44 protein-coding genes and 1 tRNA gene are annotated in these 48637 nt (G+C 71.3%); 11 read left to right on the top strand and 34 right to left on the bottom strand.

All coding sequences use genetic code 11. The annotated features are described in order from the left end of the window. The 4 genes from KILIM_RS24660 to KILIM_RS15190 all read left to right on the top strand — a co-directional run. Window positions 1-249 (top strand): hypothetical protein (locus tag KILIM_RS24660; protein WP_217997118.1); only part of this gene is annotated, 249 nt, incomplete at its 5' end. Between the two features lie 4 nt (window positions 250-253). Next, window positions 254-1039 (top strand): trimeric intracellular cation channel family protein, encoded by a 786-nt coding sequence (locus KILIM_RS15200; RefSeq protein WP_006593608.1) that lies wholly within the window; start codon window positions 254-256, stop codon window positions 1037-1039. A gap of 57 nt (window positions 1040-1096) precedes the next feature. Next, on the top strand, window positions 1097-1609 hold the full coding sequence (locus KILIM_RS15195) for a methylated-DNA--[protein]-cysteine S-methyltransferase (RefSeq protein WP_006593607.1): 513 nt from the start codon (window positions 1097-1099) through the stop codon (window positions 1607-1609). A 29-nt stretch (window positions 1610-1638) separates the two neighbouring features. Beyond that, window positions 1639-2163: a hypothetical protein gene (locus KILIM_RS15190; protein WP_006593606.1), complete on the top strand. Its 525-nt coding sequence runs from the start codon at window positions 1639-1641 to the stop codon at window positions 2161-2163. Between the two features lies 1 nt (window position 2164). Here the strand turns inward: KILIM_RS15190 and KILIM_RS15185 are convergent, their stop codons facing one another. The 7 genes from KILIM_RS15185 to KILIM_RS15155 form a co-directional block, all read right to left on the bottom strand. Then, window positions 2165-4174, bottom strand: a complete 2010-nt coding sequence (locus KILIM_RS15185) for a heavy metal translocating P-type ATPase (RefSeq protein ID WP_006593605.1) — start codon at window positions 4172-4174, stop codon at window positions 2165-2167. Further along, window positions 4171-4560, bottom strand: a complete 390-nt coding sequence (cmtR, locus tag KILIM_RS15180; protein ID WP_006593604.1) for a Cd(II)/Pb(II)-sensing metalloregulatory transcriptional regulator CmtR — start codon at window positions 4558-4560, stop codon at window positions 4171-4173. The genes KILIM_RS15185 and cmtR overlap by 4 nt, the downstream gene beginning before the upstream one ends. A gap of 235 nt (window positions 4561-4795) precedes the next feature. Further along, window positions 4796-4871, bottom strand: a tRNA-Ala gene (locus KILIM_RS15175). Between the two features lie 51 nt (window positions 4872-4922). Next, window positions 4923-5588 (bottom strand): histidine phosphatase family protein, encoded by a 666-nt coding sequence (locus KILIM_RS15170; protein ID WP_006593603.1) that lies wholly within the window; start codon window positions 5586-5588, stop codon window positions 4923-4925. Between the two features lie 7 nt (window positions 5589-5595). Next, complete coding sequence (gene rsfS, locus KILIM_RS15165) at window positions 5596-6018, bottom strand: ribosome silencing factor (protein WP_006593602.1); 423 nt, start codon at window positions 6016-6018, stop codon at window positions 5596-5598. Next, window positions 6015-6626: a nicotinate-nucleotide adenylyltransferase gene (gene nadD / locus KILIM_RS15160; protein ID WP_006593601.1), complete on the bottom strand. Its 612-nt coding sequence runs from the start codon at window positions 6624-6626 to the stop codon at window positions 6015-6017. The genes rsfS and nadD overlap by 4 nt, the downstream gene beginning before the upstream one ends. Window positions 6627-6643: 17 nt before the next feature. Further along, complete coding sequence (locus KILIM_RS15155) at window positions 6644-6895, bottom strand: hypothetical protein (protein ID WP_006593600.1); 252 nt, start codon at window positions 6893-6895, stop codon at window positions 6644-6646. A 117-nt stretch (window positions 6896-7012) separates the two neighbouring features. Between KILIM_RS15155 and KILIM_RS15150 the strand changes: the two genes are divergently transcribed. Then, a complete protein-coding gene (locus KILIM_RS15150) occupies window positions 7013-8260 on the top strand; it encodes a glycosyltransferase family 2 protein (RefSeq protein ID WP_006593599.1) in 1248 nt (415 codons plus the stop codon). Here the strand turns inward: KILIM_RS15150 and KILIM_RS15145 are convergent. The 5 genes from KILIM_RS15145 to KILIM_RS15125 all read right to left on the bottom strand — a co-directional run bounded on the left by KILIM_RS15145 (window position 8197) and on the right by KILIM_RS15125 (window position 12670). Beyond that, the gene (locus KILIM_RS15145) at window positions 8197-8892 is read right to left on the bottom strand and encodes a class I SAM-dependent methyltransferase (protein WP_006593598.1); all 696 of its coding nucleotides are present in this window, start codon (window positions 8890-8892) and stop codon (window positions 8197-8199) included. The genes KILIM_RS15150 and KILIM_RS15145 overlap by 64 nt on opposite strands. 45 nt (window positions 8893-8937) lie before the next feature. After that, window positions 8938-10224: a glutamate-5-semialdehyde dehydrogenase gene (locus tag KILIM_RS15140; protein WP_006593597.1), complete on the bottom strand. Its 1287-nt coding sequence runs from the start codon at window positions 10222-10224 to the stop codon at window positions 8938-8940. A gap of 49 nt (window positions 10225-10273) precedes the next feature. Further along, on the bottom strand, window positions 10274-10777 hold the full coding sequence (locus tag KILIM_RS15135; protein WP_006593596.1) for a GNAT family N-acetyltransferase: 504 nt from the start codon (window positions 10775-10777) through the stop codon (window positions 10274-10276). A gap of 74 nt (window positions 10778-10851) precedes the next feature. Beyond that, on the bottom strand, window positions 10852-12126 hold the full coding sequence (gene proB / locus KILIM_RS15130) for a glutamate 5-kinase (RefSeq protein WP_006593595.1): 1275 nt from the start codon (window positions 12124-12126) through the stop codon (window positions 10852-10854). 136 nt (window positions 12127-12262) lie between these two features. Next, window positions 12263-12670, bottom strand: coding sequence for a hypothetical protein (locus KILIM_RS15125; protein ID WP_157551744.1), 408 nt, complete (start codon window positions 12668-12670; stop codon window positions 12263-12265). 340 nt (window positions 12671-13010) lie between these two features. Between KILIM_RS15125 and KILIM_RS15120 the strand changes: the two genes are divergently transcribed. Then, the gene (locus tag KILIM_RS15120) at window positions 13011-13817 is read left to right on the top strand and encodes an arsenate-mycothiol transferase ArsC (protein WP_006593593.1); all 807 of its coding nucleotides are present in this window, start codon (window positions 13011-13013) and stop codon (window positions 13815-13817) included. A gap of 184 nt (window positions 13818-14001) precedes the next feature. Here KILIM_RS15120 and KILIM_RS15115 read toward each other — a convergent pair whose 3' ends face one another. After that, window positions 14002-14355, bottom strand: a complete 354-nt coding sequence (locus tag KILIM_RS15115) for a TfoX/Sxy family protein (RefSeq protein ID WP_006593592.1) — start codon at window positions 14353-14355, stop codon at window positions 14002-14004. A gap of 127 nt (window positions 14356-14482) precedes the next feature. On the opposite strand from KILIM_RS15115, the gene KILIM_RS15110 reads away from it, so the two are divergent. Together KILIM_RS15110 and KILIM_RS15105 are read left to right on the top strand one after the other, a co-directional pair. Beyond that, window positions 14483-15463: an FAD-dependent monooxygenase gene (locus KILIM_RS15110; protein WP_006593591.1), complete on the top strand. Its 981-nt coding sequence runs from the start codon at window positions 14483-14485 to the stop codon at window positions 15461-15463. Window positions 15464-15681: 218 nt separating this feature from the next. Continuing rightward, window positions 15682-16563 (top strand): IspD/TarI family cytidylyltransferase, encoded by an 882-nt coding sequence (locus KILIM_RS15105; RefSeq protein ID WP_006593590.1) that lies wholly within the window; start codon window positions 15682-15684, stop codon window positions 16561-16563. A 43-nt stretch (window positions 16564-16606) separates the two neighbouring features. Here KILIM_RS15105 and obgE read toward each other — a convergent pair whose 3' ends face one another. From obgE to KILIM_RS15055, 10 genes are all read right to left on the bottom strand, one after another. Then, a complete protein-coding gene (gene obgE / locus KILIM_RS15100) occupies window positions 16607-18124 on the bottom strand; it encodes a GTPase ObgE (protein WP_006593589.1) in 1518 nt (505 codons plus the stop codon). A 120-nt stretch (window positions 18125-18244) separates the two neighbouring features. After that, window positions 18245-18499 carry a 50S ribosomal protein L27 gene (gene rpmA, locus KILIM_RS15095; RefSeq protein WP_006593588.1) on the bottom strand — a complete coding sequence of 85 codons (255 nt, stop codon included), beginning with the start codon at window positions 18497-18499 and terminating at the stop codon, window positions 18245-18247. A gap of 40 nt (window positions 18500-18539) precedes the next feature. Further along, window positions 18540-18848, bottom strand: a complete 309-nt coding sequence (gene rplU / locus KILIM_RS15090; protein ID WP_006593587.1) for a 50S ribosomal protein L21 — start codon at window positions 18846-18848, stop codon at window positions 18540-18542. Between the two features lie 183 nt (window positions 18849-19031). Continuing rightward, window positions 19032-20498 (bottom strand): MFS transporter, encoded by a 1467-nt coding sequence (locus KILIM_RS15085; RefSeq protein ID WP_083876196.1) that lies wholly within the window; start codon window positions 20496-20498, stop codon window positions 19032-19034. Window positions 20499-20645: 147 nt separating this feature from the next. After that, complete coding sequence (locus KILIM_RS15080; protein WP_006593585.1) at window positions 20646-24101, bottom strand: ribonuclease E/G; 3456 nt, start codon at window positions 24099-24101, stop codon at window positions 20646-20648. 155 nt (window positions 24102-24256) lie between these two features. Continuing rightward, window positions 24257-25078: a TIGR03936 family radical SAM-associated protein gene (locus KILIM_RS15075; RefSeq protein ID WP_051988813.1), complete on the bottom strand. Its 822-nt coding sequence runs from the start codon at window positions 25076-25078 to the stop codon at window positions 24257-24259. A gap of 48 nt (window positions 25079-25126) precedes the next feature. Continuing rightward, on the bottom strand, window positions 25127-25696 hold the full coding sequence (locus KILIM_RS15070; protein ID WP_040563536.1) for a hypothetical protein: 570 nt from the start codon (window positions 25694-25696) through the stop codon (window positions 25127-25129). 413 nt (window positions 25697-26109) lie between these two features. Continuing rightward, complete coding sequence (locus tag KILIM_RS15065) at window positions 26110-26676, bottom strand: RNA polymerase sigma factor (RefSeq protein ID WP_006593582.1); 567 nt, start codon at window positions 26674-26676, stop codon at window positions 26110-26112. Window positions 26677-26708: 32 nt separating this feature from the next. Then, a complete protein-coding gene (locus tag KILIM_RS15060) occupies window positions 26709-27425 on the bottom strand; it encodes a phosphatase PAP2 family protein (RefSeq protein ID WP_006593581.1) in 717 nt (238 codons plus the stop codon). Between the two features lie 140 nt (window positions 27426-27565). Continuing rightward, window positions 27566-30529, bottom strand: coding sequence for an FAD-binding and (Fe-S)-binding domain-containing protein (locus KILIM_RS15055; RefSeq protein WP_006593580.1), 2964 nt, complete (start codon window positions 30527-30529; stop codon window positions 27566-27568). Window positions 30530-30908: 379 nt separating this feature from the next. On the opposite strand from KILIM_RS15055, the gene KILIM_RS15050 reads away from it, so the two are divergent. Together KILIM_RS15050 and KILIM_RS15045 are read left to right on the top strand one after the other, a co-directional pair. Continuing rightward, window positions 30909-33110, top strand: a complete 2202-nt coding sequence (locus tag KILIM_RS15050; RefSeq protein ID WP_006593579.1) for a hypothetical protein — start codon at window positions 30909-30911, stop codon at window positions 33108-33110. Window positions 33111-33196: 86 nt separating this feature from the next. Then, window positions 33197-34060 carry an enoyl-CoA hydratase gene (locus tag KILIM_RS15045; protein WP_157551743.1) on the top strand — a complete coding sequence of 288 codons (864 nt, stop codon included), beginning with the start codon at window positions 33197-33199 and terminating at the stop codon, window positions 34058-34060. A gap of 76 nt (window positions 34061-34136) precedes the next feature. Here the strand turns inward: KILIM_RS15045 and KILIM_RS22520 are convergent, their stop codons facing one another. After that, window positions 34137-35915, bottom strand: coding sequence for an HNH endonuclease (locus KILIM_RS22520; protein ID WP_255247672.1), 1779 nt, complete (start codon window positions 35913-35915; stop codon window positions 34137-34139). Window positions 35916-36542: 627 nt separating this feature from the next. On the opposite strand from KILIM_RS22520, the gene KILIM_RS15035 reads away from it, so the two are divergent. Continuing rightward, on the top strand, window positions 36543-37073 hold the full coding sequence (locus KILIM_RS15035) for a YbaK/EbsC family protein (RefSeq protein WP_040563539.1): 531 nt from the start codon (window positions 36543-36545) through the stop codon (window positions 37071-37073). A gap of 118 nt (window positions 37074-37191) precedes the next feature. On the opposite strand, the gene KILIM_RS15030 is transcribed toward KILIM_RS15035, so the two are convergent. From KILIM_RS15030 to infB, 10 genes are all read right to left on the bottom strand, one after another. After that, entirely contained in the window at window positions 37192-37674 is a 483-nt protein-coding gene (locus KILIM_RS15030; RefSeq protein WP_006593575.1) for a hemerythrin domain-containing protein, read from the bottom strand. 90 nt (window positions 37675-37764) lie between these two features. After that, a complete protein-coding gene (locus KILIM_RS15025) occupies window positions 37765-38550 on the bottom strand; it encodes an ABC transporter permease (protein ID WP_006593574.1) in 786 nt (261 codons plus the stop codon). Between the two features lie 75 nt (window positions 38551-38625). Next, complete coding sequence (locus KILIM_RS15020) at window positions 38626-40605, bottom strand: TIGR03960 family B12-binding radical SAM protein (RefSeq protein ID WP_006593573.1); 1980 nt, start codon at window positions 40603-40605, stop codon at window positions 38626-38628. A gap of 198 nt (window positions 40606-40803) precedes the next feature. Beyond that, window positions 40804-41613 (bottom strand): hypothetical protein, encoded by an 810-nt coding sequence (locus tag KILIM_RS15015; protein WP_006593572.1) that lies wholly within the window; start codon window positions 41611-41613, stop codon window positions 40804-40806. A gap of 120 nt (window positions 41614-41733) precedes the next feature. Then, window positions 41734-42708, bottom strand: a complete 975-nt coding sequence (locus KILIM_RS15010) for a bifunctional riboflavin kinase/FAD synthetase (RefSeq protein ID WP_006593571.1) — start codon at window positions 42706-42708, stop codon at window positions 41734-41736. Between the two features lie 47 nt (window positions 42709-42755). After that, window positions 42756-43805: a zinc-dependent alcohol dehydrogenase family protein gene (locus KILIM_RS15005; RefSeq protein WP_006593570.1), complete on the bottom strand. Its 1050-nt coding sequence runs from the start codon at window positions 43803-43805 to the stop codon at window positions 42756-42758. 5 nt (window positions 43806-43810) lie between these two features. Continuing rightward, a complete protein-coding gene (locus KILIM_RS15000) occupies window positions 43811-44314 on the bottom strand; it encodes an ASCH domain-containing protein (protein WP_006593569.1) in 504 nt (167 codons plus the stop codon). A 452-nt stretch (window positions 44315-44766) separates the two neighbouring features. Continuing rightward, entirely contained in the window at window positions 44767-45828 is a 1062-nt protein-coding gene (gene truB, locus KILIM_RS14995) for a tRNA pseudouridine(55) synthase TruB (protein WP_006593568.1), read from the bottom strand. A 9-nt stretch (window positions 45829-45837) separates the two neighbouring features. Beyond that, a complete protein-coding gene (rbfA, locus tag KILIM_RS14990) occupies window positions 45838-46398 on the bottom strand; it encodes a 30S ribosome-binding factor RbfA (protein WP_006593567.1) in 561 nt (186 codons plus the stop codon). 120 nt (window positions 46399-46518) lie between these two features. Then, the coding region (infB, locus tag KILIM_RS14985) for a translation initiation factor IF-2 (RefSeq protein ID WP_255247671.1) at window positions 46519-48637 on the bottom strand (2119 nt) is incomplete at its 5' end.

The raw sequence follows: 48637 nt of genomic DNA, 5'->3' as shown, positions 1-48637 counted from the left end.
CCTGGCGCCCGGCGCGGCGCAGCCTCGACCGCTGCCTCTGGTGTCGGCTCGGCCGGGGAGTCCGGCGGAGCCTCGCGCCGCGTGCGGCGGCCGGGGTCGGGGCCGGGGTCGACGGGGCATGACCGGGTCGAGGACCTGGAGCTGTTCTCCGGGCGACCGGCGGACGACGGGGCGCAGCGGGCTTCACGCCGCTCCGGCGACCGTGTGGGAGGGCCGCAGACCGGCCCCGGGATCGGGTCGCGTCGGTGAGCCGGTGAGCTCGCTGGCTTGGGCGGTGCAGGCGTCGGCTGCTCCCGAGGTGGGGGCGGTCTTTCGGGTCATCGACCTCATGGGGGTCTTCGCGAACGCCACGATGGGGGCGCTCATCGCCCGCGCGGAGAAGCTGGACCCGGTGGGTTTCGCGACGCTGGCGATCCTCTCGGGGCTGGGCGGCGGCATCATCCGCGACACCCTGCTGCAGCAGGGGCCGCCGGTGGCGCTGACCGACTACGCGTACGTGCTGACGGCGTTGACGGCGGCGGCGCTCATGTTCGGCATCCGGGTGCGGGGGCGGATGTGGCAGCGGGTGTGGCCGGTGGTCGACGGCATCGCGCTCGGGTCGTGGGCGGCGGCCGGGGCGTTGAAGACGCTGGCTGCGGGCCTGGGTTGGCTGCCGGCGATCCTGCTCGGGGTGATCACCGCGGTCGGCGGCGGGGCGCTGCGCGACATCGTGCTGCGCCGCACCCCGGCGGTGCTGGGCGGCAACACCCTCTATGCGACGTGCGCGGTCGCCGCGGCCGCCGTCATGGTCGGGGCTTTCAACCTCGGCCAACCGGAGGTGGGTCTGGGCGCCGCGACCGCCACGGGCGCCATCTTCTTCCTCCTGGCTCGCTACTACGGCTGGATGCTCCCGCTCGGTGACTCCTGGTCGCCCTCCCATGTGGTCCCGCGCCGCGCCCGCCGCGCCGTCCGCACCCGCGCGCAGGCCGTCAGCCACCGCCTCTCCCGCCGCCGCACGGCCCACAACCGCCGCCGTCCCCCTGCCGGCGACGAGCCGTGACCTCACACTTTCGGCGGCTGCGGCGTCTGCCGGGTGAAGGATGAAGGGGTGAGCACGATGACGGTGCGGCATGCGCGAGTGCAGACGACGCTCGGTGAACTGACGGTGGTCGCAGACGGTGACGCGCTGTCGGGGCTCTACTTTCCGGGCCATTGGTACCTCCCGCAGGAGTCGACTCTGGGAGTGCTCGTGGACGGCGACAGCGACGAGATCTTCGCCCAGGTTCAGGCCGAGTTGACGCAGTATCTGGCCGGCGAGCGGCGGGCGTTCGATGCGGCGGTCAGCACGCGGGGCGACGAGTTCAGCGAAGCGGTGTGGGCGATGCTCCGCGAGATTCCCTACGGCGAGACCACGACGTACGGTGCCCTCGCGCAGCGCTTGGGCAACCGGCACCTGGCGCAGCGCGTCGGGCAGGCGGTCGGCCACAACCCGGTCAGCATCCTCATCCCCTGCCACCGCGTCGTCGGCGCCGACGGCTCCCTCACGGGCTACGCCGGCGGCCTGGACCGCAAACGACAACTCCTCGAACTCGAAGAGCCGGCCGAGGTGACCGGCTCCCGCCTGTTCTAGAAGGGGCCATCGGGTGTGAGGATCGCCCTGTGAGGGTCACGTTTACGCGCACGGGCGAGCGGCGGTACGGGGTCGACATCGAGCGGACCCAGGCCGGCGATCTGCGGATGCACCCGGCTCCCGGCTTCGACCCGTTACTCCCCCACGACCTCGTGCACTTCGTCGTGGAGGTCGAGTTCGGGCTGCGGGACGGCATCTTCGGTCAGGTGGCGGCCGGCGGCGACGCCAACACGTTCGTGCCGACGCAGGAGCAGCGCACCAAGGCGTGGGCGCGGCGGGCCGAGCGGCGCAACCGGGCCACCGGGACGCAGATCGGCCGCTCCGAGGAGTTGGCCGCCCAGGTCTTCCCCCGCTGGCTGCGCCGCCGCGGGCACCGTCCCAGCCCTCACTATCCGCACACCGACCCGCCGCCGAGCGACCTGCCCGAACCCGATCTGGAGCGCTGCTTCGCCCGGCTCGACGACTTGTCCGCAGCGTGGCAGGCCCTCGAGGTCGGCCAGTCGATGTCGGTGACCTGGCCCTGGCCCGAACGCCCGACCCGCGGCGGCTGGTGAGTCACACCGTCCGCGGTCCGGTGGGCAGCTCATGCAGCGGCGCGTCCGCCTCGTGGCGGACGACGCCGTCCGTTGTCGCCCCATTCTTGGGGCGGGCCGCGCGCAGGCCGTTGAGAATCACGACAACTTCGGCGACCTCGTGCACCAGCACCACCGCAGCCAAACCCAGAACGCCGAACAGGGCGAGCGGAAAGAGCACGACGATGATCGCCAGCGCGAGCGCGATATTGGCGGTCATGATCGCCCGCCCCCGCTTGGCGTGCGCCAGCGCTTGCGGGATGAGGCGCAGGTCGTGACCGGTGAACGCCACGTCCGCGGACTCGACCGCGGCGGCGGAGCCGGTGGCCCCCATCGCGATGCCGACGGTGGCGCGAGCCAGGGCGGGTGCGTCGTTGATACCGTCGCCGATCATCGCCGTGGGTGCCTGTTCGGACAGACGCAGGATGTGCTCCGCCTTGTCGGCGGGCAACAGTTCGGCGTAGACGTCGTCGATGCCGGCGTGCGCCGCGATCGCTGCGGCGGTCAGGGCGTTGTCGCCGGTCAGCATGACGGTGCGCAGCCCTTGCGCGTGTAGGGCTGCGACCGCGTCCCGCGCCTCCGGTCGCAGCTCGTCGCGGATGCCGATCACCCCGACGACCTGCCCGTCAGACTCGACGGCGATGACGCTCATCCCCTGGCCGGCCATCGCCTCGACTCGATCGTCGAATCCGGCAGGGTCGATCCAGCGCGGGCTGCCGACCCGCACGCGCCGCCCGCCGATGACGCCGCTCACGCCCTGGCCAGGATGCTCCTGCACGTCGATCGCCTCCGGCCGCTCGACCGCAGCGACGGCGATGGCCTGGGCGAGGGGGTGACTGCTCGTGGCCTCCAACGCGGCCGCCAAGGCCAGCACCTCGTCCTCCGTGCGGTCGGGCCGGAGGTGGACCGCGACCACTCGGGGTTCGTTGCGGGTCAGGGTGCCGGTCTTGTCCAGCGCGACGGTGCGGATGGTGCCGAGCTGCTCGAACGCGACCCCGGACTTGATGACGACCCCGAACTTGCTGGCCGAGCCGATGGCGGAGATCACGGTGACCGGCACCGCGATCGCCAACGCGCAGGGCGAGGCGGCGACGAGAACGACGAGGGCGCGTTCGACCCACGTCCCCGGGTCGCCGACGAGCACCCCGAAGGCGGCAATGAGGGCTGCGGCGATCAGCACTGTCGGGACGAGGGGCCGGGCGATCCGGTCGGCCAGCCGAGCGCGTTCACCCTTGGCGGCGTGGGCCTGCTCGACCAGCCGCACGATCGTGGTCAGCGAGTTGTCCCGGCCGTCGGCCGTCGCCCGGATGGTGAGCGTGCCGGAGCCGTTGACCGACCCGGCCGGCACCTCGTCGCCCGGCCCGACCTCGACCGGAATCGACTCCCCCGTGACCGCCGATGTGTCCACCGACGAGCGTCCCGAGGTCACGATCCCGTCGGTGGCGACGCGCTGACCGGCGCCGACGAGGAGGAGGTCGGACCGGGCGACCTGGGCCGCCGCGACGCTCACCTCGCCGTCGGGGCCAAGCACCCGGGCCGTCTGCGGGATGAGGGACAGCAGCGCCCGCAGGCCCTGCTGGGCGCGGTCCATCGCCCGGTCCTCCAGCGTCTCGGCGATGGAGAACAGGAACGCGAGCGCCGCCGCCTCACCGACGTGCCCGAGCAGCACCGCGCCTGCGGCGGCGATCGTCATGAGCAGGCCGACGCCGAGTCGGGCGCGGCCGCGCCCGGCGACCAGACGGCGCAGCGTGCCCGGCACGAACGTCCAGCCGCCCGCAGCCAAGCCCAGCAGGTAGGCGACCGTGGCCGGCGCCGTCGCGCCGGTCCAGTCCAAGAGCAGGCCGGTGACCCACAGCAGACCCGACGCCACGGGCAGGGCGAGCACCCGGTCGCGCCACCACGGCACCAGCTCCTCGTGCTGATCAGCCGCCCGATCCTGCTCCGGCCCCTCCTGGTCGCGCACCGGCTCGGGGCCGCAACAGTCCCGGCTCATGCCGAGACCTCTCCCGGGCGCGGCGCCTGCGCGCCTGGTGTGCCGTCGCAGCAGGGTGAGACATCGCAGTCGGCGGCCACGCACGGCACCGAGTCGTCGACCGCGAGCACGACCTCCACGAGGGTCTCCAGCGCCCGAGTCAGGTGCGGATCGGCGATCTCGTACCGCGTCTGCCGCCCCTCGACCTCCGAGACGACGATGCCGCACCCCCGCAGGCACGCCAGGTGATTCGACACATTGGTGCGCGACAGCTCCAGGTCGCGGGCGAGCTGCGCCGGGTACCCCGGCTTCTGCAACAACGCCAGCAGGATCCGCGAGCGCGTGGGATCAGCCATCGCCCGACCCAGCCGATTCATCGCGTCCAGCCGCGAAGCTATGGTCAGCACACGATGACTATACAGTCAGCGCTGACTAGTCGGAGCGGATTGCCTCTTGGCCGCCTTCGGCCGGATCGAGTTACACCCCGACCGGCGCGCGAGAGGTAATAAGAAGACACGAGAATGGGCAATCGGCGCCGAGCGCGAACGACTCTGTCGCCAGCGCCACGTGACCCGGAAACGACTGAAGCCGCCTCTTCGGGCGGCTTCATCAGCGTCGGATGCCCTCTTGAAAGGACACCTATGGTGGAGCTGAGGGGACTCGAACCCCTGACCCCCTCCATGCCATGGAGGTGCGCTACCAGCTGCGCTACAGCCCCGTCCTCACGCACTGCGTGAGCACTCGGACGAGTTTAGCCAGACGGGTGCCGCTATCCAAAATCGCCCCCGTCGGCGGCGGTCGGGCCGTCGTTCCAGTGGGCCAGACGCCAGCCGGTGGGGGTCTCGTGCAGCAGCGCCCAATGGCAGTTGCGCAGGCCGGTGAAGGCCGTCCAGGCTTGCGTCTGGTCGAGCCCGATGAGGTCGGCGACCAAGGCCCGCGCCGTGACGCCGTGGGTGACGAGCAGCCCCAACTCACCCTCCGGGAGGGCGGCGATCGCGTCGTCGACGGCCGGTCGGGCGCGGCGCACGACATCCGCGACGGACTCGCCGTGCTCGCCGCGAGCCAAGTCCTGCCCGCCGTTGATCGCCTCCCACAGTTGGGAGTAGTGCTGCACGACCTCGTGTTGGGCCATGCCTTGCCAGGCGCCCACGTCGATCTCCCGCAGGCGCTCGTCGATGACCAGCTCCAGCCCGCACGCCGCGGCGATCGCCTCCGCGGTGTGCCGGGCGCGGCGCAGGTCGCTACTGCGCACGAAGACCGGCTCCATCCGGCTCAGCGCGCGGGCCGCGGCGTGGGCCTGCGCCTGGCCGGTCGCGTTGAGGCTCGTGTCGAGGTGCCCCTGCCAGATGGTCGAGGCGTTGTGGTCGGTGATGCCGTGCCGCACGATCGCCAGCCGGCGGATGGGCGCCCCGCCGGAGTTCAGCCCCCAGGTCACAGCGCCGTCACTGCGCCGCAGGCTCGTCGGTCGGCCCGAGGCGCAGCTCGATGACGGGGCAGTCCTTCCACAGCCGCTCGAGCTGGTAGAACATCCGCTCTTCCTCGTGCTGCACGTGCACGATGATCACGCCGAAGTCGAGCAGCACCCAGCGGCCGTCACGCTCACCCTCGCGGCGGATGGGCTTGACCCCTTCGGCGCGCAACGCCTCCTCGATGGCGTCTACGACGGACGAACTCATGCGCTCGTTGGCGATGGAGACGATGACGAACGCGTCGGAGAGCGGAAACCGGTCGGAGACATCGAGGGCGATGATGTCGGTGGCGAGCTTGTCCTCGGCGGCCGTGGCGGCCACTTGGGCCAGATGAGCGGGGGTCTGACTGGCGGAAACTGCGATCTCCTCCTCGAGCGCCGACCGGTGGGCGGTCAACGGATCGGTGCCCGCAGCGCCGGGTACAGCGTGTCGGGCGTGTTCTCGTGCCGGTACAGACGGTACTTGCCGATGTATTGCACGACACCGTCGGGCACGAGATACCAGACCGGCTCGCCCCGGGCGACGCGCGCGCGACAGTCCGTCGAGCTGATCGCCATGGCCGGGACCTCCGCGAGGGTCACCTCGCCGGTGGGCAGGCCCGCATCCGTCAGGTGATGCCCCGGGCGGGTGACGCCGACGAAGTGGGCCAGGTCCCACAGCTCGTCCACGTCTTTCCACGACAAGATCTGCTCGAGCGCGTCGGCGCCGGTGATGAAGTACAGCTCAGCGCCTGGATGCTGTTCGCGCAGATCACGCAGCGTGTCGATGGTGTAGGTCGGACCCTTGCGGTCGATGTCGACGCGGCTGACGGTGAACGCCGGATTGGAGGCGGTGGCGATGACCGTCATGAGGTAGCGGTGCTCGGCCGGCGACACTTCGCCGACGTCCTTCTGCCAGGGCTGCCCGGTCGGCACGAACACCACCTCGTCGAGCCCCAGCATCGAGCGCACCTCGCTCGCCGCGACCAGGTGGCCGTGGTGGATGGGGTCGAAGGTGCCACCCATGACCCCCAAGCGGCGGGTCAGTGGTGCCCGCCGTGGCCCGCGCCGGCCGACTGCTCGGATCCGTGCTCGGTGGTGTGCGCCGGGCCGTGCCCGACCCCAACTCCGTGCGCCTTCGGCGGCGACGTGTGGCGGAACAGCCACGTGAAGATCAGCAGCAGGAAGACGAGGACGACGCCGATGATTCCGTACAACTCAGGCGGCATCGGCAGGGGGCGAGCGACGTGCTCGCCCTCGGCGGCGAGCAGCGTCGTAGCGAAGAGCGTGGCCATGGGCCCAGAGTAGCGGGCAATCCGCCGCGCGCACGCGAGTCGCCCTGGTGGCCTCGGCGAAGGTGGACCCAGCCCGTGTGGAGGCAACTCTCACCCACGGTGCATAGGCTGTCCCCTATGCATGTCGAGCTCTCCGTCGTCGTCCCCGTCTACAACGAGGAGGACGTACTGCCGCTGCTCGTCGAGCGACTGCGGCCGGTGCTCGATGGGCTGTCCACTCCCTACGAGGTCGTCGCGGTCGACGACGGTTCCACCGACGCCTCCCCCGTGCTCATGCAGCGCATCCGACACGAGTGGCCGCAGTTCCGCGTCGTGCGGCTGCGCGCCAACGCCGGCCACCAGGCGGCGATCTCCGCCGGCCTGGCGCTGGCCCGGGGCGACTACATGGTGACGATCGACGCAGACCTGCAGGATCCGCCCGAGGTCGTCGAGCAGATGCTGCAGATCGCCCGCAGCGAGCGCGTCGACGTGGTGTACGGCGTGCGCAGCGACCGCAGCACCGACACGGCGTTCAAGCGCGGCACGGCCCGGGCCTTCTACGCGACGATGCGCGCCCTGGCCAAGACCGAGGCCCCGATGGACGCCGGAGACTTCCGGCTCATGTCGCGCGCCACGGTCGACGCGGTCAACGCGTTGCCCGAGCACCACCGGGTGCTGCGCCTCGTGGTGCCCGCCCTCGGGTTTCCCTCGGCCAAGGTGACCTACCGCCGGGAAGAGCGCGCGGCCGGCAGCAGCAAGTACCCGCTGAGCAAGATGATCCGGTTGTCGCTGGACAGCCTCACCTCGCACTCGATGGCGCCGTTGCGGCTGGCCACGTGGTTCGGGCTCATCGGTGGCGTCTTCGCGATGCTGATTTTCGCCTACGCGCTGTGGTCCTCCTTCACCGACCGCGCCGTCGCGGGCTGGACCTCGACCGTGGCCGCGGTCTCCTCCGTGGGGGCCGTGCAGCTCATCTGTCTGGGCCTGCTCGGTGAGTACGTGGGCCGGATGTACACGATGATGCAGGGCCGCCCGACCTATTTCGTCGCGCACGACACCGACGACCTGCACCTGCATGACGTGGCGGGAAGCGAGGCCGGTGAGGAGGTCGTGGGACTCGCCTCCCGACCCGACCGCACCCCCTCCGGTTCATTCCCAGTGGTGCCCGGGGCGGATGTCGCCGCTGACTCCCTCACCACCTCCCTCGAGGATTTTGACGAGCCGATCGACCGTTCTCACGGCCACCGACACACCGAGAACGGGACGCCGGCCGCGAACGGCGGGCGCCCCGTGGAGGCCCCGGTGATGAACGCCGAGCGGCGTCAGGCGGTGCGCCGCACCTCGGCGAAGAGGCTCACGCCCGGCAGCGACTTCACCGGCAGGTAACGCTCCGCGGTGACGATGGCCTTGAGGCCGGCGTTGACCACCGGGTGCATGTCGTCCAGGTCCGAGCCGGTGCTCTTCTTGCGCCGCACCATGACGACCGGGCGCAGCAGCACGTTCCAGCTGTTCATGGAGATCAGGTGCATGCCCTCGATGGAGAGCACGTCGGTCAACGTGCGGCGGGTGTAGCGGCGCACGTGGTCGACGGCGTCGTCGTGGGCCGACCACAGCTTGGGGTCGGCCGGGACCGCGACGAGGAACGTGCCGCCCGGCTTGAGCACGCGGCGCACCTCCCGCACGCACGCGTCGTCGTCCTCGAGGTGCTCCAGCACGTCGAACGCCGAGACCAGATCGAGGCTGTTGTCGGCCAGCGGGAGCATCGTGGCGTCGGCCCGCATGACCGGCAGCCCACGCTCGTGGCAGACCTGCGCGCCGTCCGAGCCGTACTCCAAAGGGCTGGCCTGCCAGCCCATGTCCCGCAGCACACGAGTGTTGCCGCCACCGGCGGCTCCGATGTCCAGCGCCTTACCGGGGGCGCGCCCCTTGAGCATCTGACCCAGCAGGTGACGACGCTCGGTATACCACCAGTGCTTGTCTTCCAGGGCGGCGAGCTTACGGACTTCGGTACCTTCCATGAGGCACGATCCTGCCATGCGCCGACCCGCTCACCACACGCGGCTCTAACGGATCTGGCCGTCTCCCTCGACGATCCACTTGGTGGTGGTCAGCTCCGGCAGCGCCATGGGACCGCGAGCGTGCAGCTTCTGCGTCGAGATGCCGATCTCGGCGCCGAACCCGAACTCCCCGCCGTCGGTGAACCGCGTCGAGGCGTTGATCATCACCGCGGCCGCGTCGATTTCGGCGGCCCAGCGTCGGGCGGCGGCGCGGTCCTCGGTGACGATCGCCTCGGTGTGCCCGGTGCTGTAGCGGCGCACGTGCGCCATCGCCTCGTCGAGGCCGTCGACGACGGCGACGGACATCTCCAGGGCGTGGAACTCGGTGTCGTAGTGCTTATCGGTGGCCTCGTCGACCGCGACGTCACGACCGGAGGCGGCGCGGCGCGTGCCCTCGTCGCCGTGCAGCAGCACCCCGGCGCCGGCCAGCTCGGCGAGCATGTCGGGCAGAAAGAGGTCGGCGATCGCGGTGTCGACGAGCAGGGTCTCGGCGGCGTTGCAGACGCTGGGGCGGTGCGTCTTGGAGTTCATGACGATCGCGCGGGCCTTGTCGAGGTCGGCGGCGGCGTGGACGTAGACATGCACGTTGCCGGAGCCGGTCTCGATGACCGGCACGATCGACTCCCGCACGACGGTGGCGATGAGGTCGGCGCCGCCGCGCGGGATGATGACGTCGACGAGGCCGTGGGCGCGCATCAGGGCGCGGGCAGCGTCGCGACCGCCTTCGGTGAGCAGCGCCACGGCATCCGCGGGCAGCCCCTGCTGCGTGAGCGCGTCGCGCAACACCGCCACCAGCGCGGCATTGCTGTGCTCGGCGGCCGACCCACCGCGCAGGATCACCGCGTTGCCGCTCTTGAGGCCGAGGCCGGCGGCGTCGGCCGTCACATTGGGCCGCGCCTCGTAGATGATGCCGACGACCCCCAGCGGCACCCGCGTCTGGCGGATCTGCAGGCCGTTGGGCAGCGTCGAGCCGCGCACCACCTCCCCGACCGGGTCGGGCAGGGTGGCGATCTGGCGCAGCGCGTCGGCGATGGCGCTCAGCCGCGGCTCGTCCAGACGCAGCCGGTCGAGCAGACCTTGGGACATCCCGGTCTCGCGGCCCCGCGCCAGGTCGCGCTCGTTTGCGGCGATGACCTGCGGCATGTTCGCCTCGATGGCGTCGGCGAGCGCCAGCAGCGCGGCGTCCTTACGGGCGCGGGAGAGCAGCGCCAACTCTCGGGAGGCCTCTCGGGCGCGGCGGGCCAGGTCTGCGACGGAAGCGGTGACGGCGTCGTCGATGAGCGGGGTCGTCATGCGTCGAGGTTACGGCTCGCCGGATCTGCGAGCAGGCCGGGAGGGGCGTTCAGCTCTCGTCGTCGTTGACGCGGCGCACGAGGCGCACCATGAACGGCTGGAAGCCGGCCCGTTCGTACAGCCGCAGCGCGCCGGTGTTGGAGGCGAGGGTCTCCAGGGCCATGTACTCGACCTCGCGCCGGTCCAGCTCACGACGGCAGGCGTTGATGAGGGCGGCGCCGACCCCGCGACCCCGTTCGGTGGGGAGCACCGCCAGCGTCTCGATCTCGCCGTAGCTCTCGCCGAGGTCGAAGGTGGCCCCCGAGAGCACGAAGTGCAGCGCGGCGTAGCCGATGATCTCTTCGGTGTCGGTGTCCAGCGCGAGAAAGACGACGCCGCCGGCGTCGTTGATCCAATCCAGGTACTGCTGGTGGCGCCGGGCCCAGGCCTCGCCGGGCTCGCGCACCTCCCACAATCCGTCGGAGAGTTGCTGGTAGTCGCCGATCATCGCCTTCCACAGCCGTTTGACCTTGGTGAGGTCACGCGCGTGGGCCCGCTCGATGCGGATGCTCATAGCTCCGACGGTAACCCAGGTCGGCGCGGGCTGCGGGAGCGTGGTCGCAGTCGGGTCGCGGCGGGAGGGCCCCCTCAGCTCGGCGTGGCGTCGCGGCCGTAGTCCAGCAACGCGAGGCGGTCGCGGTGCACGACCTCGCGGGCGTGGTCGGGGCCGAAGACCTCCCCCAGCCAACGAGTGCTGCGGCCCAGGAGCCGCGGCAGTTCGTCGCTGCCGAACGTGACCAGACCGCGGGCGACCGGTCGGCCGTGCCGATCGCGGATCTCGACCGGAGAGCCCTGCTCGAAGCTGCCGGTGACACCTACGACCCCGGCGGGCAGCAGCGAGGCGCCCTTCTCCCGCAGCGCGCGCACGGCCCCGTCGTCGATGACGAGCCCGCCGACGGGTTCGCTGGCGTGGGCGAGCCACAGCATGCGGGAGGCGGGGCGCGGCGAGGTCGGCAGGAAGACTGTGCCGACCTCCTGCCCGGCCAGGGCGCCGTCGACATCCGCGCTGTGCGCCAGCACGGTGGTGATGCCGGCGCCGGTGGCGATGCGGCCCGCCTCGACCTTGGTGACCATGCCGCCGGTGCCGATGCGGCTGCCGACGCCACCGAGGTTGACCTGCTCGAGGTCGCGCGGGGAACGCACCGTTGCGATTGGGCGGGAGCCGGGATTCGACGGGGGGCCGTCGTAGAGTCCGTCGACATCGGTGAGCAGCACCAGCGCGTCGGCGCGCACCAGATGGGCGACGAGCGCGGCCAGGCGATCGTTGTCGCCGAAGCGCATCTCGTCGGTGGCCACGGCGTCGTTCTCGTTGACGACCGGCATGACGCCCAGGCGCAGCAGCCGGGTGACGGCGCGGCGGGCGTTGACGTAGTGCTGCTGGCGGATGAGGTCGTCGACGGTGAGCAGCACGAGGCCGACGTGCAGGCCGTGCCGACCGAAGGCGGAGCTGTACGCCGCGACCAGCGCACCCTGCCCGACGCTGGCGGCGGCCTGCTGGGCGGCCAGGTCGCGGGGGCGCGAGCTCATGCCCAGCGGTCCGAGGCCCGCGGCGATGGCCCCGGAGGAGACGAGCACCAGTTCGGTGCCGCTGCTGCGTCGGACGGCCAACGCGTCGGCGAGCCGCTCGAGGCGTGCCACGGCCAGGAGGCCGCCGGGGTCGGTCAGCGAGCTGGATCCGACCTTGACGACGAGCCGGCTCCCGCCCGCGACCGTCGCCCGGGCACGCAGTCCGGCCTGCTGGGTTGCGTCCGTCGAGTCGGCGGGGCCAGGCGTCGTGCGGCTGTCGTCACGGCTGTCGTCTCGGAGGTCGTCACGGTCGTCCTGCGCGTTCCGCGGGACTGGAGCCTGGTGGGGGCTGCTCACACAGGCAAGCGTAGGCGGAGCGACTCGCGCCGCGTCACCGCGCGTGCCTTCGGTTCGCGTGGCGGTTGCTGACCTCGCCAGACCACCGCGCGCCACATCGAGCCACCGCGCGCCGCCTGGCGCCCCTTGCGCGCCGTCAGCAGACGACGTCGATGCGTCCTTCGCGGCGCGAGGCGAGGTAGGCCAGGGCGCGCTGCAGGTGCAGCCCGGTGAACGGATTCACTCCGCCGTTGGCCTCGATGACGGCCCCGGTGCGCACCAGGTACTGCGCGCTGACCTCGACGTGGGGCAGCAGGGCGCCGCTGCGGCGGTCGACCGCGATCTGGCGAGTGAACGGGGTGACGGCTTGCGCCGGCCGACCGTGGGGCGTCGGGCGGAAGATCCGCTCGCCCGTCACCGCGTAGATGAGGTCGAGGTCGGAGTCGGTGAGGTGGTCCAGGTCGCCGAGCGGTCCGGGGCGTCGAGCGGCCTCACGGTCGTAACGGCCCTGCGTCGGCGAGAACGACTCCATGCGGGTCGAGGCGCCGGAGTCGGCACGAATCACAACGGGGACCGCTTGCGGCGGCGGCATTCGCACGTCTTGGACCCACACAGTGATCCCCTCCTCACCAAGCGACGGCCTCGTCGGTGACCCGTGCCGGCTCTTACCGATCCAGTCGTCGCGATCGGTGCCGACCTGAGCGGGTCCGAAGGGGTGGAGGCCACCGTACGTGACCGAGGGTGGTGACCCAAGCTCCGCTGTGTACAACGCGTGCACCCATCCGACCGCTGCCCGCGGCACTCGACCGCTCGGCGACACCACCGCTTGCCACTTGGGCGCACAAGTCGCACCACATACACTTGGTGTTCACCGATTGTTCACTTTACGTCTGGAGGTGCTTCACATGAGCGCCCAACCCCTCGTCGACGGCCAGCCCACGGACAGCGCCCACCGTCTTCGCGCCGTACCCAGCGACTCGACCGAGGCGACAAGCCCCATGGCCGACCGCGTCATCGCCCGCATCACCGATGATCTGGCGCAGCGATACGCCGACACCTCGACGCGCGCGCAGGTGGAGGCGATCATCGCCGACGCCCGCCGCCAGATCGAATCCACCAGCCACCACCCGGAGTTTGTGCCGGCCCTCGTCGAGCACTACGCCCACGACGTGCTGGCTACTCGGGCCCGCGCCGCCGGTGGCGTCGGTGTCGGCGTGCCCCTGCTCGTGTTCGTCTGCGAGCACAACGAGGGCCGCTCGCAGATGGCTGCCGCCTGGGCCGAGCATCTGGGCGGCGAGCACGTGCAGGTGCGCAGCGCCGGCATCCACCCCAGCGGTCACCTCAACCCGCACGTCGTCGACGTGCTCGCCGAACGGGGCATCTCCCTCGATGGCGCCTACCCCAGTCCGTTGCACGGCGACGTGCTCAACGCCGCCGATGTGGTCGTGCGCCTCGGCTGCAGCACCGACCAGGAGCCGGGCCGGCACGTCATCGATTGGGACGTGCGCGACCCGCACGAGCAGCCGATCGAGGTCGTCCGGGAGGTCTGCGACGATCTGGGCGCCCGCGTCGCCGACCTGCTCGGGTCCATGGGGGTGCCGACCGACCGCCGTGCCGCGGCCGGGGTGCCCGTGCAACCCGTCGTCGTCTCCGACCACGCCCGTAACCGCTGGTCGCCGACCCGGATGCTGCGGACCCTCTTCAACGACTGAGACTGAGCACCCGCCCCTGGTACCTCCCAGACCCAGCCCAGGCCCCGGCTCCGGCTCCGGCTCCGGCTCCGGCTCCGGCTCCGGGGATGCGCCTACTGCCGAGGGTTGCGGTCGCAACATCAACCGTCGGCAGGGAGCACATCGTCCAGGATGCGGACCACGGGCCGCGACGGGCAGCGGGCTGCTACCGGGCTTTAGGTTTCTTGACCTTCGGCGGGAGCGTGCGCACGTACGCGACCCCCCAGCCGACGACCTGGGCCAGCGCCTCGTCGGTGGCGACGGCGTCGGCGGGCGCCTCCATCCAGCCGGCCATCTCCTTGCCGCGCATGATCATGGGCTCCACGAGGCCGGAGGCGTGGTGTTCGGCGGCGTCGGCGGGATCCACGCGCACCATGACGTCTCCCCCGCTGCCGGCTGCGGCGGCCATGTGCCCGGAGAGCATGAACCCTAACCCGCCGAACATCGCCCGCTCGGTGAGGTCCGGCTCGTCGGCGAGAATTTCGCGGATGCGGTGCGCCAGCACCTCGTCGTAGGCCATGTCTGGAGTATCGCCGCACCCGGTGCCGCCTGGCCCCCTCCATTGCCGACACGTCGGTCGATCGTGTTGCGCCCTCGGGTCGACGCGGGGTTGGCGCACGGGAGCCCGGGTGTGGTCGGCTGGCGTCATGACAGGCAACAGGCGGCGGCGCATCGCGATCGTCGGCGGCGGCATCGCGGGGATGACCCTGGCCGCATCGTTGGATCCCCGGCTCTTCGAGGTGACGCTCTACGAGGCAGCGCCGCAGCGCAGCGGTGTCGGCGCAGCCCTGGGCCTGTGGCCGGCGGCGCAACGTGCGTTGCGCGAGCTCGGGGCCCTCGAGGCCCTGCCCCTGCCGCAGGCCCCTCCCGCCGGCGCCCTCCACATCGGCGGTCGGCGCCTGCTGTCGGCCGCGGCACCGGGACTGGTCATGGTGCAACGGCCGGCGTTGCTGTCCGCTTTGAGCGCCGCAGTGCCGTCGTCGGTGCGCCTCGCTCAGCAGGAGGTGCGGGATCCGCGGGTCCTCGACGCCGATCTGGTCGTGGGTGCCGACGGGGTCCGCAGTGTCGTGCGCCCGCTGGTCGACCCGCGGGCCGCCGCGCGCCGGGAGACACCGTACGTTGCGCTGCGGGGCACGCAGGGCGCTCCCCCGCACTCGCGGGATGTCGGGGAGTACTGGCGGCAGGGTCTGTTGTTCGGGCTGGTGCCGGTCGGCGCGGGCGCGTACTGGTTCACCAGTCACCGCAGCGAGTTGGGCCCGGAACCGTTGGATCCGACGCAGGTCGCCACCGAGGCCGCCCGGCTCGCGGCCGGCGCGCCGCCGGTCGTGCGCGACACCCTGGCTCGGGTCGACCAGCACACCCTGGCCACCCGCATCTGGGTGACGCCGCCGCTGAGTCGATACACGCGCGAGCGCTACATCGTCATCGGTGATGCAGCCCACGCCAGCACCCCCAATCTGGGCCGAGGGGCCTGCGACGCGATCCTCGACGCGGCCACCCTGGCGCGGGCCCTGACCCGTGGCGGCGCGAGCGCCCGCCGCGCCTGGCTCGCCCGGCGGGTGCCACCGACGCAGGCGGCCAGGATCGCGTCGGGAGGCCTCATGCGCCTCGCCCTCAACGCCCCCTGAGGGCACCCGGATCCGGACCCAGCACGGCGACAGCGCCACGGGCGCGTCTGAGACCATTGCGCGCCCGAGCCGCACCGTCGGCCGCGCAGCAGTGCAAGGATTGGCGATCACCCTCACATCGCGGCTGCTGATGTGCGCCGCCGGCAGCGGCGACGGACTGGCGTGCGGCGAGCGTGTAGGTGAACAGGCGAGGAGCGGGGCGCAGGAAGGAGCGTGCGGTGAACGAGGAGGAGGCACCGTCACGGCCGGAGGATGAGGCGCAGCCTGCGAGGTCGGACCGGGAGCCCGACCCGAGCGCAGTCGCCCCAGGGCTCGCAGTCGACGCGAAGGCCCCTGCGGAGGCTCGTCCGGGGGCCTCGGTGTGGGCGATGGTGTTGGCCGCCGGGTCGGGCAGCCGGTTCGGAGCGCCCAAGCAGTTTCTCGACCTCGGCGGCCTGACGCTGCTGGACCGCACCATCGCGACGTTGGCACCGCTGTGCACAGGGGTGGTCGTCGCACTCCCCCTGAGCGACACGGGCCACACCAACGACGGCGTCGGCAACGACGGCGCGCAGCTACGCAGTGCCGCTGAACATGTGCGCAGGGTCGCTGAACAGCTTCGCACCGTTGCCGGGCGGGCTCAGCTGCGCACGGTTGCCGGTGGCCGCGAGCGGGCCGACTCGGTGCGGGCGGCGTTGGCCGCGATCCCGCCGACGGCGCAGGTGATCATCGTCGCCGACGCGGCACACCCGCTGGCCTCGGGGCGACTGGTGCGCGCGGTCATCGGGGCGGTCCGGGAGGGCGCCGACGGAGCGTTCCCGGGTCTACCGCTGACCGAAGTGCTGGCCGACGTCGACACGGCGGGCGTCCGCCGAGCTGGTCTGGAGCGCACCCCGCCGCCCCCGGCCGCGACCCGCGTGCTGGTGCAGACGCCGCAGGCCTTCGACGCCGCGGCGTTCCGGCTGGCGCACTCGGACTCCCCCGCTGCGGCAGAGGATTCGGCGCTTGTCGCGGCCTCCGGCGGACGCATCGTGGCCGTTCCGGGCGAGCCGACGAACCTGCATGTGACCACACCGGCCGAACTCGACCTGGCCCGTCTCATCGTCGCCGCCGGTCCCTAGCTGCCGCCCACCCCTTACCAGGGTGAGCGGGGACGCCCGGCGCTCACTGGTCGGGGTCGGTCCAGAATCCGGCGTCGCGCTCGGCGGCCAGTTCGGCGCGGGCGTGGCGTTTGGCGACGCGCCGCGACTCGTAGTCGGCGCGCTTCTCGTCGCGGCTGGGTCGGTGAGTCTGGGAGAGGCGCGGGTCGCTGCCGCGGGGTCCGCCGAGCAGCTCGGCGCCGGCGGACATCGTGGGCTCCCAGTCGAAGACGACGGCGTTGTCCGCCGGGCCGATGAGCACGGTCGATCCGGCGACGGCACCGGCTTTGACCAGCTCGTCCTCGACCCCGGAGCGGGCGAGGCGGTCGGCCAGGTAGCCCACGGCCTCGTCGTTGGAGAAGTCGGTCTGACGCACCCAGCGAGTCGGACGGTCGCCGAGAACGCGGAACACCTCCCCCTCCGGAGTCTGCTCGCGGCGCACGGAGAAACCGGTCTCGTCGACGGCGACCGGGCGGATGACGACACGCGGCCGGGACTGCTCCTCCCGCTCCTGCTCGGCGCGGGCGGCGGCGACGTGGCGGGCCATCGCGTACTTCAGCTCCGGCAGCCCGGTGCGGGCCACGGCGGAGACGATGTAGACCTCCAGCCCGCGGGCCTCCAGGTCGGCGCGCACGAACTCGGCGAGCTCGCGAGCCTCCGGCACGTCGGCCTTGTTGAGCACGACGATGCGGGTGCGCTCGGACAGCGGGCGGCCACCCAGTGCCTCGTCGGGCACGTACTGGCGCAGCTCGTGTTCGATGACGTCGAGGTCGGAGAGGGGGTCGCGGCCAGGTTCGAGGGTGGCGCAGTCGATGACGTGCACGAGCACCGAGCACCGTTCGACGTGCCGCAGAAACTCCAGCCCCAGGCCGCGACCCTCGTGGGCGCCGGGGATGAGGCCGGGCACGTCGGCGACGGTGAACCGCTCGTCGCCGGCGGTGACGACGCCCAGGTTGGGCACCAAGGTGGTGAACGGGTAGTCGGCGATCTTCGGCTTGGCCGCGGACAGCACCGAGACGAGGCTGGACTTGCCGGCCGACGGGTAGCCGATGAGGGCGACGTCGGCGAGGGTCTTCAGCTCGAGACTGACGTCGAGCTCTTCGCCCGGTTCGCCGAGCAGCGCGAACCCGGGGGCCTTGCGCCGCTTGGAGGCCAGGGCCTTGTTGCCCAGTCCCCCGCGGCCGCCCTCGGCGAGCACGACCTGCGTGCCGTCGCCGACGAGGTCGGCGACGATCCGGCCGTCGCCGCTGCGGGCCACGGTGCCCTCGGGCACCGGTAACACGAGGTCGGCGCCGGCGGAGCCGTTGCGCTCGTCACCCTCGCCGGGGCTGCCGTTCTCGGCGCGCCGGTGCGGGGTGTGGTGGTAGTCCAGCAGCGTGGTGACCTGCGGGTCGACGCGCAGCACCACGTTGCCGCCGCGCCCGCCGTTACCGCCGTCGGGACCGCCGAGGGGCTTGAACTTCTCCCGGTGCACCGAGGCGCAGCCGTGCCCGCCGTTGCCGGCCTGCACGTGCAGGGTGACGCGGTCGACGAAGGCGGCCATTGGGGTGTTTCCTTTCGTGGTGCGCAAATGCCGGAAGGGGCGGGTCGCGCTGGACCCACCCCTTCGGCTCAGCAGCCCGATCGGGCTGCTGGTGTCGTGCTCGTTGTCTGAGTTCGTGTCTCAGTCGCCAGCGACGATGTTGACGGTCTTGCGGCCGCGCTTGGTGCCGAACTGCACCGCGCCGGCGGCCAGGGCGAACAGCGTGTCGTCGCCGCCGCGGCCGACGTTGTCGCCGGGGTGGAAGTGGGTGCCGCGCTGGCGGACGATGATCTCGCCAGCGTTGACGAGCTGGCCGCCGAACCGCTTGACGCCCAGGTACTGTGCGTTGGAGTCGCGCCCGTTGCGAGTCGAGGACGCACCCTTCTTGTGTGCCATGTCGCTACCTGCCTAATCGCTGAGTGGGGTCGCTCGACGCTCAGGCGTCGATCGCGGTGACCTTGATCTGGGTCGTGTGCTGACGGTGCCCCTGGCGCTTGCGGTAGCCCGTCTTGTTCTTGAACTTCATGATCGTGATCTTGGGGCCCTTGGTGGCCTTCACAACCTCGGCGCGCACCGTGACCTTGGCGAGCTGGTCGGCGTCGCTGGTCACCGTGGTGCCGTCGACGAGCAGCAGCGGCTTGAGCTCGAGGCTGTCACCGGGGGCCGCGTCGACCTTGTCGACGATGAGCACGTCACCGACGGCCACCTTTTCCTGACGGCCGCCTGCGCGGACGATCGCATACACGCTTAACTCAACTCCTGCTGTTCTCGTGGACGAAGCACCTCTTACGACCGGCCCGTAGCAACGAGCGCTCGACGTGAGCGACGAGCGGCTTGGCGAAACACGGATCTCGGTGGGCGCACCGACGCACAACTTTAGTGGATCGGCCCCCCTTCAACCAAACCCGCGCGCCGACCCGCATGACCGTCACGCCGCCCGGGGTGCCGCTGCGTACTGCTCGGTCAGAGTGGCGTAGGCGCGGGTGCGGAACGCCAGCAGCGCGATGAGGGTCAGGGCCAGGCCGGCGAACAGGAAGATCAAGGCGATGCCGCGGGCGTCGCCGGTACCCAAGAGCCAGGCGGTCTGTGCCTCCCCGGCCGGGGAGTCGACCCAGGGAATGATCCAGAACTCGGCCAGCGGCGCGATGGCGAACGCGGTGATCGGGGCGGCTGCCGTCTCGAACATCATCGCGAAGCCGAACACGCGGCCCTGGGTGCGGTAGGGCACGACGCGTTGGATGACGGTCTGTTCGGCTGCCTCCACGGCCGGGATGAGCAGCATGTACAGCCAGATGCCCAGGGCGTAGAGCCACCACCATTCGCGGATGGTGAACAGCGAGCCGAGCACCCCCATGACGGCGACGGCCAGCAGCAGCGTGCGCATGGGCCGCGGCCCCAGGCCGGTCTTGGCGACGACGAGCCCGCCGACGATAAAGCCCGTGGAGGCCAGGCCGAACACCAGCCCCCAGGTCTGCACGGGGAACAACTCGAGCCCGTACGGGTCCATGAGCGCCATGTACACGCCGCCGATGAGGTTGTTCAGGGTCGAGAAGATGATGAGCGCGAAGAGGCCGGGGGCAGCGAGCACGGCACGATAGGCGCCGGAGAGGTCGATGAGGCTCGTGGGCGGGCTGGGCCCCTCCTCCGCACCCTCTCCGGGAACCCCCTGGCCAGAGACTGCCTGTCCAGAGGCTGCCTTCCCAGGGAGGGCCTCGCCATCGCCTCCTTGGTCCGGATCCCCGGCTGCGGCCGCTGCTCGAGACGCCAGATCGATGTCGGCGGCGTCGGTGTGCTCGTGGTTGCCGGGTTCGGTCTCGGGGATGCGGATGGTCAGCAGGTGTGCGGCGGCCAGCGCGGTGAGCGCGACCGCGATGGCGATGGTCCACCCCATCCCCAGAAAGCCGATGGACAGGCCGCTGAACACGCTGGTGACGATGAACGCGATGCCCTGCACGGTACCCACGAGGCCGTTGGCGTTGGCGCGCCGTTCGGGCGCCACGAGCAGGGTCACGACGGTCGAGAGCGCGATATTGCGCATGTGCTCGACGACGGCCCCGAAGAGCACGATGACGATGAACAGCCAGAACCACGGCCCACCGATGGTCAGCAGGTCGTTCTGCGGCACCAGCAGATACAAGACCCCGCCGGCGGCGAACGCCAGCAGCGTCAGGGCGCTGGAGGCGAGCATCACGGCGTGCTTGCGGTGCCGGTCGACGAGCGTGCCGAAGAGCACCGAGCTGACGGAGACGAACAGCATGTAGGAGCCGCCGATGATGCCGGTGGCCAGCACCGAGCGCGTCTGCAGGTACACCCAGAACGTCAGCGCGAACCAAAGGTAGCTCGTCGTGATGTTGGCGATGGCCGTGTTGACCAGCACATGCCCGAAGGTGCGCATGCCCGCATCAGGCCGGGCGCGCGGCAGCCCGAACTCCGGCGGCGCGGCGGCCACCCGCGGATCCCGATCGGGAGGTTCATTCACGCTGGCGAGCCTAACCGCCACCCCCGACAAGGTTCGTTTGCCCAGGTGGCGCTGCCAGGTGAGCTAGTGGTCCGTGGGTGGGCCGGCGGGGCGCCGGGCGGCGCGCCGGCGCTTGGGCGCCGCCGCGGGAGCCTCAGCTGAGGGCGTCACCTCTGCGGCGGGTGCCTCTTCGGCCGCAGAGGCGGACGCCGCCAAGTCGAGTACCGCAGAGTCGTCTGCCGCCGAAACCAACGCCGAATCCAGCGCCGCTGGTCCGCCTCCGGACTCGGTGGCGTCGACGGTAAAGACGAGGCCCTGCGCGCCGACCGGAGAAGCGGTCGGGGCGCTCGCGGCCCGGCGGGTGCCTCGGCGGCGCCGTGCCGGAGCCGAGGCTGCCGGAACCTCGACCTGCTGCGCGACGGTCTCGGTCACCACAGTCGTCTCGGTCACGAGAGTCGCCGCGCTCGCAACCTCGTCTCCTGGAGCATCGTCGGCAGCGGCACCAGCGGCAGCGTCGTCGTCCCCACGGCTGGAGACCCGCAGGGCATCACTGACCGCTTCGGACACCACGTGGGCGACCTCGTCGACCTCATCGCCCTGCGTTTCGGCGGTCTGCTCGCCGCCGCCTCCGGCCTGCAGCGCGGCGGCGTAGGCGGCGGCCGCGATCTGCGCCGGAGTCGGACCGGAGGGTGTCGGCGCCGGCGTCGGCTCGACCTCCCGGGCACGGCCGCGGCGGCCGCGCCTCGACTCCCGCCCAGAGTCGCGACCAGAGTCGCGCGAGTCGGACTCCCCGGAGCGCGACACCGGCTCGGTGTGCACGATGAGGCCGCGGCCGCCGCAGTGCTCGCACGGCTCGGCGAACACCTCGATGAGCCCGGCACCGACCCGCTTGCGGGTCATCTGCACCAACCCCAGCGACGTCACCTCCGCCACCTGGTGCTTCGTGCGGTCCCGGCCCAGGCACTCCATGAGTCGGCGCACGACGAGGTCGCGGTTGGACTCGAGGATCATGTCGATGAAGTCGATGACGATGATGCCGCCGATGTCGCGCAGCCGCAGCTGGCGCACGATCTCCTCGGCCGCCTCGATGTTGTTCTTCGTCACCGTCTCTTCGAGGTTGCCCCCGGCGCCGGTGAACTTGCCGGTGTTGACGTCGATGACCGTCATCGCCTCGGTGCGGTCGATGACCAGCGAGCCACCCGAGGGCAGCCAGACCTTGCGGTCCATCGCCTTCGTCAACTGCTCGTCGATGCGGTAGTGCGCGAACACGTCGTGCTCGCCGGTCCACCGCGACAGCCGCTCCTGCAGGTCGCCGGCGACGTCATGCACGTACTCGCTGATCGTGCTCCACGCTTCGTCGCCGCTGACGACGAGCTTGGTGAAGTCCTCGTTGAAGACGTCGCGGACCACCCGCACCGTCAGGTCGGGTTCACCGTGCAGCAGGCTTGGCGCGTTGCCGCCCTTGACCTTGGACTGGATGCGGTCCCACTCGCGGGTGAGCCGGTCGACGTCGGCCGTCAGCTCGGCCTCCGAGGCGCCTTCGGCGGCGGTCCGCACGATGACCCCGGCGTCGTCGGGGACGATCTCCTTGAGGATCTTCTTCAGCCGCGCCCGCTCGGTGTCGGGCAACTTGCGGCTGATGCCGGTCATGGAGCCTTCCGGCACGTACACCAGGTAGCGCCCCGGCAGCGAGATCTGGCTGGTCAGGCGGGCGCCCTTGTGCCCGATGGGGTCCTTGGTGACCTGCACCAGCACCGACTGCCCCGAGCTCAGGGCGTTTTCGATGCGACGGGCCTTGTGCTGCTCCAGGCCCGCGGCGTCCCAGTTGACCTCACCGGCGTAGAGCACGGCGTTGCGACCCTTGCCGATGTCGACGAACGCGGCCTCCATGCTCGGCAACACGTTCTGCACGCGGCCGAGGTAGACGTTGCCGGCCATCGACGCGCCCGACTGGGAGGACGCCCCCGCACCGGAGATGTAGTGCTCGACGAGCACCCCGTCCTCCAGGACCCCGATCTGGGTGAGCTTGTCGCGCTGGCGCACGACCATGACCCGCTCGACGCTCTCGCGGCGGGCGAGAAACTCGGCCTCGGTGATGATCGTGCGACGCCGACCGGCCTCCCGGCCCTCGCGACGGCGCTGCCGCTTGGCCTCCAGGCGCGTCGAGCCCTTGATGCCGGTGGCGACGTCGCGGTCGCGGCGCGGCTCCCGGACCTTGGTCACGGTGCCCGGCGGGTCCTCCCCCGCTGCCGCGCCTGTCCCGCTGCGGCGGCGCCGGCGGGTGCGCTTGCTGCGGCCCGAGCCCTCGTCGCCCGACGGGGAGTCCGAGTCCTGCTCGTCGCCGTCGGAGTCGCCGGAGTCGGCGCTCTCGTCGTCGCCGGAATCGTCGCGGGCGTCGAGGTCGCCGCGGCGTCGACCCTTGCCACCGCGCCGCCGACGGCGGCGTTGGGTGCGGTCGCCGTCGTCCGAGTCGTCGCTGCCGTCCGGGCCGTCGGCCTCCGACGAGGTGTCGTCGAAGTCGTCCGAATCCGCCGGGTCGGAGCCGAGCTCACGGTCCGAGTCGCGACCGGAGGCCCGAGCGGAGTCTCGGCCAGACGTTCGGCCGGACTCTCGACCGCGGGGCTCGTCGTCGGAGTCGTCGCTGTTCTGGGTGTCGTGCGCAGCCTGCGCGGGCGCGCCACGGCCACGGGTGCGCCGCGGCTCGGGCGCGACCTGCGGGGCCTGGAAGAGCAGACCGAACGTCGGTGCGGGAGCCGCCGACTCGCCGGCCTCGCTGGCCTCTTCGTCCTGCGCATCCTCGTCGGCCGCGTCCGATGGCGCAGAGCTGCGCTGGTCGCGCGGCGGCGGGAACGCCAGGCCCGCGAGGATGTCTTCGGCCGAGACCGTCGGGATCTGCACGTCGCCGGAGGCGGGGTCGGGCAGCGGCGCGAGGTCACTGCCGGCCTGGGCGGAGTCGCCGGCGACCTCGTCATCGGCGTGGTCGGCGTCGCCAGAGCGACCGGCGCGCGACCGCGTCGTGCGTGTGGTGCGGGAGGTGCGGCGGCTGCGGCCGGTCGCGCCACGCGCGGCCGCCGGACCGGTCGACTCCCCACCGCTCCGCTCGCCCGACTCAGCCTCCCCTTCCGCCGCATTCGCCTCGGCCGCCGCATTCGCCTCGGCCTGCTCGGCCGCCTCGCCCTGGCCTGCGTCGGCGGTCTGGAGGCGCCCGACCGCGGGGGTGAGCACGAAATCGGCGGCGTCGTCCTGCGTGGAGGGCGGCGCGGGTGACTCGTCGGGATCCGACGCCGAGGCGGTCTTCTTGGTCGACTTCGCGACCTTGCCCGCCTTTGTCGACTTCGTCGCCTTCGCAGCCTTGGTGCCCTTGGCGGCGCGGGTCCGCTTGCTGGCTTCGCCGGTTGCGCGCTTGCGCGACGTGGACGCCGAACCCGCCGGCTGCGCGTCGTCCTCGACTGCAGGCGTCTGCGGAGCCGGAGTCGACAGTTGAGCGTCGCCGGTTGCGGACGTGGGTTCGGCAGGGTCGCTGTCGTTGCGGGACACCATGAGTCGGTGCGCCTTTCCGTCGGTTCGCGGCAACGACCCACACCGGGGAGTGCATCCCGTCGACGCCGCGAACTGCGGTCGTGATCGTCGTCGCGGGGCCTTCCCGCCACAACGGAAGCTGTCTGGCTACGCCAACCCCAGCTCGCGCTCGCGCGTCACTGAGAAGACGCCGGTGACACCGGATCGTCGACGAACGGGTCGGCGATCTGCGCCGCATGCGGTAGCAACCAGCCTTGCGCCAACCGCGTCACCAAGGGGGACCGCGGCGGCTCGAAGGCCGCGTGAGTGCGCAACGCGGTCAAGACGTCATCGGGGCGCACGACCGGTGTGGTGTGCCGTACGACCACGTGCAGTATCGCACATTCGGGCCCTTGAGCCCTGGTCTCACCCTGCGCGTCCTGCGCCGAACCACCCGCCACCTGGCCTTCTGCCGACCCAGCCGGCCCGATGTCCATGGCCAGGACCGCGCCGCGCACGTCAAAGGTCCGCGGCCCGCTCTTGACGACGCGGGTCACCTCGATGAGGTCGTGCCCCAAGAAGGTGTCGACGGCTCGCTGCAGCGTTGCCTCGTCGAGCCCGGCGAACTCCATCCGCCACCGCGACCCCTGCAATCGCTCGGCGAGCGACCCCGGGGTGGCCTCCACGACCTCCAAGACGTCGAGCCCGTCGGGCAGGGCCGCGTCCAAGGCCGCCCGCACCGCCTCCGGGTCGACCCGCTCGACGACGGAGATCTCCGCATACTCCGCCTCGCTCGCGGTGCCGGTCGGCGCGGCGTTGGCGTAGGAGATCTTCGGGTGCGGGTGAAAGCCGGCGGAGAACGCCATCGGCACGCCCGCCCGACGCAGCGCCCGCTCCAGCGCCCGCTGAAAGTCGCGCGTCGAGGAGAACCGCAGCCGCCCCCGTTTGGCGTACCGCAACCGCAACTTCTGCACGGGCGGAACCGCCGGCGGACCCTCGGGAACTCGCTGCCTGGCCATAGAGGCGAGCGTAGGTCAGCCAGGCCGACGACCCCGCGCCAGCCCGCATCAGCTCGCCGGGGACGTGGGGCCCTCGCCCGGGATCTCTGGCCATCCGGCATCCGACCAGGGAATGCGCAGTTCGTCCAAGGGCAATTGTTCGGTGCGCCCGTCTCGCAGAGTCGTCGTCGCCGTCAGAGCCTCGATATCCGGCCTCTCACCGGGTGAGGGCCACCACGCGACCCATACTCCGTTCTGGACCGACGCCGCGATGTCTCCCCGGGTCGTGGTGTGCACGACGACGCCGGTGACGTCGCTGCCGGCGCGCCCGTATGTGTAATTTCGGATCTGGCCGTCGCCGGGCAGGTCGATCCCGAAGATGCTCCGCGTGCTCGGCCCGACCGCGCCGCTGATCGCGGTGTCGATCCGGTCCGCGGCAACGGGCCCGGTCGTTGGCGTGCCGGTCATCGTGCCGCCGCCGCTCTCGAGACCACCCCACCATCTCGTCTGCAGCAGACAGTCGGCGAACTGGCCTTGGGGTCCCCGCATCACCGTGAAGGTGAACGGTCCGCGGCGCTCGCTGAGCACAGCGTGGAAGTCCTTTGCCGACGCATACCCGTAGTCGCGCATGTCGTCCATGCTGCCGACCCGGGACCAATACTCCCGACACGCGTCCCCAGCGGCAGCCGTACCTTCGGCATCCACGGGCTGGGGTGATTGTCGCCATCCTGCATACGCCGAGCTGGTGGCCAGCGGCACCCCGACTCCACCCGCGACCACCAAGGCGGTTGCGCTGGCCAGGAGAAGCGCTCGTCGCCCCCGCAGCGGGCGCCGCGCCCCGCCTCCGGGTGCCCCCTGAGCACGGGGAGGCGGGGTCGTCGTTGCCCCCTGGTCCGGGGGCGTCGCCACGATGTGTTCCAGCGCGGCCCGCGCGGCATCGTTCAGATCTGCTTCGGAGTGCGTGTGGCGTGCGGTGGCGGAATCCATACCGCGCAGCACGGTCTCGCACGTGAGGTCGCGGCGGCTGGACCGTTGGTCGCGTCGTCGGCGCATCATCGGTTGCCTCCTTCCGGCAACGGGCAGCGCGCTTGGCGCGCAACGGATTCGGTGGTCGCCACGAGGTCGCGCAGGGTGCGGCGGGCTCGTGACAACCGGATGCGGTAGGCGGTGGCGCTGATGCCGAGCACGGCGCCGGCCTGCGCGGAGGTGAGGTCGTCCCAGAAGGCGATCGACAACGCCTCCTGATGCTCGGCGGATAGTCGCGGCCAGGCGCGGGCCAGGTCGAGCCGGGCGGCGAGCAGGTCGGGATGGTCGCCGGGTTCGATGCCTTCGTGGGCGTCTTGGAGGCGGATCGTGAGGGCGGCGCTGCGGTCGTGGCTGCGGCGCGCGTTGGCCAGCACCTTGCGGGCCGCCCCGAACAGCCAGGCGCGCCGTTCGCCGTGGTCGGCCGGCAGGTCGGTGTGGCGGCGCCACGCGATGAGGAAGACCTCGGCGGCGATGTCCTCGGCGTGGCTGGGGTGGCAGCGTCGTTGAACGAACCGCAGCACGTCGCCGTAGGCCTGGGCGTACAGGGCGCGGAAGTCCCCCTGCGCGTCCTGTTCGCCGGATCGGTTGGTCATATCTGGTGCATGTACGGCATCGGTGAGGTGTTTCAGTCGGGTTTTTCGACGGCCGCATTCTCTGCTGCCGACGAGCCGCCTCGAGCCTGGGCCGCGGCGCGCCGATAGCGCACGGTCGTCACGACGAGTTGATGGGCGGCGATGACGACGGCCAGCCACGCCAGGCCCAGCAGCCAGCCGGTCAGCACGTCCGTGAGCCAGTGGTGCCCCAGGTACACCCGGGACAGTCCCATGACCAGGGCGTACGTGATGGCGAGGCCCGCCACGAGGCGTCGGCTGACGGGTCGGCGGGAGCGGGTCAGCACGACGTAGGCGATGATCCCCGCGATGACCACGGCGTTGAGGGAATGCCCGCTGGGGAACGACGCCGAGACTTCGTACGGCGGCACGGCCAGCGCCTGCGGTGGGCGCGCCCGCCCGACGAGGTCCTTGCCGACGACGGTGATGACCAGGGAGCCCGCCGTGGCGATGACCATGAGCACCACGGGCATCACCGAGCGCCACCGCCACGCGAGCGTGCCCATCACCACGCTCACCCAGATCGGAGACAGCACCGGGCCGCCCAGGTCGGTGAACGCTGTGGCCACCGTGTTCAGCCACGGCGTGCGCTCGTCGACCATGGCGTCGAGCACCGGCTGGTCGATGGCGGCCAGGCCGGTGGTGGCGACGACCGACTCGTAGATCTCGCCCGCAGCCCACGTGCAGGTCGCGACCACGGCGAGCCCGATGGCCAGGATCGCGCCGAGCACGAACCACTCGCGGGGGGCCTGCGGCGCGGTCGTCGCTGGCGCCGGGTTCGGCGCGGCTGGCGCAGTTGGCGCTTTTGGCGCTTTTGGCGGGGGCGGTGGCGCGGCTGGCGACGGCGGCGGGGTTTCGCCCGGGTGGTCGCTCATCTGCGGCGCCTCGGGTCGGCCAGCAGCTGCGCGAGGTGGATGCCGGTGCGCGGGGCGAGGTCGGCCAGTTGCGTGCGGCAGGAGAAGCCGTCGGCGAGGATCACAGTGTGCGGATCGGCAGCCCGTACGGCCGGCAGGAGCTGATCTTCGGCCACAGCGACGGACACCTCGTAGTGCCCGTGCTCGACGCCGAAGTTGCCGGCCAGGCCGCAGCAGCCGCCGAGGCGGGTGACCTGCGCCCCGGCGGCTTGCAGCAGCGCCTCGTCGGCCCCCCACCCGAGGATCGCGTGGTGGTGGCAGTGCGGCTGCGCCACGACCTGCACCCCGGCCAGCGACGGCGGCGTGTAGTCGGGGTCGCCGGTCAGCAGCTCGGCCAGAGTCACGGTCGCGGCGGCGACGTCGCGGGCCTCCTGGGTGCCGAGCAGTTCGACCGCGTCGTGGCGCAGCACCGCGGTGCAGCTCGGTTCGAGCCCCACGATCGGCACGCCGGCGACCGCGAGCGGATGCAGGGCGGCGATCGTGCGCCGCAGGATCCTCTTCGCCGCGTCGAGCTGACCCGTGGTGATCCACGTCAGGCCGCAGCACACCGACTCCCCCGTGACGCTGACGTCGTAGCCGGCGCCGCGCAACACGTCCACGGTCGCACCGCCCACCCCGGGGTCGAAGGCGTCACTGAACGAGTCCGCGAAGATGACGACCGGCTTGGCGACCAGCTTGGCGACCGACCCGCTCGACCCGGCCGCGCTCCCTCCGATCGGCGTCACCGCCTGCGAACCCGGCAGCGCCTGCCCCACCGGCACCCCGACCTCCCCCGCGAGCGCCCGGAACGTCTTCTTCGCAAACCGGGGCATGCCGCGGCGCACGTCGACGCCGGCGAGCGCGAGGGCCGCGTGCTTGAGCCCCGGCAGGGTGAGCGCGAGGTTCGCCAGGGTCGGCATGCCGGACGCCAGCCGTGTCCACCGCGGCAGCCACCCCAGCGAGTAGTGGGTGCGGGGCCGCAGCCGGCGCCGGTAGGCCTGATGCAGCACCTCCGATTTGTACGTCGCCATGTCGATGCCCGTGGGGCAGTCCGACGCGCAGCCCTTACAGCTCAAGCAGAGGTCGAGGGCGTCGTGTACCTCCGCGGCCCGCCAGCCGCCGGTGACCAGCGAACCGTTGACCATCTCCTCCAGCACGCGGGCGCGGCCGCGGGTGGAGTCCTTCTCCTCCCGCGTGGCGCGGTAGGAGGGGCACATGACCCCGGCGGGTCCGTCGGCGCGGCACTTGCCGACGCCGGTGCAGCGGTGCACGGCCTGGGCGAAGTTGCCGCCGTCGCCGGCGTAGTCGAACGCGAGCCGGCCGGTGAACCGGCGGGCCTCGCTGACGCGAATCCGGGAGTCGGTGGGGTCGGGGTCGACGATGACGCCCGGGTTGAGCAGGTTGTCGGGATCGAAGGCGTGCTTGAGCCGCCCGAACAGCGCCATCGCCGTCGGCGAGTACATGCGCGGCAGCAACTCGCCGCGAGCGCGCCCGTCACCGTGCTCCCCGGAGAGGGAGCCGCCGTGGGCAGCGACGAGGTCGGCGGCCTCCAGCATGAACCGGCGGTAGGCGCGGGTGCCGCCGGGCCGGTCGAGGGGAAAGTCGATGCGGGCGTGCAGGCAGCCGTCGCCGAAGTGCCCGTAGGGCAGGGTGCTCAGCCCGTGGCTGGTCAGCAGCGCATCGAACTCCCGCAGGTAGGCGCCAAGCCGCGCGGGCGGCACGGCGGCGTCCTCCCACCCGGCGTGCGCCGGCCGGCCCTGGGGAGAGCGGCCGGACAGGCCCGCCCCGTCCTCCCGGATGCGCCACAGCGCGCGGGCCTCCCCGGGATCGCTGACGATCCGGTGATCGAGGGCCTCGACCTCCGCGACGAGCGTGCGGGCGCGGGCCTGCGCTTGCGCCCGCGAGTCGGCGATGACCTCGACCATGAGCCAGGAGCCGCCGCGCGGCAGCTCCGGGACCGCAGCCGCGCCGAACTTGGCGATGACGATGTCGACGATGCGCCGGTCGATGCCCTCGGCCGCCACGACCTCCGGGCGGCGCAGGTGCGGGGCGGCGTCGCCGGCCTCCCCGAAACTGGGGTAGCCGAGCACGACGAGCACGGTGGCCGCGGGCTCCTTGACCAGCCGCACGGTCGCCTCCGTGACGATGGCCAGCGTGCCCTCGCTGCCGACGAGGAAGCGCCCGATGTCCAGGCCGTTCTCGGGCAGCAGGTGTTCGACGGCGTACCCCGAAACCTGCCGGCCGAAGCGGGCGAACTCGGTGCGGGCGCATTCGAGGTCCGCGGCGACCGCGGCGCGGGCGGCCTCGACGACGCCGTCGGCGCCGATGACTGTCGGCCTCGGGCTGGCGCCCCCTCTGGCGCCACCGACGGTTGCGACGCCGGTGCGGGCGCTGAACCGCTCGCCGCGACCGGTGAGGGCGACCAGGGCGGTGATGTTGTCGCTGGTGCGCCCGTAGCCGACGGCCCGGTTACCGCAGGCGTTGTTGCCGATCATCCCGCCGATGGCGCAGCGGGTGTGGCTGGAGGGGTCGGGCCCGAACCGCCAGCCCAGCGGCACGACCTGGCGCTGCAGGGCGGCGTGGATGGTGCCGGGCTGCACGCGCGCGGTGCCGGCCTCGGCGTCGATGTCGAGCACGCGACCCATGTGCCGTGTGAAGTCGAGCACCATGCCGGTGCCGATCGCGTTGCCGGCGATCGACGTGCCGCCGCCGCGGGCCGTGAACGGGGTGCCCGTGCGACGGGCGACGTCGAGGGCCGCGGCGACCTCCGCCTCGTCGCGGGGAAAGACGACAACCCGCGGCACGATGCGGTAGATCGAGGCGTCGCTGGAGTACATCCCGCGCGTCAGGGTGTCGGCGCGCACGTCCCCCACCCCCGCGGCGGCGAGTTCGGCCGCCACGTCCATGACCTCCGCGCCTGAACCACCGACTGGGTTGATCATCGAGGCGGCGCTCGTTGATGCGGCGTTCGTTAAGGCTGCGGCCACAGGCCCGCTGCTCGTCGAGGCAGTGCTGGGCCGCGGGTGCGTCGACATGTCGTCCATCCTGCCGGGTCGCCCGGAGAAACCCGCGGACCGGCCCCCTCGCCGAACGACTGGACCACCGGCGACCCCACTGACCAACCGCTCGATCGGTAGTCCAGTCGGGCTCGGGGCTGCCCAGTCGAAGTCGCCGGTTGCCACGCAAACGCCACCGGCAGAACAACCTCGGCCCAACGTTGTATCTCAGTCGGTTCGGATGCATGCAAGCGACCGGGCCCCCTGGGCGGACGCCTCCTAGCGTTGAAAGGGTCCCCGCAGCCGGCGCGAAAGGTGTTGCCCCGTGCAGACTTTCGTCGCATATGCCGGTGCTCCCACCCCCGCGGAGGAGGTGGCGAGCGCCGTGCAGCGCGTCGAGGCGCGCTACGCGCCGCGTTGGTCGACGCTGCCCCACCGTCACGAGGCGCACGCGATGGGCGACTCGAGCGGCAACTCGAGCGGCAACTCGAGCGGCGACTGGCTGCGAACCGGTCTGGTGCTGTGGCAGGGACCTGCGGCTTCCCGGTGGCCCGCCTGGGCGTCGCAGGGCCGGGTGACGGTCGCCTCCTTGTACGCCCCGGTCGGCTACGAACGGGTGGTGGCCGCCGAGCCGCTGGCCACGGCGCCGCTGCGGCTCGCGGAGCACCTGCACCACCACCCGGCCGCGATCGAGGAGTTGTGCCCGCCGTTCGTCTGCGGCCGGCTCGACTCCGCCTCCGGGCGGCTGACGCTGCACACCGACGCGTTGGGCGTAGGGCGCCTGTTCGAGGTGCGCACGCCTGGCGGCTGGGTATGGAGCAATCGCCCCGAGGCCGCCCTGGCCTTCGCTGGCCTGCCCGCCCGCGCCGACGAATTCGGTTGGCAGCACATCGCCGTCGCCGACGAACTCTTCGGCCACGTCACCGCCTACGAGGGGGTGCGCACGGTCGACGCGGCGACGACGATCGACTGGGACTCCCGCTCCGGCCGGCTGGCCGTCTCCGCAATCGACACCGTGCTCTCGTGGGCCGCCGCCGACCCGCGAGCCGAATCGGGCGATCTCGTCGAGGCCGCCGCCGACCAGTTGACGACGATCGCGCGGTCGGTGACGCGGCTGTACGCGGACCGTCCGGTCGTCGACCTCACCGGAGGCCGCGACTCTCGTCTCGTGGCCGCCGCATTCTTGGCCGCCGGCGCGGACCTCACGCTGCACACCCACGACGCGTTGCCCGGGGATCTGGTGACGGCCCGCGAGCTCGTCGCGCTGCTACCCGACCCTCCCGAGCACCGCATCGAGCACGTCGCCTCCGGCGGCATCGGCGCACCGCCGTCGTGGGAGGCGATGGCCAACGCCCGTGCGTGGCACGCGTTCGCGGAGGGGTTGCGGCCGTTCAGCTACCTGCACTACCGGGCGCCCGAATCGCTGGATGCCGCGCGTCCCCTGGCGATCGGCGGCGCCGGCGGGGAGGTCGCCCACGGCTTCTTCTACACCGCCCGCCGAGCGGAGTGGGAGGCGCTGGGGCGCCACGCGATGCTCGCCGCGTTCGCCGAGTCGATCGTGTCGCGCTTCGCTCCCGCCCCGGGCGCCGATCCGGGTGCGCGGACCGCGCTGCGGGCCCACATCGAGGGGACGCTACGGGACATCGCCGACCGCGGCTACCCCGACGCCTCCGTGCTCGACGTGTTCTACCTGCGCGAACGCATCCGGCGGTGGGGCTCCACAGGGGAACGCCCCGGGGTCGTGTCGCCACTGTTCGCCACGAGCTTCCTGCGGGCGTGCCTGAGCCTTACCCCGACGCAGCGGTCCGCGAACGAACTGCATCGCGCCCTGACCCGTCGCCTGGCACCACAGTGGGCCGATGTGCCGTACTTCCCGGCCGAGCGCCCGGCGAACGAGCCGGGCAGGCCGAAACCCGTGGCGCCGCGGCTGATCCGCGTGGGTGATGCCGTCGACCGAGACGCGATCAACAGCCTCCTCTCCGATGCGTCCGCCTGGTCCGCAGCGTTCGACACGCCGCTGGTGCGCCGCCTGTGGGCCGACTCGGTCGGGGGCCGCACCGACGCCCGATCGGAGCGGGTGCTGCGGGCCGCCGTGTGGCGCGGAGCCTTCACCGACCACCTCGCGGCACTGGCGGGCGAGACGGTGACGAGGCCGGTTGTCCCGTGGGCGCCGACGGCGGTCGATCGCCGCCCCATCGTGTTGGAGGCCCCGGTCGTGACGCAGGTGCCGGCACCCGCAGCCAAGGGCGGGGCGAACTCCGTCGCCAGTCCGCGCGCGGTCGCCGCCGGGACGCTCTGGCCCGAGCGCGCGGGAGCCGCACCGCCGCGGGTGGACCGCTCGAGCGCCCTGCGCCTGGATCTGGAGCGGGTCACCGAACTGCAGGCCGAGTCCGCCCGCATCGTGACCCGCCGGGTGGCTCGAGGCCTGGCGAGCTCCCCCGTGTGGACCCATGTGCGGCACACTCCGACCGGCACTCTCATCCGCCGGGCCGCCGCCTCCGCTCGCCGCCGCGGCCTCCGCTTCTGAGGACCACACCCGACCCGAACGACCTGTGCTTGGGCGAGGACGGGCGTTACGGTGGCCGGGACAACGCGCCGACGCAGGAGGGCCCGATGACCAGTGACACCCAGGCGACCACCGGCGAGGCGATCGGCTCGACCGGCGGCCTTGAGCAGAGCGGGAACGAGCAGAGCGGGAATGAGCAGAGCGGCTACGAGCACATCCGCCTCGAGCGAGACGGGGCGATCACGACGGTCACGATGAACCGTCCCGCCAAACGCAACGCCCTCTCGCGCGACCACATGCTGGAGTTGCTCGACGCGTTCACGGGGATCGCCGACGACCGGGCGTGCCGGGTGGTGGTGCTCCGCGGCGCGGGGCCGGCGTTCTGCGCCGGCCATGACATCGCCGAGATGGTGGGTCGGGACAAGGCGTTCTACGACGAACTGTTCGACGTGTGCGCGCGGCTGATGCTCACGATCCAGTCGATCCCGCAGCCGGTCATCGCGGCGGTGCACGCGCTCGCGACCGCGGCGGGCTGCCAGCTGGCGGCGACATGTGACCTCGTCGTGGCGACCCCGCAGGCGAAGTTCGCCACGCCGGGGGTGAAGATCGGTTTGTTCTGTTCGACGCCGATGGTCGCGTTGAGCCGGGCCGTCGGGCAGAAGGTCGCGATGCACATGCTGCTGACCGGCGAGCCGATCGACGCGCAGGCCGCGCACGCCGCGGGGCTGGTCAACGAGGTCACCGACGACCTCGATGGCACGGTCGCGACCCTGGCGGACCGCCTGGCCCAGTCAAGCCCGCTGGTCTTGGGTATCGGCAAGGAGGCGTTCTACCGCCAGGCAGCGATGAGCACGCCGGAGGCGTACGCCTACACGAAGGGCGTCATGGCCGACAACGCCGTTCGCGCCGACGCCCAGGAGGGCATGGACGCCTTCGTCACGAAGCGCTCCCCCACCTGGACCGGCGCCTAGGCATCCCCCGACGATCTCGACCCTGTCGGGCTCCTCCCCTGCGTTTCCGCCAACAACCGCCTACCGAACGGGCCGGCTAGAACGGCAGGTTCTCGCTGAGGTACTTGTTGGCCGCGTCGAGCTGGGACCGCAGTGATTCGTTCTGCTCGCGTAGTCGTTCGTTGTCTTGGGTCAGTTCGAGTTGGAGGTCGAGTTCGAGGCCGGCGCGGTACGCGGCGACCGGATCGTCGTGCGGATCCACTTCTTGGGCTCCGTCGCCTTGGGTTCTTTCGCCTTGGGCTCTGTCGCCTTGGGCTCTGTCGCCTTGGGCTCTGTCGCCTTGGGTTCTTTCGCCTTGGGTTCTTTCGCCGTGGGCTCTGTCGCCCGGTGGTCGGTCGATCGGCGACCGTCGCGCGCCGCTCGGGCCGTCGGCGCCGACATTCGCGCCGGGAACGTCGCGGCCGCCGTCGCGGTGCGCACGATCGTCGGGGCCGTGGTGCGCACGATTGTCGGTGCTGTTGGTGCTGTTGGTGCTGTCGGGGCTGTCGGGGCTGTCGCGACTGGTGGTGTCGTGGATGCCGAAGTCGCGGTAGTCCATAGGGTAGGTGCTGGTGATCGTGCCGTCGGTCAGGCGCCAGCTGACGACTCCGGTGTCGTCCATGTGGGCGGACCAGTGCCGTCGACTCTTGGCGCGGTGATGCCCGGCGCAAAGGTCCTGCAGGTTGGTGCCTTTGGTGGGTCCGCCGTCGCGGCGTTCGTGGACGTGGTCCAGTTCGGCGTGCGCCGCCGGGCGGGTGCACCCCGGGGCCCGGCACTGCCCATCCCGAGCCCGCACGACGCGGGCCATGTCGGCGGTGGGCCGGTAGGAGTCGACGGTGGCGTTCATCGCGTACCCAGTCACCGGGTCGGCCACGATCCGCCGCCACACACTCCCCCGCGCGTAGGCCAGGTCGCGCACGACGTGCGCACCGACGAGGGCGTCTTCGACCAGCCCAGGGACATCGTTGGCGCCGAGCAGCGACGCCGCGGAGACGACGACATTGATGACCGCGGGCGGCCAGCCACCCTCCTGCGGGACATCGATGCTTGTGGCCGCGTCCTGGCCGGGGTGGCCGAAGATCATCAGGTCGAGGGCGGCGTCGGCGCGTAGCTGGGCCAGGGTGCGTTGGTCACCGGCGGCTTTCGCGCTCTTGGCGATGGCGTCCAGGCGGGTCATCGCGGCGACGACCCGGGTCTCGGGGCCGGTCACCTCCAGGCCGCCGGCGCGGTCGTCGAGGTGGAACAGCCGCACCTCGCGCCGCTCATGCACCGCCTTCTCCTGTTTCGCCGGGCCCGCGACCCCCCAGACCGCGCGGCGCACCCGGGTGCGGAACAGACCTTGGGAGACCGGGATCCCCCGCGTGGCCCGATACCCACGGGCATGCTCGACGACCTGATCGATCAGGAATTCGCGCTGACCGACGGTGATGTCCAGCTCGCTGGCCTCCTTGAGCAGCCGCGACGCCTGAGGCATCGTCACCGCCCCCTCGGCCACCGCGGCGGTCAGCGTGGTGGCCAGGGGCTCGGGCGCGGTCCCCACCCGGGCCCGGTCGACCCAGACGCCCCGAAACCCGCCACACACCGTCGTCGCCGTGTCGACGATCGAGGTCCGCGCCTTGGCCTGCATCGCCGCCAGACTCGAAGCGCACGGCTCGTCCTCGGTCGCATTGTCGATCTGCCACCGCTGCACATCGATCAGCGTCTGCTGCTGGACCATCCACCCCAACAACGCCGCCCGCCGCACCTCCTGACACGCCGACCGGGCCTCCAACTCCTGCAACTCCGCCGACGCCTGCGCCACCGTGAAGCCCTCCGGGAACTCCCGAAAGTCGTCCACGTCACCCTCGCCAGACACCCCGGGACATGGCTCGCCCGCCTTCGCTTCGCCGCCACCGTCGTCGCCAAGACCGACGCCGTTGGCAGGACCGCGGTCGGCGGTGGATTCACCCGACGGCCCCATTACGACTCCACGCACCTCAGACGGCTCCCCGCCGGACTCTCCACCAGACTCAGAACGGTCGACCGACGACCCCTCAGGCATCGGATCGGGCAGCAGCGCCTCGACCCGACCATCGACAACCGCGAACTGCGGCCACACCCCATGCGTCAGGAAGTGCTCCAAGACCTCCGCCGTCACCGACACCGTCAGGACATGCGTGCAATCACCGTGACCATCCGCCGCACCCGCAGGCGCGGCATGCCGACTGCCGCCATCGCCCCTCCACCCCGACATGACACCCCCAAAGACCAACTGCCCGGCTCGACCCAGTTCGAGCCGAGTACCTGCCCCTAGCTTAGGCGAGATCAGTCGAATATGGGCACATCTGTACTAGTTTTTTGATACGATTAACTATGGTGCGAAAATCGCACATATATACGACTCCAACCGAGTTGCCTTCGATCGCGCGGGTGACCGCATAAGCCTCTGGCGAAGGCGATCGAGCGCGGAGGTAGCGTGTCCGCCATGCCCTCTGCCGAAGGAACCCTGGACTGGCAGCCGCTGCGCGACCACCTCGACCTCGTCGCGGAGCCGGTAGCTGCGGCCGCCCACCTCGCGCCGGACGCCCGGGTCGCGGCGATCGACGGGACGCTGGCCGACACCGCCGCGTTCTGCGAGGCCTACGACGTGGCGCCGGAGGCCTCGGCCAACTGCGTCATCGTGTTCGGCCGGCGCGGCGAACAGACAACGTACGCGGCGGTCATGGTGCTCGCGACCGACCGGGCCGACGTCAACCGGGTCGTCCGTAAGGAGCTGGGCCTGCGCAAGCTGTCGTTCGCCGACCAGGCCCAGGCGCAGGAATTGACCGGGATGCGCCAGGGCGGCATCACTCCGATCGGGCTGCCGCCGGAGTGGCCGATCCTCGTCGACGAGGCCGTCGCCGCGGCTGGCCCTGTCGTCATCGGCGGCGGCGTGCGCGACAGCAAGATCCTGCTCGACGGCGCCGCGCTCGCGTCGCTTCCCGGCGCACGAACTCTCCCGCTCGCCATCCGCTGACCCTCCGCGCGCCGCCTCGCTGGCCCTCGACGTCACCGGAGCACGGCTGCGCCCCGTGCGGACACGCCACCAGGGCGCGAGTCTTCACACCCTGCGGTCACGCCACCCAGGCGCAGCATCACGCCGACCGACCACGCGCCTCAGCCTCGGCGCGAACCCGCTCGCACCGCTCCCAATCGGCGACGTCCAAGGCGACGGCCGCGGCCGGGAAGAGCCCGTTGTCCTCGTGAATGATGTGGTCGTACAGCACGTCGAATGCGCGCAGCACCGCGTTCCAATCGATCTCCTGAAGACGCGCGTCGTCGGCGAGCGCCAGTGTGGAGGCGATGAGCTCGTCGAGCTCGTCGTGCTCCTCGTAGAGGATGCCGGCCTGCGGCTCGTACTCCTCGAAGCGCGTCATCGCCAGGTAGAGCGCCCGCTCCTCGACCTCGTTGTGCACCCGCATGATTCGCTCAAGATCGCGCACCTGCGCGAGCGCCCCGGCAGTATCGCCTCGCTCTACGCACCGCTTTGTCTGGCCACAGAGGTTCTGAATCTCGACGTGCTCGGCCATGAGCAGCCCGATGGTCTCGATCTCCTGGCAACCGCAGTACTGGCACATCGCGTGACCTCCCCCCGAAGGCTACGCCCGCACGATCGAGGCCACCCGGGCCAGCGCTTCGGCGGCTCAGCACGTCAGCACAGCAGCACCTCAGCACGGAAGCGGCCGCACCCGACCCCGCACGACGAGCTCCAACACCAGCGCGACACTGATCGACTGGCTGAGCAGGATGCCTGCGAGCACGACGAGCTGCAAAGCGGCCGCCTCCAAAGGCGTGGCGCCGCCGAGCAGCGCACCGACGAAAGCCCCTGGGAGAGTGACGAGCCCGACAGTCCGCGTCTGATCCAACCCCGGCACGAGCGCCAGTCGCGCCGCGTCGCGAGCGACAAGCAGCGCCGCATCGCGGGGCAGGAGCCCGATCGACAGCCCCGCTTCGAACTCGCCCCGTCGTTCGGTCAGGGCGTCGAGGCTGCGCCGGCCGCCGAGGGTGGTGGCAGTCATCGCGTTGCCGATAAGGATGCCGGCGGTCGGGACGAGCGCGATCGGCTGAGCCGGCAGCAGACCCGTGATCAGCAGCGCCGCCGTGACCGGCAGGGCCCCCGCCGCGATCGGCAGCAGCGCCCACCACCGCCGAGTCGCCGCCATGCGCCCGCTGCTGGTCCACGCGGCCACCCCGACCATCACGACCACGAACGCCAGCGTCGCCGGCCACGACCCGAGCACGACCGCGATGACCACGCCGACGGCCGCGAGCTGCAGCGTCGCCCGGGCGACCGCCACCAGTTCGGCGCGCCCGTCACCGAGCCTCGCCGCCCTGCGGATAACCGCGGCCAGCACGGCGAACGCCGCGACCACCGCCACGAGCCGCACGACATCCCACGCCGTGGCCAGCTCGATGAGCGACGGACTCGAGCCGACGGTACTGGTCACAAGCACGCAGCCATTCTCACAGGCGCGCCGTTTGCCGACTCAGCGCCGCTCGATCAGCGCCGCTCGATCAGCGCCGCTTGATCAGCTCTGCCGCTCCAGCATCGCCTCGCGCCCGGAGCCCAACACGGTCAGGGGCAGCAGCTTCTTGCCGGTGGGGCCGATCTCGATGTCGAGGTTCAGCTCGGGGCAGACGCCGCAATCGAAGCAGGGGGTCCAGCGGCAGTCGTCCTGCTCACGCTCATCGAGGGCGTCCTGCCAGTCGTCCCACAGCCACGCCTTGTCGAGGCCCGAGTCGAGGTGGTCCCAGGGCAGGATCTCGCCTTCGAACCGCTCCCGGATCGTGTACCAGTCGACGTCCACGCCGGTCCCGGCCAGCGCGTCGTCGGCGCACCGCATCCACCGCTCGTAGGAGAAGTGTTCGCTCCACCCGTCGAACCGGCCGCCGTCGCGCCACACGGCCTCGATGACCCGACCGACCCGCCGGTCGCCGCGGGAGAGCAGGCCTTCGACGATGCCGGGTTCGCCGTCGTGGTAACGGAATCCGATGGCCGAGCCGTAGCGGCGGTCCGAGCGGATGGCGTCGCGCAGCTTGCGCAGCCGCGCGTCCGTGCCCGGCGCCGACAGTTGGGCGGCCCACTGGAACGGGGTGTGCGGCTTGGGCACGAACCCGCCGATCGAGACGGTGCAGCGGATGTCGCGGCGACCGCTGACCTGCCGCCCCGCCTCGATGACCCGCTTGGCCAGGTCGGCGATCTGCAGCACGTCCTCGTCGGTCTCGGTCGGCAGCCCGCACATGAAGTAGAGCTTGACCTGGCGCCAGCCGGCCTCGTAGGCGGCCGTCACCGTGCGGATGAGGTCGTCCTCGCTCACCATCTTGTTGATGACCCGCCGGATCCGCTCGCTGCCCCCCTCGGGGGCGAACGTCAGCCCCGAACGGCGCCCGTTGCGGGTCAGCTCGTTGGCCAGGTCGATGTTGAACGCGTCGACGCGTGTGCTTGGCAGCGACAGCCCCGTCTGGGTGCCGTCGTACCGGTCGGCCAGCCCCTTGGTGATGTCCGCGATCTCGGAGTGGTCGGCGCTGCTCAGCGACAGCAGCCCCACCTCCTCGTAGCCGGTCGCCGCCAGCCCCCGCTCCACCATCTCCCCGATGCCGGTGATCGAGCGCTCCCGCACCGGGCGGGTGATCATGCCCGCCTGGCAGAACCGGCAGCCGCGGGTGCAGCCGCGGAAGATCTCGACGCTCATCCGTTCGTGCACCGACTCCGCGAGCGGCACCAACGGTTGTTTGGGGTAGGGCCACGCGTCGAGGTCCATCACCGTGTGCTTGGAGACGGTGTCCGGCACCCCGTCGTCGGCCAGGTCGGCGCGCACGGCGATGTCGGCGATGAAGCCCTCGTCGTCGTAGGAGACCGTGTAGAACGCAGGGATGTAGACCCCTCCGGTGCGGGCCAGCCGCAGCAGCACCTCCTGCCGGCCGCCGGGCCGACCAGAAGCCTTCCAGTCGCGGATGATGTCCGTGATCGCGAGCACGGCCTCCTCGCCGTCACCGACCACCACGGCATCGACGAAGTCGGCCACCGGCTCCGGATTGAAGCTCGCGTGCCCGCCGATGAGCACGATCGGGTCGTCGTCGCCCCGGTCGGCGCTGTGCAGCGGGATGCCCGCCAGGTCGAGAGCCGTCAACATGTTCGTGTAGTTGAGCTCGGTCGGGAAGCTCAGGCCGAAGACGTCGAAGTCGCGCACCGCGCGGTGTCCGTCGACGGTCAACTGCGGCACGTCATGCTGGCGCATGAGCTTCTCGAGGTCGGGCCACACCGCGTAGGTGCGCTCGGCGAGGGCGTCGGCCCGCTCGTTGAGCACTTCGTACAGGATCATGACGCCCTGGTTGGGCAGCCCGACCTCGTAGGCGTCGGGGTACATCAGGGCCCACCGCACGGTGTGCGGCCCGCCGCACTCCCAGTCCTTGACCTGGGAGTTCAGCTCTCCCCCGACGTACTGGATGGGCTTGGAAACCCGCTCGAGCAGCGGCTCGAGTTGGTCGAATCGGGACTGTCCAGGCATGGGAGCCAGGGTAGGCGAGGCAGCTGACAGACCCCAACCGGAGCTGCCGGTGCACAAAAAAGCGGGGGTTGCGGCGCCCCTGATTCGCCGCAACCCCCGAGCCGGAGAGTAATAGAGAAGATCTGTGGGTGAAGTCACTGTCCACTGCCGGCTGCGGTGGACAGGTCACCCCCTGGTCGTTGCTTGAAAGTCGACGCCTCAGCGCTTGGCGGTGTGGATGGGGTCGTCGCTCTGGTCACCGTGACCGTCATCCCAACCCTTCATGTGATCGATGCGGTCGTCGCTCTGGTCCTCGTGACCGTCACTCCAACCCTTCATGTGATCGATGCGGTCGTCGCTCTGGTCCTCGTGACCGTCACTCCAACCCTTCATGTGATCGATGCGGTCGTCGCTCTGGTCCTCGTGACCGTCGCTCCAACCCTTCATGTGGTTGATGGGGGCGCCCTTCTTGCCGGGCTTGTGCACGTGCTTGGCGATCGGCTCGACGCCGGGCAGGTCGAAGACCTCGACGCGCTGCACACCCTTGGGCGCCTTGCCGACGACCTTCACGGTGAGCTTGTTGTAGCTGGCGCTGGCCTCACCCTCGACGATGTTGGAGGCGATGACCTTGACCTTGTAGCTGATCCACTTGTCGCCCTTGGACATCGGGGTGCTGACGTTCTCGCGGACGATGCCCGTGGCGTAGGCCCGGTCGTGGCCCCAGCGCTTCCAGCTGAGCTGCTCCAGACGCTGGTTGTTGTCGGCGCAGGAGAGCGTGAAGGTCTTGGGCTGGCGCACCTGGTTGCCCTCGACGCACTCGGTGAGGAAGGTGACCCCGGCGCGGGCCCGGATCGCGGCGCTGTCGCCGCCCTTGCCGCCACCCTTGCCGCCCTGCTGCGCGACGCTCTGGGCGACCGAGGCCTGCTGCGGCGCGCTCTGGAAAGCGGCGGAGGCGGTCATGGCGCCGGGGACGAGCACCGCTGCGGTGCCGACGACTGCGAGGCCGAGACGGACGGGAGTGAGGTTCATGGTCGTGCCCTTCTGTGAGTCGGCCTCTGGGGGGCCGTTGCGATGTCCTTAGATTCCCGTCCGCTTCTCACAGGGCCTGGACACCAACCTCACACGACCTTCACGGTCTGCGTGATCGGCTCACGCGGGCTGCACAGGCACCATCGTGGAGAGGATCTCGCGGCTCTTGGTGACGTCCTCGGCCATGCGGTCCAGCAGCTCATCGACCGAGTCGAAGCGCAGCGTGGGGCGCAGACGAGCCACGAACTCCAGCGTCACGGGCTCCCCGTAGAGGTCCAGGTCGGTGCGGTCCAGCACGTACGCCTCGACGCGGCGCGAGGTGCCCTCGAAAGTGGGGTTGGTGCCGATGGAGATCGCGGCGGGCAGCGTGGAGTCCGGATCGGAGGCGGGGCGCTGCGGGCGCACCAGCCAGCCCGCGTACACCCCGTCGGCGGGCACGAGACCGTCGCAGTGACGTTCCAGATTGGCTGTGGGGTAACCGAGTTCGCGGCCGCGGTGATCGCCGTGCACGACCACCCCGGAGACCCGATGCGGTCGCCCCAGCACGCGGGCCGCGCCCCCGACATCACCGTCGGACAGTAGTTCGCGCACCTGGGTCGAGGACCAGCGCGAGTGCTCCCCGTCGGCACCCTGGTCACGCACCGTGACGACCTCGAAGCCGAACCGCTCCCCCAGCTCCAGCAGCGTGGCCACGTCGCCGGAGTTGCGCACCCCGAAGCGGGTGTCCTCGCCGACGACGACGACCCGCGCCGACAGCGCGTCGACGAACACCTGCTCGACGAACTCATCGGGGGTCAACTGCGCGAACTCGCGGGTGAACTCAAGAACGAGCACCGCGTCGACCCCGGCGGCCTCGAGCAACGCCAGCCGGTGGTCCAGGGACGTGATGAGGCCGGGCGCCCGCTCGGGGTAGAGCACGGCCACCGGATGCGGGTCGAAGGTGACGGCGACCGAGGTCAGCCCGTCGACGGCCTGGGCGAGGACCTCGGTGAGCACGGCCCGGTGCCCGCGGTGCACACCGTCGAAGTTGCCCAGCGTCACCACGCTGCCGCCGATGTCCGAGGGGATCTGGGAGACGTCATTCCAACGCTGCACCCCGCCACTGTAGCGATGGTGGCGCCGGTCGTTTGTCGGCCCGGCCCTCAGCGGGACATGTCGACCACGGTCAGGCCGGCGCTGGAGGCCGGCTCGCTCATCGAGCTCAGCGCCTCGGGCACGTCTTCGAGGCTGATCGTGCGGCCGATGAGGGTCGACAGGTCGATGCGGGCGGCGACGAGATCGAGCATCGCCGGGTACTCGTGGGCGGCCAGCCCGTGGGTGCCGTGCACGCTCAACTCGTGGGCGATGATGCGGTCCATCGGCAGCGCGGTCGTCGCGTCGTCTGCCAGGAGCAGGCCGGCCTGCACGTGCCGGCCGCGGCGGCGCAGCGAGAGCACGCTGGTGCGGGCCGCACCGGGCAGGCCGATGGCGTCGATGCCGACGTGGGCGCCGCCGTCGGTGAGCACCCGCACCCGCTCGGCCACCGTCTCCGAAGACATGCTGTCAGCACACAACACTGTGCGTTCCGCACCGAGAGTGGCGGCCATCGACAACGACCGCGGGGAGACATCGACGGCGATGACCCGGGCCCCGAACGCCGTGGCGATCGCGACCGCGGACAGGCCCAATCCCCCGACGCCGACCACGACGAGCCACTGCCCGGCACGCAGCCAGCCGTGGGTCGTCACGGCCCGGTAGGCGGTGGCGAAGCGGCAGCCCAGTGCCGCGGCCGCCACATCGGAGAGCGATTCGGGCACCTCGACGAGGTTGGTGTCGGCGGCGTGCAGGGCGACATACTGGGCGAACGAGCCCCAGCCGGTGAAGCCCGGCTGCGTCTGGCGCGGGCAGACCTGTTGTTCACCCTGGCGGCACCACACGCACTTGCCGCAGCCACAGGCGAACGGGACAGTCACCCGATCGCCCTCGTCCCAACGGCTCACCCCGGCGCCCACGTCGACGACCGTCCCCACGAGCTCGTGGCCGGGCACGTGCGGCAGGCTGACCGGCTCGTGCCCCATCCACGCGTGCCAGTCCGAGCGGCACACCCCCGTGGCGGCCACGGCGACGATGACGCCACCGGGCGGAGGCGCAGGTTGCGGCACTTCGCGCACCTGCGGCATCTGCCCGTAGTCCTCATAGATGACGGCGCGCATGGCCGCTACCGCTGCTCAGGGGCGGGGTAAAGCACCTCGAAGCGCTCCAACACCACCGGCATCTCGGGGCTGAACCCCCTTTCATGGGTGGCGTTCTCGCGAAAGTAGCGCTCGTGGTCGGCGCGCCACTGGGCGAGCGTGCGGGTGCCCTCACCTTCGGCGCGGGCGTGCTCCTCGTCGACCTCTTCGAACGGCACGATTCGCACCTCGTCGGTGCGGATGAGGGCGCGCGGGTGGCCCTCGCCGTCGAGCACGATGGAGAGGGTGCCGACGCTGGGCAGCGGCTCGTCCTCGGCCTCGTAGTCCCACAGCGCGCTCGCGGTCGCCGTTTTGGTGCCGGCGAGCACGAGCCGCAACAACTCGTCGGCCTGCTGCGGGCTGGCCCCGAACGACCACGCGGGCGGCTGCAACGCCTCCGCCGGCATCGTGCCCATGTAGAACCCCGTGGGATTGAGGCCCGCCACGATCTTGGCGTCGGTCCAGAAGGCGTCGATCTCGTCCTGCGTCACCGCACAAGCCTATGTGGCCAGCCGCTGCGCACCCCGGTCCGACGCGCGCCCAGGCCGTGCAGCACCAGCAGCTGGCGACACCGGGCGGCACCACCCGCCCACCCCCGGGGACGAGTCGTCACTTTAGGGCACCAATCGTCGATCCCGAGTGACGATCCGTCCCCCAAAATGACCACTGGCCACGCGAAAGTGACGACTCGTGCGAGGAAATGACGACTCGCTGCGGCCGAACACCGAACCGCTCGCCCCACCGCCCCACCCCAGGGGACGAGTCGTCACCTTCGGGCACCAATCGTCGATCCCGAGTGACGATCCGTCCCCCAAAATGACCACTGGCCACGCGAAAGTGACGACTCGTGCGAGGAAAGTGACGACTCGTGCATCAAGAACGTGACGAGCCCACCGCGGAAGTGACAACTCGAGCGCCAAAATGACGACTCGGCGGAGCCGTCCTAGGCGCTGGCGGGCGGCACGGCGAACACGGCCTCGGGCAGGACGCGTTCGCGGGACTCGTCGAGGACCGCGACGAAGGTGCCGTCGGGGGCGAATGCGGCGACCGGGCCGATGCGGCCGGGCTTGGCGGAGGGGATGCGGACGCCGTGGCCGACGCGATAGGCCTCCTCGTCGGTCAGTTCGCGGGCGGGCAGCGCGGCGCGGGCCGCGTCCGCCAGCGGCGTCAGTGGCAGGCCGCTGGTGCCCAGCACCGCCGTGGCCAGCTCCTGCGGGGTCTGGGGGCGCGGGGCGCCGGTCGCGCGGGCGGCCTCCAGTTGCTCCATTGTGTGCGCCACCTGCAGGGTGATGCCGCCGACGCGGGTGCGGCGCAGCGCGCTCAGGTGCCCGCCGACGCGCAGCGCCTCGCCCAGGTCGCGGGCCAGCGCCCGCACGTACGTGCCCGAGGAGACGGTGACGGCCACGTCGAGGTCGATGACCGGCGCGCCGATGGGGTCCGGCCCCTCTGGCAGCTCGCCCTCCTGAACGCACTCTGGCAGCTCGCCCTCCTGGACGGTCACGTTCCGGCGCGCCAGCACCTCGAATCGGGAGACGGTGACGGGACGGGCGGCCAGCTCGACCGACTCGCCGGCCCGTACCCGCGCGTACGAGCGCTTGCCGTCGATCTTCAGGGCGCTGACGGCGCTGGGTACCTGTTGGATGTCGCCGGTCAGCGACGCGATCGCCGCCGCAAGCTCGGCCTCCGTCACCGCCGCAACCGCAGCGGACGGCGCGAGCCCGGTCACCTGACCTTCGGCGTCGTCGGTCAGGGTGGCGACGCCGAGCCGGATCGTCGCGGTGTAGTCCTTGTCTGCGCCGACGAGGTAGGTGAGCAGCCGGGTGCCCTTGTTGATGCCGACGACGAGCACGCCCGTCGCCATGGGGTCCAGGGTGCCCGCGTGACCGACCTTGCGGGTGCCCGCCAGCCGCCGGCAGGCGCCGACGACCTGGTGGCTGGTCCACCCGGCGGGCTTGTCGACGACGAGCAGTCCGTCGCCGACGGTGGGGTCGATCGCGCGGGCCACTGGTCGGCTCTAGGCCTGCGCCTGGTTGCCCGGGCCCGCAGCGGGCTGGGCCGCCGCCTGCGAAGACGCCACTGCAGACTCGTTCGAGCCGGACCCGTTCGAGCCGCTCGACCCGTCCGCGTCACTGAAATCGCCGGCAGCCTCGTCGAGCTCGTCCTCGTGCCGGTAGGGGTCGGACTCCCCGGCGTACTGCGCTCCCGCGGCGGCCGCGGCCAGTTCGGCGTCGCGGGCCTTGGTCTTGGCGAGCAACTCCTCCAGGTGCGCGGCCCCCTCCGGGATCGCGTCGGGGATGAACTCGATCGATGGGGTGAGGCGGATGCCCAGGCCCTTGCCGACGGCCGAGCGGATGCGCCCGGTGTTGTCGGCGAGGGCGGCGGCGCTGGCGGCGCGCTCCTCGTCGGTGCCGAACACCGTGTAGAAGATCGACGCGTGCTGCAGGTCGCCGGTGACGCGCACATCGGTGATCGTCACGAACCCCAGGCGCTCGTCCTTGATGCGGTGCTTGATCGTCTCGGCCGCGATGACCTTGATGCGGTCCGCGACCTTACGTGCCCGTGCCGGGTCGGCCATGGTCGTCCCTTCGTTCTGTCGTGCTACTGCCAGCGTGCCGGCAACGGGCGGGGCGCAAGGACCGAGATCCTTGCGCCCCACCCACTGCGGTGCACGTTCGTGAACTGCCCGAGGGCAGGATCAGGCGCGGGGCTTCTCCCGCATCTCGTAGGTCGCGATGAGGTCACCGACCTGGAGGTCGTTGAACGAGCCCAGGTTGATACCGCACTCGTAGCCCTCGCGGACCTCGGTGACGTCGTCCTTGAACCGGCGCAGGCCGGCCACGTCGACACTCTCGGAGATGACGACACCGTCGCGGGTGATCCGCGCCTTGGCGCCGCGGCGAATCTCCCCGGAGCGCACGATCGAACCGGCGATATTGCCGAACTTGCTCGACCGGAAGATCTCGCGGATCTCCGCCGTGCCGACCTCGTGCTCCTCGAACTCCGGCTTGAGCATGCCCTTGAGGGCCGCCTCGATCTCCTCGATGGCCTGGTAGATCACCGAGTAGTAGCGGATCTCGACACCCTCACGCTCGGCGTACTCCGCGTTCTGACCCTCGGCTCGCACGTTGAAGCCGATGATCACCGCGTTGGAGGCCATCGCGAGGTTGATGTTGTTCATCGTGATCGCGCCGACGCCACGGTCGATGATCCGCAGGTCGACCTCTTCACCGACGTCGATCTGCAACAGCGCGTCTTCGAGCGCCTCGACCGAACCCGACACGTCACCCTTGAGGATGAGGTTGAGGGTCTCGACCTTGCCGGCCGCGAGGGCCTGGTTGAGGTCTTCGAGGCTGATGCGCTTACGGGCCTTGGCCAGGGACGCCTGACGGTCGGCCGCCTCACGCTTCTCGGCGATCTGACGGGCCGTGCGGTCGTCCGGCGCCACGACGAAGGTGTCACCCGCGCGCGGCACCGAACTCAGACCGAGCACCTGCACCGGCCGCGACGGCAGCGCCACGTCGAGGTTGTTGCCGTGCTCGTCGAGCATCGCCCGCACACGACCGTGTGCCGAGCCGGCCACGATCGAGTCACCGACCGCCAGCGTGCCGGCCTGCACGAGCACCGTCGCAGTCGCACCACGGCCACGGTCGAGGTTGGCCTCGATCGCGACACCCAGGGCGTCCTTGTCGGGGTTCGCGCGCAGGTCCAGCGCCGCGTCGGCGGTCAGCAGCACGGCCTCCAGCAGGCTGTCGATGTGCAACCCCTGCTTGGCGGAGACGTCGACGAACATCGTGTCGCCGCCGTACTCCTCCGCGATGAGGTTGTACTCCGTGAGCTGCTGGCGCACCTTGTCCGGGTTGGCGCCCTCGACGTCGATCTTGTTGACCGCGACGACGATCGGCACGTCCGCCGCCTGGGCGTGGTTCAACGCCTCGATCGTCTGCGGCATGACGCCGTCGTTGGCGGCGACGACGAGGATCGCGATGTCGGTCACCTTCGCACCGCGGGCACGCATGGCGGTGAACGCCTCGTGACCGGGGGTGTCGATGAAGGTGATCGCGCGGTTCTCGCCCTCGTGCTCCTTGGTGACCTGGTAGGCACCGATGTGCTGGGTGATGCCGCCCGCCTCGCCGGCGATGACGTTGGCGTTGCGGATGGCATCCAGCAGGCGCGTCTTTCCGTGGTCGACGTGACCCATGACGGTCACGACTGGCGGACGCGGCTCGAGGTCCTCCTCGTCCTCCACTTCGACCCCGTAGTCGAGGTCGATGTTGAAGGCGTCGAACAGCTCGCGCTCCTCGTCCTCCGGGCTCACGACCTGGATGTCGAAGCCCAGCTCGGAGCCGAGCACCTTGAACGTGTCCTCGTCGAGGGACTGCGTCGCGGTCGCCATCTCACCGAGGTGGAAGAGCACCGTGACCAGGCTCGCCGGATTCGCGTTGATCTTGTCGGCGAAGTCGGTCAGTGACGCACCCCGACGCACCCGCACGACGGTCTTGCCGTCGCCGCGAGGAACGGAGACGCCACCGATCGTCGGCGCCTGCATCTGCTCGAACTCTTGACGCTTCGCGCGCTTGGACTTGCGCCCACGGACCGGACGACCGCCACCGCGACCGAACGCACCCTGCGCGTTGCCGCGACCACCGGGGCCGCCAGGGCGACCGCCACCGGGACGGAAACCGCCACCGCCGCCGCCACCACCGCGGAAGCCACCGCCGCCGCCCCCACCGGGACGACCACCGGGGCGGGCCGGCCGCTCACCGGGACGCGGGACCGACGCCTGGTTCGGCATCATGCCCGGGTTCGGGCGCACT

The organism is Kineosphaera limosa NBRC 100340, from assembly GCF_000298215.1.
In the GTDB taxonomy this organism is placed as follows: domain Bacteria; phylum Actinomycetota; class Actinomycetes; order Actinomycetales; family Dermatophilaceae; genus Kineosphaera; species Kineosphaera limosa.
This window is presented reverse-complemented; position numbering and strand designations above follow the sequence as displayed.

What these genes read in the sequence shown, in the direction of transcription:
- KILIM_RS15005 (WP_006593570.1), bottom strand. Translation starts at nt 43,805, where the DNA reads ATGCGCGCCGTCATCTATGAGGACTACGGGCAGATGCCGCAGGTGCGC.
- KILIM_RS15015 (WP_006593572.1), bottom strand. Translation starts at nt 41,613, where the DNA reads ATGAACCTCACTCCCGTCCGTCTCGGCCTCGCAGTCGTCGGCACCGCA.
- rbfA (WP_006593567.1), bottom strand. Translation starts at nt 46,398, where the DNA reads ATGGCCGACCCGGCACGGGCACGTAAGGTCGCGGACCGCATCAAGGTC.
- KILIM_RS15195 (WP_006593607.1), top strand. Translation starts at nt 1,097, where the DNA reads ATGACGGTGCGGCATGCGCGAGTGCAGACGACGCTCGGTGAACTGACG.
- KILIM_RS15085 (WP_083876196.1), bottom strand. Translation starts at nt 20,498, where the DNA reads ATGCGCACCTTCGGGCATGTGCTGGTCAACACGGCCATCGCCAACATC.
- KILIM_RS15020 (WP_006593573.1), bottom strand. Translation starts at nt 40,605, where the DNA reads ATGCCTGGACAGTCCCGATTCGACCAACTCGAGCCGCTGCTCGAGCGG.
- KILIM_RS15115 (WP_006593592.1), bottom strand. Translation starts at nt 14,355, where the DNA reads ATGGCCTACGACGAGGTGCTGGCGCACCGCATCCGCGAAATTCTCGCC.
- KILIM_RS15045 (WP_157551743.1), top strand. Translation starts at nt 33,197, where the DNA reads ATGACCAGTGACACCCAGGCGACCACCGGCGAGGCGATCGGCTCGACC.
- KILIM_RS15140 (WP_006593597.1), bottom strand. Translation starts at nt 10,224, where the DNA reads ATGACGACCCCGCTCATCGACGACGCCGTCACCGCTTCCGTCGCAGAC.
- KILIM_RS15030 (WP_006593575.1), bottom strand. Translation starts at nt 37,674, where the DNA reads ATGTGCCAGTACTGCGGTTGCCAGGAGATCGAGACCATCGGGCTGCTC.
- KILIM_RS15070 (WP_040563536.1), bottom strand. Translation starts at nt 25,696, where the DNA reads ATGGACGACATGCGCGACTACGGGTATGCGTCGGCAAAGGACTTCCAC.
- KILIM_RS15135 (WP_006593596.1), bottom strand. Translation starts at nt 10,777, where the DNA reads ATGAGCATCCGCATCGAGCGGGCCCACGCGCGTGACCTCACCAAGGTC.
- KILIM_RS15080 (WP_006593585.1), bottom strand. Translation starts at nt 24,101, where the DNA reads ATGGTGTCCCGCAACGACAGCGACCCTGCCGAACCCACGTCCGCAACC.
- KILIM_RS15185 (WP_006593605.1), bottom strand. Translation starts at nt 4,174, where the DNA reads ATGAGCCGGGACTGTTGCGGCCCCGAGCCGGTGCGCGACCAGGAGGGG.
- rpmA (WP_006593588.1), bottom strand. Translation starts at nt 18,499, where the DNA reads ATGGCACACAAGAAGGGTGCGTCCTCGACTCGCAACGGGCGCGACTCC.
- KILIM_RS15150 (WP_006593599.1), top strand. Translation starts at nt 7,013, where the DNA reads ATGCATGTCGAGCTCTCCGTCGTCGTCCCCGTCTACAACGAGGAGGAC.
- KILIM_RS15155 (WP_006593600.1), bottom strand. Translation starts at nt 6,895, where the DNA reads ATGGCCACGCTCTTCGCTACGACGCTGCTCGCCGCCGAGGGCGAGCAC.
- KILIM_RS15110 (WP_006593591.1), top strand. Translation starts at nt 14,483, where the DNA reads ATGACAGGCAACAGGCGGCGGCGCATCGCGATCGTCGGCGGCGGCATC.
- KILIM_RS15055 (WP_006593580.1), bottom strand. Translation starts at nt 30,529, where the DNA reads ATGATCAACCCAGTCGGTGGTTCAGGCGCGGAGGTCATGGACGTGGCG.
- KILIM_RS15065 (WP_006593582.1), bottom strand. Translation starts at nt 26,676, where the DNA reads ATGACCAACCGATCCGGCGAACAGGACGCGCAGGGGGACTTCCGCGCC.
- KILIM_RS15145 (WP_006593598.1), bottom strand. Translation starts at nt 8,892, where the DNA reads ATGGAAGGTACCGAAGTCCGTAAGCTCGCCGCCCTGGAAGACAAGCAC.
- nadD (WP_006593601.1), bottom strand. Translation starts at nt 6,626, where the DNA reads ATGGGTGGCACCTTCGACCCCATCCACCACGGCCACCTGGTCGCGGCG.
- KILIM_RS15075 (WP_051988813.1), bottom strand. Translation starts at nt 25,078, where the DNA reads ATGGCCAGGCAGCGAGTTCCCGAGGGTCCGCCGGCGGTTCCGCCCGTG.
- KILIM_RS15035 (WP_040563539.1), top strand. Translation starts at nt 36,543, where the DNA reads ATGCCCTCTGCCGAAGGAACCCTGGACTGGCAGCCGCTGCGCGACCAC.
- obgE (WP_006593589.1), bottom strand. Translation starts at nt 18,124, where the DNA reads ATGGCCGCCTTCGTCGACCGCGTCACCCTGCACGTGCAGGCCGGCAAC.
- KILIM_RS15120 (WP_006593593.1), top strand. Translation starts at nt 13,011, where the DNA reads ATGAGCGCCCAACCCCTCGTCGACGGCCAGCCCACGGACAGCGCCCAC.